General features: G+C 50.8%; 56 protein-coding genes and 3 tRNA genes (2 of these 59 cut by a window edge). 29 read left to right on the top strand and 30 right to left on the bottom strand.

The window, feature by feature from the left end:
* Positions 1–503, top strand: the 3' portion of a protein-coding gene (locus tag NWE93_11790; protein MCW4000910.1) for a DUF4097 family beta strand repeat-containing protein. The gene continues 238 nt to the left of window position 1, outside the view; 503 of the gene's 741 nt are visible here — the last part of the coding sequence; its start codon lies off the left edge, out of view; its stop codon occupies positions 501–503.
* A 17-nt stretch (positions 504–520) separates the two neighbouring features.
* Here the strand turns inward: NWE93_11790 and NWE93_11785 are convergent, their stop codons facing one another.
* The 3 genes from NWE93_11785 to NWE93_11775 form a co-directional block, all read right to left on the bottom strand.
* A complete protein-coding gene (locus NWE93_11785) occupies positions 521–1,414 on the bottom strand; it encodes an AsnC family transcriptional regulator (protein MCW4000909.1) in 894 nt (297 codons plus the stop codon).
* 271 nt (positions 1,415–1,685) lie between these two features.
* Positions 1,686–2,471 carry a hypothetical protein gene (locus NWE93_11780; GenBank protein MCW4000908.1) on the bottom strand — a complete coding sequence of 262 codons (786 nt, stop codon included), beginning with the start codon at positions 2,469–2,471 and terminating at the stop codon, positions 1,686–1,688.
* Positions 2,468–2,728: a hypothetical protein gene (locus NWE93_11775; GenBank protein MCW4000907.1), complete on the bottom strand. Its 261-nt coding sequence runs from the start codon at positions 2,726–2,728 to the stop codon at positions 2,468–2,470. Before NWE93_11775 ends, NWE93_11780 begins: the two co-directional genes overlap by 4 nt.
* 222 nt (positions 2,729–2,950) lie before the next feature.
* On the opposite strand from NWE93_11775, the gene NWE93_11770 reads away from it, so the two are divergent.
* Positions 2,951–3,026, top strand: a tRNA-His gene (locus tag NWE93_11770).
* 6 nt (positions 3,027–3,032) lie between these two features.
* On the opposite strand, the gene NWE93_11765 is transcribed toward NWE93_11770, so the two are convergent.
* The gene (locus tag NWE93_11765) at positions 3,033–3,596 is read right to left on the bottom strand and encodes a YdeI/OmpD-associated family protein (GenBank protein MCW4000906.1); all 564 of its coding nucleotides are present in this window, start codon (positions 3,594–3,596) and stop codon (positions 3,033–3,035) included.
* A 412-nt stretch (positions 3,597–4,008) separates the two neighbouring features.
* Between NWE93_11765 and NWE93_11760 the strand changes: the two genes are divergently transcribed.
* The 5 genes from NWE93_11760 to NWE93_11740 all read left to right on the top strand — a co-directional run bounded on the left by NWE93_11760 (position 4,009) and on the right by NWE93_11740 (position 7,000).
* Entirely contained in the window at positions 4,009–4,239 is a 231-nt protein-coding gene (locus NWE93_11760; protein ID MCW4000905.1) for an AbrB/MazE/SpoVT family DNA-binding domain-containing protein, read from the top strand.
* Complete coding sequence (locus NWE93_11755) at positions 4,232–4,615, top strand: PIN domain-containing protein (protein MCW4000904.1); 384 nt, start codon at positions 4,232–4,234, stop codon at positions 4,613–4,615. Before NWE93_11760 ends, NWE93_11755 begins: the two co-directional genes overlap by 8 nt.
* Before the next feature lie 96 nt (positions 4,616–4,711).
* Positions 4,712–5,800, top strand: a complete 1,089-nt coding sequence (locus tag NWE93_11750; protein ID MCW4000903.1) for a tyrosine--tRNA ligase — start codon at positions 4,712–4,714, stop codon at positions 5,798–5,800.
* Between the two features lie 5 nt (positions 5,801–5,805).
* Positions 5,806–6,219: a toprim domain-containing protein gene (locus tag NWE93_11745; protein MCW4000902.1), complete on the top strand. Its 414-nt coding sequence runs from the start codon at positions 5,806–5,808 to the stop codon at positions 6,217–6,219.
* Between the two features lie 106 nt (positions 6,220–6,325).
* Positions 6,326–7,000 carry a molybdopterin-dependent oxidoreductase gene (locus NWE93_11740; GenBank protein MCW4000901.1) on the top strand — a complete coding sequence of 225 codons (675 nt, stop codon included), beginning with the start codon at positions 6,326–6,328 and terminating at the stop codon, positions 6,998–7,000.
* 315 nt (positions 7,001–7,315) lie between these two features.
* Here the strand turns inward: NWE93_11740 and NWE93_11735 are convergent, their stop codons facing one another.
* The 3 genes from NWE93_11735 to NWE93_11725 form a co-directional block, all read right to left on the bottom strand.
* Complete coding sequence (locus NWE93_11735; GenBank protein MCW4000900.1) at positions 7,316–8,125, bottom strand: dihydroorotate dehydrogenase electron transfer subunit; 810 nt, start codon at positions 8,123–8,125, stop codon at positions 7,316–7,318.
* Positions 8,109–9,026, bottom strand: a complete 918-nt coding sequence (locus tag NWE93_11730) for a dihydroorotate dehydrogenase (GenBank protein ID MCW4000899.1) — start codon at positions 9,024–9,026, stop codon at positions 8,109–8,111. The genes NWE93_11735 and NWE93_11730 overlap by 17 nt, the downstream gene beginning before the upstream one ends.
* 428 nt (positions 9,027–9,454) lie before the next feature.
* Entirely contained in the window at positions 9,455–11,008 is a 1,554-nt protein-coding gene (locus NWE93_11725; protein MCW4000898.1) for a dihydropteroate synthase-like protein, read from the bottom strand.
* Between the two features lie 156 nt (positions 11,009–11,164).
* On the opposite strand from NWE93_11725, the gene NWE93_11720 reads away from it, so the two are divergent.
* The 5 genes from NWE93_11720 (at position 11,165) to NWE93_11700 (ending at position 14,609) form a co-directional block, all read left to right on the top strand.
* A complete protein-coding gene (locus NWE93_11720; protein ID MCW4000897.1) occupies positions 11,165–11,962 on the top strand; it encodes an ECF transporter S component in 798 nt (265 codons plus the stop codon).
* A 97-nt stretch (positions 11,963–12,059) separates the two neighbouring features.
* Positions 12,060–13,430: a B12-binding domain-containing radical SAM protein gene (locus tag NWE93_11715; protein MCW4000896.1), complete on the top strand. Its 1,371-nt coding sequence runs from the start codon at positions 12,060–12,062 to the stop codon at positions 13,428–13,430.
* A gap of 67 nt (positions 13,431–13,497) precedes the next feature.
* Positions 13,498–13,755, top strand: a complete 258-nt coding sequence (locus tag NWE93_11710; protein ID MCW4000895.1) for a winged helix-turn-helix domain-containing protein — start codon at positions 13,498–13,500, stop codon at positions 13,753–13,755.
* 52 nt (positions 13,756–13,807) lie between these two features.
* Complete coding sequence (locus tag NWE93_11705) at positions 13,808–14,167, top strand: hypothetical protein (protein ID MCW4000894.1); 360 nt, start codon at positions 13,808–13,810, stop codon at positions 14,165–14,167.
* A gap of 175 nt (positions 14,168–14,342) precedes the next feature.
* The gene (locus NWE93_11700; protein MCW4000893.1) at positions 14,343–14,609 is read left to right on the top strand and encodes a hypothetical protein; all 267 of its coding nucleotides are present in this window, start codon (positions 14,343–14,345) and stop codon (positions 14,607–14,609) included.
* 573 nt (positions 14,610–15,182) lie between these two features.
* Here NWE93_11700 and NWE93_11695 read toward each other — a convergent pair.
* The gene (locus NWE93_11695) at positions 15,183–15,836 is read right to left on the bottom strand and encodes a hypothetical protein (protein ID MCW4000892.1); all 654 of its coding nucleotides are present in this window, start codon (positions 15,834–15,836) and stop codon (positions 15,183–15,185) included.
* A gap of 280 nt (positions 15,837–16,116) precedes the next feature.
* Between NWE93_11695 and NWE93_11690 the strand changes: the two genes are divergently transcribed.
* Both NWE93_11690 and NWE93_11685 read left to right on the top strand, forming a co-directional pair.
* Entirely contained in the window at positions 16,117–16,686 is a 570-nt protein-coding gene (locus tag NWE93_11690) for an AbiV family abortive infection protein (GenBank protein MCW4000891.1), read from the top strand.
* Between the two features lie 167 nt (positions 16,687–16,853).
* Positions 16,854–17,771 (top strand): hypothetical protein, encoded by a 918-nt coding sequence (locus NWE93_11685; protein ID MCW4000890.1) that lies wholly within the window; start codon positions 16,854–16,856, stop codon positions 17,769–17,771.
* Here NWE93_11685 and NWE93_11680 read toward each other — a convergent pair whose 3' ends face one another.
* Positions 17,772–18,041, bottom strand: coding sequence for a hypothetical protein (locus tag NWE93_11680; protein MCW4000889.1), 270 nt, complete (start codon positions 18,039–18,041; stop codon positions 17,772–17,774). It lies immediately after the preceding gene.
* A gap of 237 nt (positions 18,042–18,278) precedes the next feature.
* Between NWE93_11680 and NWE93_11675 the strand changes: the two genes are divergently transcribed.
* From NWE93_11675 to NWE93_11665, 3 genes are all read left to right on the top strand, one after another.
* On the top strand, positions 18,279–18,491 hold the full coding sequence (locus NWE93_11675) for a DUF5678 domain-containing protein (protein MCW4000888.1): 213 nt from the start codon (positions 18,279–18,281) through the stop codon (positions 18,489–18,491).
* A gap of 263 nt (positions 18,492–18,754) precedes the next feature.
* On the top strand, positions 18,755–19,885 hold the full coding sequence (locus NWE93_11670; protein MCW4000887.1) for a hypothetical protein: 1,131 nt from the start codon (positions 18,755–18,757) through the stop codon (positions 19,883–19,885).
* Positions 19,886–19,891: 6 nt separating this feature from the next.
* Entirely contained in the window at positions 19,892–20,368 is a 477-nt protein-coding gene (locus tag NWE93_11665) for a hypothetical protein (protein ID MCW4000886.1), read from the top strand.
* Here NWE93_11665 and NWE93_11660 read toward each other — a convergent pair whose 3' ends face one another.
* From NWE93_11660 to NWE93_11650, 3 genes are all read right to left on the bottom strand, one after another.
* Positions 20,369–21,781: a PQQ-binding-like beta-propeller repeat protein gene (locus NWE93_11660; GenBank protein ID MCW4000885.1), complete on the bottom strand. Its 1,413-nt coding sequence runs from the start codon at positions 21,779–21,781 to the stop codon at positions 20,369–20,371. It lies immediately after the preceding gene.
* Between the two features lie 235 nt (positions 21,782–22,016).
* A complete protein-coding gene (locus tag NWE93_11655; protein MCW4000884.1) occupies positions 22,017–23,528 on the bottom strand; it encodes a hypothetical protein in 1,512 nt (503 codons plus the stop codon).
* Between the two features lie 70 nt (positions 23,529–23,598).
* On the bottom strand, positions 23,599–24,993 hold the full coding sequence (locus NWE93_11650; GenBank protein MCW4000883.1) for a hypothetical protein: 1,395 nt from the start codon (positions 24,991–24,993) through the stop codon (positions 23,599–23,601).
* 180 nt (positions 24,994–25,173) lie between these two features.
* Between NWE93_11650 and NWE93_11645 the strand changes: the two genes are divergently transcribed.
* A tRNA-Ile gene (locus NWE93_11645) sits at positions 25,174–25,250 on the top strand.
* Positions 25,251–25,596: 346 nt separating this feature from the next.
* Here the strand turns inward: NWE93_11645 and NWE93_11640 are convergent.
* Positions 25,597–26,880 carry a right-handed parallel beta-helix repeat-containing protein gene (locus NWE93_11640; GenBank protein ID MCW4000882.1) on the bottom strand — a complete coding sequence of 428 codons (1,284 nt, stop codon included), beginning with the start codon at positions 26,878–26,880 and terminating at the stop codon, positions 25,597–25,599.
* A gap of 56 nt (positions 26,881–26,936) precedes the next feature.
* On the opposite strand from NWE93_11640, the gene NWE93_11635 reads away from it, so the two are divergent.
* The 4 genes from NWE93_11635 to NWE93_11620 all read left to right on the top strand — a co-directional run bounded on the left by NWE93_11635 (position 26,937) and on the right by NWE93_11620 (position 30,548).
* On the top strand, positions 26,937–27,926 hold the full coding sequence (locus NWE93_11635) for a radical SAM protein (GenBank protein ID MCW4000881.1): 990 nt from the start codon (positions 26,937–26,939) through the stop codon (positions 27,924–27,926).
* Positions 27,911–29,014 carry a DNA polymerase IV gene (dinB, locus tag NWE93_11630; protein ID MCW4000880.1) on the top strand — a complete coding sequence of 368 codons (1,104 nt, stop codon included), beginning with the start codon at positions 27,911–27,913 and terminating at the stop codon, positions 29,012–29,014. The genes NWE93_11635 and dinB overlap by 16 nt, the downstream gene beginning before the upstream one ends.
* A gap of 48 nt (positions 29,015–29,062) precedes the next feature.
* The gene (locus tag NWE93_11625) at positions 29,063–29,656 is read left to right on the top strand and encodes a molybdopterin-dependent oxidoreductase (GenBank protein ID MCW4000879.1); all 594 of its coding nucleotides are present in this window, start codon (positions 29,063–29,065) and stop codon (positions 29,654–29,656) included.
* Between the two features lie 448 nt (positions 29,657–30,104).
* A complete protein-coding gene (locus NWE93_11620; protein MCW4000878.1) occupies positions 30,105–30,548 on the top strand; it encodes a DNA-binding protein in 444 nt (147 codons plus the stop codon).
* Here NWE93_11620 and NWE93_11615 read toward each other — a convergent pair.
* The gene (locus NWE93_11615; GenBank protein MCW4000877.1) at positions 30,545–32,077 is read right to left on the bottom strand and encodes a glycosyltransferase family 39 protein; all 1,533 of its coding nucleotides are present in this window, start codon (positions 32,075–32,077) and stop codon (positions 30,545–30,547) included. The genes NWE93_11620 and NWE93_11615 overlap by 4 nt on opposite strands.
* 258 nt (positions 32,078–32,335) lie before the next feature.
* On the opposite strand from NWE93_11615, the gene NWE93_11610 reads away from it, so the two are divergent.
* Positions 32,336–33,058 (top strand): glycosyltransferase family 2 protein, encoded by a 723-nt coding sequence (locus NWE93_11610; protein ID MCW4000876.1) that lies wholly within the window; start codon positions 32,336–32,338, stop codon positions 33,056–33,058.
* Positions 33,059–33,062: 4 nt separating this feature from the next.
* Here the strand turns inward: NWE93_11610 and NWE93_11605 are convergent, their stop codons facing one another.
* The 4 genes from NWE93_11605 to metG all read right to left on the bottom strand — a co-directional run bounded on the left by NWE93_11605 (position 33,063) and on the right by metG (position 37,109).
* Entirely contained in the window at positions 33,063–33,797 is a 735-nt protein-coding gene (locus tag NWE93_11605; protein ID MCW4000875.1) for a TPM domain-containing protein, read from the bottom strand.
* Positions 33,798–33,814: 17 nt separating this feature from the next.
* Positions 33,815–34,396, bottom strand: a complete 582-nt coding sequence (locus tag NWE93_11600; GenBank protein MCW4000874.1) for a LemA family protein — start codon at positions 34,394–34,396, stop codon at positions 33,815–33,817.
* A gap of 161 nt (positions 34,397–34,557) precedes the next feature.
* The gene (locus tag NWE93_11595; GenBank protein ID MCW4000873.1) at positions 34,558–35,229 is read right to left on the bottom strand and encodes a CehA/McbA family metallohydrolase; all 672 of its coding nucleotides are present in this window, start codon (positions 35,227–35,229) and stop codon (positions 34,558–34,560) included.
* Positions 35,230–35,414: 185 nt separating this feature from the next.
* Positions 35,415–37,109, bottom strand: a complete 1,695-nt coding sequence (gene metG, locus NWE93_11590) for a methionine--tRNA ligase (GenBank protein MCW4000872.1) — start codon at positions 37,107–37,109, stop codon at positions 35,415–35,417.
* Between the two features lie 339 nt (positions 37,110–37,448).
* Between metG and NWE93_11585 the strand changes: the two genes are divergently transcribed.
* The 3 genes from NWE93_11585 to NWE93_11575 all read left to right on the top strand — a co-directional run bounded on the left by NWE93_11585 (position 37,449) and on the right by NWE93_11575 (position 40,162).
* Complete coding sequence (locus tag NWE93_11585) at positions 37,449–37,835, top strand: nitrous oxide-stimulated promoter family protein (GenBank protein MCW4000871.1); 387 nt, start codon at positions 37,449–37,451, stop codon at positions 37,833–37,835.
* A 257-nt stretch (positions 37,836–38,092) separates the two neighbouring features.
* Complete coding sequence (locus NWE93_11580; protein ID MCW4000870.1) at positions 38,093–39,601, top strand: DUF3131 domain-containing protein; 1,509 nt, start codon at positions 38,093–38,095, stop codon at positions 39,599–39,601.
* A 75-nt stretch (positions 39,602–39,676) separates the two neighbouring features.
* Positions 39,677–40,162, top strand: coding sequence for a hydrogenase maturation protease (locus tag NWE93_11575; protein MCW4000869.1), 486 nt, complete (start codon positions 39,677–39,679; stop codon positions 40,160–40,162).
* Here NWE93_11575 and NWE93_11570 read toward each other — a convergent pair.
* Complete coding sequence (locus tag NWE93_11570) at positions 40,154–40,618, bottom strand: hypothetical protein (GenBank protein MCW4000868.1); 465 nt, start codon at positions 40,616–40,618, stop codon at positions 40,154–40,156. The two genes, NWE93_11575 and NWE93_11570, sit on opposite strands and share 9 nt — an antisense overlap.
* 126 nt (positions 40,619–40,744) lie before the next feature.
* Here NWE93_11570 and NWE93_11565 point away from each other — a divergent pair, with 126 nt between their 5' ends.
* Complete coding sequence (locus NWE93_11565; GenBank protein MCW4000867.1) at positions 40,745–41,224, top strand: AIR carboxylase family protein; 480 nt, start codon at positions 40,745–40,747, stop codon at positions 41,222–41,224.
* Between the two features lie 133 nt (positions 41,225–41,357).
* On the opposite strand, the gene NWE93_11560 is transcribed toward NWE93_11565, so the two are convergent.
* The 5 genes from NWE93_11560 to NWE93_11540 all read right to left on the bottom strand — a co-directional run bounded on the left by NWE93_11560 (position 41,358) and on the right by NWE93_11540 (position 46,623).
* Complete coding sequence (locus NWE93_11560) at positions 41,358–41,597, bottom strand: hypothetical protein (protein ID MCW4000866.1); 240 nt, start codon at positions 41,595–41,597, stop codon at positions 41,358–41,360.
* Between the two features lie 140 nt (positions 41,598–41,737).
* On the bottom strand, positions 41,738–43,633 hold the full coding sequence (locus tag NWE93_11555) for a phosphoenolpyruvate carboxykinase (GTP) (protein MCW4000865.1): 1,896 nt from the start codon (positions 43,631–43,633) through the stop codon (positions 41,738–41,740).
* Positions 43,634–44,025: 392 nt separating this feature from the next.
* Entirely contained in the window at positions 44,026–45,672 is a 1,647-nt protein-coding gene (locus tag NWE93_11550; protein MCW4000864.1) for an NAD+ synthase, read from the bottom strand.
* Between the two features lie 81 nt (positions 45,673–45,753).
* The gene (locus NWE93_11545; protein MCW4000863.1) at positions 45,754–46,332 is read right to left on the bottom strand and encodes a hypothetical protein; all 579 of its coding nucleotides are present in this window, start codon (positions 46,330–46,332) and stop codon (positions 45,754–45,756) included.
* 214 nt (positions 46,333–46,546) lie between these two features.
* Positions 46,547–46,623 (bottom strand) — tRNA-Asn (locus NWE93_11540).
* Between the two features lie 111 nt (positions 46,624–46,734).
* Here NWE93_11540 and NWE93_11535 point away from each other — a divergent pair.
* Positions 46,735–47,760 carry an asparaginase gene (locus NWE93_11535; protein MCW4000862.1) on the top strand — a complete coding sequence of 342 codons (1,026 nt, stop codon included), beginning with the start codon at positions 46,735–46,737 and terminating at the stop codon, positions 47,758–47,760.
* On the opposite strand, the gene gatB is transcribed toward NWE93_11535, so the two are convergent.
* The 5 genes from gatB to NWE93_11510 form a co-directional block, all read right to left on the bottom strand.
* Complete coding sequence (gatB, locus tag NWE93_11530) at positions 47,735–49,171, bottom strand: Asp-tRNA(Asn)/Glu-tRNA(Gln) amidotransferase subunit GatB (protein ID MCW4000861.1); 1,437 nt, start codon at positions 49,169–49,171, stop codon at positions 47,735–47,737. The genes NWE93_11535 and gatB overlap by 26 nt on opposite strands.
* Positions 49,172–50,650 carry an Asp-tRNA(Asn)/Glu-tRNA(Gln) amidotransferase subunit GatA gene (gene gatA / locus NWE93_11525; protein ID MCW4000860.1) on the bottom strand — a complete coding sequence of 493 codons (1,479 nt, stop codon included), beginning with the start codon at positions 50,648–50,650 and terminating at the stop codon, positions 49,172–49,174.
* Between the two features lie 2 nt (positions 50,651–50,652).
* A complete protein-coding gene (gene gatC / locus NWE93_11520; protein MCW4000859.1) occupies positions 50,653–50,949 on the bottom strand; it encodes an Asp-tRNA(Asn)/Glu-tRNA(Gln) amidotransferase subunit GatC in 297 nt (98 codons plus the stop codon).
* Between the two features lie 11 nt (positions 50,950–50,960).
* Positions 50,961–52,274 (bottom strand): aspartate--tRNA(Asn) ligase, encoded by a 1,314-nt coding sequence (gene aspS / locus NWE93_11515; GenBank protein MCW4000858.1) that lies wholly within the window; start codon positions 52,272–52,274, stop codon positions 50,961–50,963.
* A 129-nt stretch (positions 52,275–52,403) separates the two neighbouring features.
* Positions 52,404–52,832 carry a helix-turn-helix transcriptional regulator gene (locus tag NWE93_11510; GenBank protein ID MCW4000857.1) on the bottom strand — a complete coding sequence of 143 codons (429 nt, stop codon included), beginning with the start codon at positions 52,830–52,832 and terminating at the stop codon, positions 52,404–52,406.
* Between the two features lie 100 nt (positions 52,833–52,932).
* On the opposite strand from NWE93_11510, the gene NWE93_11505 reads away from it, so the two are divergent.
* Entirely contained in the window at positions 52,933–54,294 is a 1,362-nt protein-coding gene (locus tag NWE93_11505) for an NAD(P)/FAD-dependent oxidoreductase (GenBank protein MCW4000856.1), read from the top strand.
* 38 nt (positions 54,295–54,332) lie between these two features.
* On the opposite strand, the gene NWE93_11500 is transcribed toward NWE93_11505, so the two are convergent.
* Positions 54,333–57,671: the 3' portion of a PAS domain S-box protein gene (locus tag NWE93_11500; protein MCW4000855.1), read on the bottom strand. It continues 15 nt past the right edge of the window; 3,339 of the gene's 3,354 nt are visible here — the last part of the coding sequence; the start codon falls outside the window, past its right edge — the gene reads right to left on this strand; its stop codon occupies positions 54,333–54,335.

Raw genomic sequence — 57,671 nt, 5'->3', positions numbered from 1 at the left:
GACACCTCGACAGCGTAAAAATCAGCAACAACGAAGCCAAAAGCCAAAACCAAACCACCCTCACAACAAGCGCCAAAAACCTAGGCGACACCACCTCAACATACTACGCCGCCGACCTCACACTCAAGCTGCCCACTACTAGCCAGTACAACCTGACCCTTGTAACCGTAAATGGGAACATAACCAAGCCCCAGCTTAACGAATCCAAAGTCGCCGTATCCACCCTAAACGGGGACATCACATTAATCGACGGCGGCGCCGCCTCAGAAATTGGTGCCACCAGCATGACCGGCAACATCAAAATCAGTTTAGCCCAAGGCACCCTGTTCAACGTTACTGCGAGCGTGGGAACCGGAGCAATCGACTACCAAGGCATCACGCTGGATACATCCGTTCAGAGTGCAACGCGGCTGCAGGGCGCCACCGCAGCGGGGGAAGGCACCCTTAACCTTTCGCTTGCAACCGGAACCGGCACCATAAAACTGCAATACTACACTCCATAGCAGGTGCCTTTTTCGGGTTAGGGGATTGTGTCCCGCCAGCTTGGAATTATGTAGCCTGTATAGATGACGTTAGGCGAGACAGATTGGATTTGGGGTTCAGCCTCGAAGCTCTCGCGGATTTCCCGCAGTTCCTTGCTGGTCGGGGTCCAAACCATAAACACGTAGCTGCAGGGGAGGTTGGTGAAGCTCCAGTAGAAGAGCGTGTTGGGATAATATTTCTGCAGAATGAGGTTGGCTGCGTTGGGGTTGGCGTCGTCTTTGAAGCGGACATGGAATATGCTGATGATATCGTTTGATTCGTCGGGGAACCACTCAATGGATAGCTGGATTAGAAAGTTCCTGCGCATGTAGTTGAGTCTGCGGCGAACGGTTTTAGCTGAAACCCCCGTGTCCTTGGCTATATCCGCGATGGGTTTTCTCGAGTTATCCTTCATGGAGCCTATGATCTTGTAGTCTAACTCGCAGAGTTTAGTCTGCAGCTTAAGGCTATCAACCCCCGCTGGTATCGGTGAACCCGTAATGGCGACTGTGGGTTCAGGCACCTCAGCGTTTTCTCGAATAAACCTCACCAGCCCATCCAGCTCCGAGATGTTTCTAAGATAAGCCCCCACATAGAGTATGTTTCCGCCTGCAACAGCCATCCAGTAGATGGAGCCGTGCTTCTCAAGTTTGCCTTTGAGGCCGGGAAATGAGGTGGTTTTGCTGGCGCCATAGATGAAAATGTGGATGGCGTTCTGGGCTAGGATGCTTAGTCCCGCGGTGAATTTGCGGATTACTCTTTGGTCGATGAGGGCTTGGATGCGGTTATGCACGGCGGTCACGGATAAACCGAGTTTCTCTGCCAGTTCACGGTAAGAAATCCGGGAGTTATACAGCAGCAGCTGACACAGGATTAGGTCGGTTTTATCCAAGATTACCCCTTACTGTACCATTGATGGGTGAGGCTTTAACTTTTGCCATATTGCCTTGCGTACTTCGTCGCCGATAAAGACGGAGCTGGCAACTAAAACAGCGATAACCCAGTTTACAGTTGAGAGGCTGGTTGCCCAAATGACATCTGAAAAAAGGGCAGCATCGTCAGATTCTAAGGATGGCCAAACAATTTGCCGCGTGTTAACCCCCAAGCATATAGAAAGCGCTAACCAAAAAAAAGAAAATAGATCAGCCGTACTCTACGCGGCTTTAACCTATTTTGCGGATCGGAATATTCACCGCTGGCTGAATTTTCGGTATCGCCGCGGCGGTTGTTATCGTGGATATGATGATCCCGGAGGCCTTGGCGCTGGCGTTGCCTAGCAGCTGCAGGTGATCGCGGTCATGCAGCATCAATCCGGCTGCGGTGGCGTCAACTGCTGCTAGCTCATTGTATTTTTCGGTGTATTTCTGGATGGCAAGGTCGTAGGCTTGCTGGTATGTTTTGCCTTCAAGCAACGCATAGTTGGCGGCGTTGGAGGCTTCCATGAACTTATCCAGGTACCACAAATGCACCCAATGCAACTCATCATAGCCAAGGTACGCTTTGGTTTCAGCGGAGCTTACAGCGAGGGGGCCAAGCCCGATTGCGCTTTCACAGGATACCGTGCTTACTGCTCGTTGGGCAAGCAAATCCACGTTAGCTGAGTCAATGGCCGCTGTGATGCTGTTGTTGTTTTGGCCGTAAAGCGTGTAGGAGCTGCCGTGGTCGTAGTGGATGATGAAGTCGGGTTTGACGCTGTTTATGGTTGCCTCGATGTTGGCGCGGCTGGCGCTGTTTGCCTGTAGATCCGTTACGGTCCAGCCTTCACTGACTGCTTTTGCCTTCACGAGCCCCGCGGCGTTATAGGAGAACATGGCGGTGTAGTTGTCGCCTGGCACGTTAGGTCGGATGATGACGAGTTTTTTGGAGGTTGTCAGGCGCCACTTCTTAATCAAGTTGGCGTAGGAGAGCTTGTCAAGCAGCAGCTTTGAGTTGTCCGCTACATTGATCATTGGTTTTTGCCTCCTTTGGTCAATTCAAGTTTGGATTTTGCCAGTATCTTAGCGAAGGCTTGGCCGTATTCGGTGTCCTCTTCGACTTCTTTCTCGATTTCTTGGGGGGTGAAGGTTTTGGTTCCCACAACTATGGCGGGCTGGGTGAGTTTGTCTTTAGGAAGCTTGTTTTTCCATTCACGCAGGTCGCTTAGCGCCAGCTGTTTTGTGACTAATTTTTCCTGTTTTCTCTGTTCATCGTATCCTTTGTCGCTCATAAAATCTCCAATCGCATCTGTATCGATACTTAATATTTAACGCTTGTCTGCGGAGCCAGTTAATGCTGAAACGTTGCACGCACATACAATTCAGGCCCCAAAGCCACCCTGCCGATTGACAGGTGCATAATCGGCGGTTCATTCAGAGGCACATTTATTATCGAGTCTGTCAATTCTTAAAAGAAGCTGTCAAACTTGGCAAAGCAGGCTAAAAAAAACGCGGCCGGGGTGATGTAGCTTGGCAGCATAGAGGCCTGTGGAGCCTTTCGCCAGGGTTCAAATCCCTGCCCCGGCCCCATCCCTGTTAATAGTGCTTTTCGATGCCTCCGAAGCCGAGCTGCTTGTTTTTCGCTGTCTGCTTTATGAAATTGTTTAGCCGCTTCTTAAATTCGTCAGGGCGGTTTCTTGCTGCTTGGATGTAGCCGATGCGGATTCGCTTGTATTCGAGGGAGAAATTTTCGAAATTAATCCATGCCGCTTGGTTGCTTTTGATGGCTTCCAAAATATCCTGCGGCACAGCAAACTCTTCCGCGAGGATTTCTCGCATCGAGGCTTCTATGGAGGGAAGCACTTTGCCTTCTTTGACAAGTTTACGTAGCCGCTGCTTGTTTGATTCTGAATAGGGCGTTTTGGGGTTTCTTGGCGAAAAACGCTGGGCATAACTGACCTCGTCGATGCGTTTGGCGGTGCTGTCTATCCAGCCAAAACAGAGCGCTTCCTCAACTGCGTCGTTGTAGAGGATGCGGGGTTGGCCGCTTGCTTTTTTGGGGAAAACCAGCCAGATTTCCTTTTCTTTAGCATAGTTCTCTTTTAGCCAATCACGCCATTTCTGTCTGTCTGGAAAGTAGACGGTTTTGCCGATGTTCATGTTTATCGTGTTGAATTCGCGGTTTTGCCTAATTAAATAATTGCTGACCTTTCTGCTCCCTCCAAGCTAATCAGTCGGTTTTGGATAGGAATACTTAACTTTCCAGTTTAATTTTATTACATTCTCCCACTGGTTAAATCCACCCTTGACGACGGACCCAACAGAGTTGCAAGCTTATACGCTTGCATAGCGGTGACGAAGGGTTCACCCAAACAAGGGACACGGTGGGCCGGGCATAACTTCCCACGCCGAGAGAGCTTCACCAAGCTTAAAGCGACGCTCAGCTGTGAGGTGAAGTGTTAGGTTACGCTGGGAGACAAACGCCCGCGAAAAAATTTTGTTCAAGTTCGCCTTCCTTAATGTAAGATTTTTAAGAAAGTAAGAATTAATGCTAAGTAAGGCGAGTTTCGAGTTGGAAAGCGAAGTGACAGTGACAGAGAAAGGCCAGACAACTATCCCCATTAGCCTGAGAAAAAAGTACAAAATAGAAAAAGGCACCAAGCTGGCAGTACTTGACACTGAAGATGGCATACTTTTGAAGCCTAAAAAGTCAATATGGGACATGATAGGTGCATACGCAGACTACGTAACCGCCGAAGAATTAAACAAACAACTAGACAAACTCAGGCATGAAGATGAATAAAGCAGTATATGACACACGATTCTTTGACACATTATATAACTCACGCAATGAGGCGTTGAAGAAGAAAATTCAAACAGAAAAAAACCGAAACGAAAAATATGTTTCAACTGTGGTTATACATGAACTCTATAAACTCACTTTAGCTAATGAAGGACGAGAAATCGCCAAACTCAAAATCGAATACGTAAAGCGGGACTTTGAATTGATACCCGTTGACGATCAAATCGCCCAAGTTTCAGCTGAATTTAGACACAAATACGACCTACCGATGGGAGACAGCATGATTGCTGCAACAGCGTTTGTTCTAAAGGCGGTCTGCATTTCAGATGACCCCCATTTTCAGCAGATAAAAGAAATCAAAACGCAATGGCTCTGATGCACCGCGCCGTTGAGTCTCGAATTAGTTTTAATATCCGAGCGAATTCTTAAATCACCAATAACACTAAGCTATCAAGAGACAGAGCTGAAGCATGTGGATATTGAACGAAAAATTGAGCTAATTTGCAGACCTCCCACCGAGGAAGTCGTAACCCCCGAAGACCTCCGAGCCCTACTGGAAGCCGAGGAGCACCCCATCGCCTACAACGGCTGGGAACCCTCGGGTCTGGCGCATCTGGGCACAGGTGTTATCTGCGCTTACAAAATGAAGGATTTCGCAGAGGCAGGCGTGCATTTCAAGGCTTTTCTGGCTACTTGGCATGCTTGGCTAAACAACAAGCTTGGCGGCGACCGGGAACTCATCCGCAAAGCCGCAGAACTGTTCCGCCACAGCTGGTTAGCGCTGGGCGTCCCCGGCGACAAAGTCGAATTCATCTATAGTGATGAACTCTACAAGGACATCGATTACTGGGCCAAAACCGTGCGGATCGCCAAGGAACTCACCATCGCCCGCACCACCCGCACCCTGGAGATTGCGGGGCGCAAGGAAGGCGAAGCCCACTACGTCTCTGACTACCTCTACACGCCCATGCAGGTCGCCGACATCTACCAGTTAAACGTGAAAATCTGCCAGCTTGGCTTGGATCAACGTAAAGCCAATATGGTTGCGCGGGAAATCGGCGAGAAAATCGGTTACTGGAAACCCGTTTCTGTTCATCATCACCTTCTGCAGGGCTTAGCTAAACCCGCTGTTTGGCCGATTCCCGAGGGGCAGGAACGAGAAGCCATAGCCTCCGCCAAGATGTCTAAAAGCAAACCAGACACCTGCATCTTCATCTACGATACCCCTGAGGAAATAAAAAAGAAAATGTCCAAAGCCTTCTGTCCCGAACGCACCGTTAAGCATAACCCCATTATGGACATCTGCCGCTACATTATCTACCGTGAAAAAGAGGTTTTCACCATCGAGCGCCCCTCCAAATTCGGCGGAAACATCAGCTTCGAAGGCTTCGGTCAGCTTGAAGCAGCCTACCTTGAGGGCAAACTGCATCCGATGGACCTTAAAAACGGCGTCGCCGCCGAACTCGGCAACATACTAGAGCCTGTGCGCCGCTACTTCGCCAACAACATGGAAGCCAAAGACTGCCTTGAGACGGTGCGGCAAGCCAAAATCACAAGGTAGCTGCCTTGTCCACGCACCTAAAGGACCGCTTAGAAAAAATCCATGAGCTCATAGCTAAACTCGCCTCGGAAGCCGCCAAGGGCAAACCCATAGTGGTGGAGGGCAAAAAGGACGCCCACGCCCTCGCCGAACTCGGCATCAACGGCGCAATCCTCACCCTCAAAACCGGAGGCAAATCTTTTCTTGAGGCAGCCGGGGAGATTGAGGCGCTTGGCGTCGGCGAGGTTGTTTTGCTTATGGATTATGATCGGCGAGGCAGAGAAGCCACAAAGCGGCTGCAGCAGGATTTGGAGCGTGCCCACGTGAAAGTGAATGTTCGTTTTTGGCGGGAGCTGCATGGGCTTGTAGGGCGGGATGTGCAGTGCATCGAGAGTTTACCGGGGTATTTAGCTACGGCACAGCAGAAGGCCGCCCTCTAACTTTAATGGCATTTGGTATTTCCTGCTCAAGCGTTTTCAGGTGTTTCCTTCGTTTATTTATAGGCATATTTAAAACCAGCTTTTCCCCTTCCGTTTTTGAGGAATAATGGAGATAAAAAATCGGAAGCGTGTTGTGCAGATTATCGCGGCTTCTTTAGTCATAATGTTTTTAGTCATCGTGGGCATCGCTGCCTTCAACTCCCAGAACAATCAGCCCCCCAAGCTCTATCCTGAGGAAATCCGGGAGTACCAGGGAGCAGACCTCTCCTCCATCGCTGACTTCAGAGAAAACTCCATTAAAGGTCCCCAGTATGTTAACGAATCCACCTATCGCCTAAAGATAACTGGGCTGGTGAATCAGACCCTCGAGTACAGCTACGAGGAGATTTTATCTAAATTCAAGAGCTACCAGAAAGCCACCACCCTGCATTGTGTGGAGGGCTGGTCAGTTACGATTCTGTGGGAGGGCTTTTTGGTAAATGACCTGCTCAGGGATGCCGGCGTTAAATCGGATGCGGTAGGCGTCATCTTTTATGCATACGACGGCTACTCCACCGAGTTGCCCCTGGATTACTTGACAAGCCACAATATCTTAATCGCCTACAAGATGAATGGGTTGGTGCTGCCGCCGGAGCGGGGCTATCCCTTCCAGCTTGTCGCCGAGAGCCAATACGGGTATAAGTGGATAAAGTGGGTAACCACAATCGAAGTAACCGACAACCCCAACTATCTGGGCTACTGGGAAAGCCGCGGCTACCCCAACAACGCCACCCTCCGCTAAACTCCTCTGCCAACATCTCCCCATTACCCGCACCAAATTTTCGTCTGTTCTGCTTGTGGCAGATTGCACAACCAGTCTGCAATGCGTCAAAACGCCTGCTGCCAAAAGGCGTTGTTTTGCTCAAGCCGCGGGTTGTTGTTGTGTAAAGAGGGGTCCCCCACAACAACAACTATAGAAAAAACAGTTAACGCCAGATTTTCTGATGTACTGACAGGTAGACTGCCGCATATAGTTCAGCTACCCCAGTGCCTTCCATAAGCCGAGATCCACGCAGCGTCATCTGTAGCAGACCAAAAAGTGCCGAATTGGCGGACGCTAAACCGGGATGCGTGAGCCGTCAAAGCCCATCTTTGAAATCCCAAGTTCCCCGCTCACCTCGCGAAGCTGCGCCGCCGTAAACACGGGGCCATCACGGCAAACCCGATACTTCCCGATAACGCAGCTACCGCACAAGCCAATCCCGCAGCGCATCAGCCGCTCCAGACTTGCTTCCAAAGGCAGCTTACGCGCCTCAGTTAACTCAAAGATCTTCTTCACCATCACTTCGGGGCCGCAGGTGTAAATCATGTCAAAGTGTTCCTTGTTGAGGAGTTCTGCGAGGGGCTGAGTGACAAGGCACTGCAGACCAGCGGTGCCATCTTCGGTGGTTGTTATGATGTTCTTTTCTTGGCAGACGCGGCCGAGTTCGCGGACAAAGAGTAATTCGTCTTTGGTTTTGGCTCCCTCCACAAAGGATAACCGCTCGGTTTTGGCTGCAAGCTGCTTAGCAAGGAAAAGCAACGGCGCAGTCCCTGTTCCGCCGCCGACCAGAAGCACTTTGCCTCGGCTCTCCGTAAAGCAGGTGCCGAAGGGTCCGCGAACCCCCACGGTTGCGCCTGCCTCAAGTTGATGCATGTGACGTGTGGCGTCTCCGACGGCTTTTACAGAAACCGAAACTAACCCGTTAGAAGCATCCATTATGCTAAGCGGAATCTCATCTATGCCCGGTATCCAGAGCATCAGAAACTGCCCGGGTTTAGCTTTGCAGCATAGCCTATCCGGCAGCACGAAGGTTTTCACTGAGGGACTTTCCGTGCGTATCTGCACAATCTGGGTTGTGCGCATCGTGTTATTTGCGGTGGGCAAGCCCGACAATATCCTTTACGCTCCTTGCATGTTTCTTTCTCAAATACGTTTCAACTCCCTTGTTTACCTGCTGGAAAACTTCTATGTCGTCAGCCACTGCCGTGCCAATCTGCACCGCCGACGCCCCAGCTAAAAAGAACTCCACTGCATCCCGCCAGTTCATGACGCCGCCGCAGCCGATGATAGGCACCTGAAATTGCTCAGCGATATCATAGACACAGCGCAGCGCAACCGGTTTCATGGCAGCCCCAGATAACCCGCCTTTTACGTTGCTTAGGATAGGCAGGGTGGTTTCTGCGTCTATAGCGATGGCTTTAAGGGTGTTAACCGCCGTTAACGCGTCCGCGCCCGCCTCGATGGCTGATTGCGCAAGCACAGTTATGTCGGCGACGTTAGGTGAGAGCTTAACGATGAGGGGCACATTTATGGCGGCTTTAACCTGCTGCACTACCTCCGAGAGGAATTTGGGGCTCTGCCCGATTTCTGCGCCTGTCTGCTTTACATGCGGGCAAGAAACGTTTAGCTCGATTGCGTCTGCACCAGCCTTCGTGGCTTTTGCTGCCACCGCCGCGTATTCCTCTGCGGAGTAGCCGAAGACGCTGACTATGAGGGGGACATGGAGCACTTTTTTTGAGAACTCGATTTCTTCTTTGAAAACATCGATGCCTGGGTTCGGTAAACCCATAGCGTTGATTAAGCCTGCTTCTGCCTGCACGATGGTGGGGTTGCTGTAGCCGAATCTGGGCTGTGCGCCGACGGATTTTGTGACTACTGCGCCTGCGCCACCTTTTACTATGCGCTTCATGGATTGAGCGGAGTAGCCCATGATGCCTGAGGCCAGCATGGTGGGGTTGGGCAGTTGCAGTCCAGCGAGGCTTGTGCTCAACAGGTTGCTTTCCAAATAATCTTCACCCTTCATTCTAGGTTTATTGCGTCTTGGAAGATAAAGGTTCGTTCCACGTTTTATGCCAAAGCAATGCGGGCTTTGCGTTTTTTATGTCAATTCCTCTTGTGGGGTGATACCTTGCGGTGGCCAAAGAAAAGTGAGGGGAAAGCCGTCCTGTTTAGGCTTTATTTCTTCTTTTTACCCTTTGCCGCGGTTTTTTTGGCTGCTTTAGGCACGCTATTAACCTCAAAATTAATTTATCAACCCAAATATTATTTAAAATTTGCTAATACCTAAGGCGCCTGCCCCGACAGACAAAAAGACTCAAAAAAAGGCGCTATAATCAAAATAGCTTAAAAATCAGGCGGTAAAATTTGGTTTTTCTCCATGCGCATGCATTGGCTGCAAATTATACATTTACATGTAAAAAATTGCGGCATGCGTTATTTGAATAAAGCCGCGTCCTGAACGTACCCCCGGCCAACCCGAAGCGCAACCTCAGCCTTAGCCAACTCCAAACCCAAATACCCCGCATGCTCCAGCCGCGAAACCCACCCCCTCCGCAGCAACTCAGCCAGCACCACCGCCCCATCCGCGCCCCTAACCACATGCAACGGCTCCGGCGCATCAACCGAGGCATAATGCAGTGCGACAACGCTGCCGCCGTCGCGGTCAACCATAATCCGGAAAACGCCGCAGGGGTCAACTGTGACCGTTGCAGGCGTGGGGTTCTGGGTGAGGGGCACCTTTGAGATGTCCACTGGCGGGGCCGTGTCTGGGTTGGTTTTCTCTTTCAGGATAAGCAGGTCTACGCCGAGGTCCCGGGGCACCGAGCTGCGCTGTTTAGCCAGAAACATCATCTTCGACGCCGCTGCCGCCTCAGCCACGCTTCCCCTGGCTTTAGGAGTAGCCTCAGTAACCAACAAAACCCCCACGTTCACTTCGCTGGCCAGCCGCGCAAGCAGGGCGTTGAGGCCCACGGAGTCCGCGTCGAAGAGCTCCACCACGTTTGCGATGCCGATCAGCAGGGGCACATCGGGGTTTCTGCCGCTGAACTGCTGGAAGGCAACGTAGGAGTCCAGGATGTTTGTGGGTGCAAGGATTAGGTCGCCGATGATTCTTTTAAACCCAAGCTGCTTTGCCTGCTTTATGAGCCGCTCGAGCATGTGCACGCGGGCAGCGGGGGTTGTGGGGAAGATGCCTCGGCGCTGGTTAGTGGGAATAACCACGACTGCGGTGTCCTGGGCGTAGGGTGCGATGGCTTTGAGGTTGCCTGCGTCGGCGCTTAAAATCAAATCTACGCCTGCCTCAACTGCGGCTTTGATTTCCACAGGGTTCAGGCTATCGATGCTTACTGGCACATCAACGGCGGCTTTGACGGCGGCGACCGCGCGTTTTGCTTCCGCTGGGAGGCACTGCCCAGCCACCATGCCCACATCGATGATATTGGCGCCCCCGGCAACGAAGCGTTTTGCCAGCCGCGCAATCTCAGCCGTCTCCAGCAGCGGTGCATCCACGATTTCCGCCAGAACCCGCATCGGAAAATCCCTGCCGACCGCCACATCGCCCACGAGGAGGTTTCGGGGGTTTGCCAGCAGGGCAGAGCGGTTTGCCTCGACGCGTTCAAGCTCTTGGAGGGCATTCTGTTGTAGGCGTTCTCTTAGGAGGTCGTCGGCGGGTTGGGTGGTTGAGAGTTCAATTTGGCCTATGCAGTCCATGATGGTTGGGAGGTCGGCGGCGTAGCGGGGGCCTTTGTAGGCGGGGATGTGGGTGGCGTCGGTTATGGTTTGGGTGTCGCCGAGGATTTGCCCGGGGGTGAGGATGGCGGTGATGCCTTGGAGGCTGGTTTTTTGGAGTGATTTGGCGATGAGGGTGGGGGTGAGGAAGGCTGCGACTTGTACGTTTAGGGCGAGGACTTCTGTGGGGGTCTGGCTTTGTTGGGCGTATTGTTTGACGGTTGCTTCGGCGAGGGTTCCGGTGATTAGTAGGATGGTCATGGTTGTTGCCTGTGTGTTGTTTTGGGTGGGGGTATTTGTTTTTTGTGGGGCAGGTTAGTGGTTGTTATGGAGTATTTTACATCGTAAATCTTTTATATGGTGACGCTATGTAAAATTTTACATAACGTTGAAAAGAAATACAGGAGTCCCCGGGAAATGAAGATAAAAACCCAACAAGTCGCCTTGATGGCGGTATTCGCAGCCCTATTTTACGTACTATCCTTAATCGCCCCGATAAGAATCCCCACCGGCATCGGAACAATAGAAATAGGCTTCGCAGCATTAATCGCATCAGTTTTCGGCATAATCCTTGGCCCCTACCTCGGCGCCGCAGCAGCCCTCTTAGGATCCTCCGTAACCTGGGCCTTAACGGGCATGTCCCCCTACGGTGCCCCCTTCATACTTGCGCCAATGTTTAACGCCTTAATTGTGGGTTTGATTTTCTACAAAAAATGGAAATATGCCCTGGTAACCTTTGCGGTTATGGTAACTGCGTTCCTCTTCACTCCACCCGTCAGCCCAATCACGGGGCAAACCGTTCTAGGCGGGTTAGCAGTCAATAACTGGTTCATGGCCGCCGCAACGCTTTTTGACAAAGTCATCGCTATACTGTTAATTTTGCCCTTAGCGTTTTTCGGAAAGAAAATGTCCATTGCCTACGGCAGCGCCTTCTTCTTCATATTGGGATTCATCGGCAACGAAGCAGACAACATGTTCGGCACACTCATGTATGTGACGCCCCCCGTTTACAGCGGCGTCTTCGGCATGTCTCTTGAAGCCGTCCAAGTTGGACTCATCGCCAGCCCCTTCCTCTACCCCGCCGTCAGGATAATTCAGGCGGTGATTGTGATGCTTGTTGCTGTTCCACTGCTAAGTGTGCTTAAGAAAACCAATTGGCTCTGGAGCAAAGACAACATCCTAACCAGCGAAGCCCCCAAAATCCAAGCAGCCTAACACCCCCTCCCCCTTTTAGTTTTCAGCCGCCCCAGAACGCAAGCGTTTTTAAGTAATCAGAAGAGTAGTTTCTCAGCATCTTCTGAGGCATCCTTTTTTGGCAGTTAAGGTTGTTTTGGTTTATCCATATTTTCATCCCGCCCGCGACAAATCCATCTTCCGTTTCCCACCCCTGGGCCTAGGCTACATAGCCGCTGCTCTCCGCCAACGCGGCGTGGAGGTGTCGCTGGTCGACTGCACCTTTCTGAGCCGCGAGGAGGCGCTGGCGCGGGTTACTGGTGAAGCGCCGCAAATCGTGGGTTTCTACTGCATGTTCTCCATGAAGAAAACCACCCTTGAACTCGCCGCTGAAATTCGAAGCCGCCTCGGAGGCAGCTGCCTTCTGGTGGTGGGAGGCCCTTTGCCGTCCTGGTCGCCGCAGGGTTTCTTAGGCGTTTTTGATGTGGTGGCGGTGGGCGAGGGCGAGCAGACGCTGCCTGAGTTGGCGGATGTGGTTGCAGAGGGGAAACCGCTTCTGGGCGTGAAGGGCCTTGTTTACCGGGTCGGTGACTCAGTTGTTGCCACCGAGCCCCGACTCTTCATCTCCGACCTTAACACGTTACCTTTTCCCGCAAGGCGCCTCTTCGACAACGATGCCTACAAACGCTACTACCAACGCCGCTTCGGCTACACCACCACCTCGATGATTACCTCGCGGGGCTGCCCCTTTAACTGCGACTTCTGCAGCCGCCCCATCTTTGGCTCCGACATCCGCAGCCGCTCCGCCGCCAACATCGTCGACGAAGTCGAGGAGATTGCCTCGTTGGGGTATAAGCGGGTCTGGTTTGCCGACGACTGCTTCACCCTCAACCGCGATCACCTCCTGGCGGTGTGCGGGGAGCTGCATCGTCGGGGCGTGGATGTGGGGTGGGAGTGCCTCTCAAGGGTAGACACCCTGAACCGGGAGGTGGCCTCTGCGATGAAGCGCTCAGGCTGCGTGCGCGTTTTCTTTGGCATCGAATCAGGCAACGATGATGTGCTGGAGTTGATGAATAAGCGCATCACTACCTCTCAGGCAAAGCAGGCAGTTTACACAGCCAAAGCCGCGGGACTCGGCACGGGCGCGTTTTTCATCGTGGGGTACCCCGGCGAAACCGACCGAACCGTGCTTGACACGCTACGGTTCGCGTCTTCGCTGCCGCTGGATTATCTTTCCTTCACCTTACCCTACCCGATTCCGGGGACGCCTCTGTATGAGCGTGTGGCGGGGCGGGGCGTGGCGGTGGAGGATTGGGAGGAGCCCAGAAGCTACCGGCTGATTCGGCATAAGCTGCTGGTGGACTGGGGCTTTAGCGAGGGCAAACTCAAATTCGCCATAGCCAAGGCGCAGCTGCAGTTCTATGGCAGGCGCTATCTTGGCCGAGCCTACCCCGCGGTGGGCACGCCCTTTGAGCGTGTATCGGATTTTGCTTTCCGCCACATGCGCTAGCACCCCAAAATTTTTAGGGACACAGCGCCACAAGGTAGCGTTTAGCAGGCAGCCCCTTGGTGAGTGGATGGCGGATAAACGCAGAGGCTCAGTGCAGATACGCTTCGAAATCCTAGAGTACCTCTTCTTTGCCTCCAAAAACCAGCTGCGCACCCATGTTTGGCGAAGAGCCACCGACGCCTCCTACGATGACTTCCTAAAGCACCTGCTGTATCTGAAGGAGAAGGGGTTTTTGGATGAGTCAGCGGAGGGGCAGGTTGCGTTGACGGCGGAGGGCAGAAGAATCTATCTGAGCCTACGCGACGCCTTGCCTTCGCTGCTGTAGCCTGCACCACTGGTGAATCACCTATATAACACCAGAAAAGGATGAGAAAACAATGACCGACAACGAAACCCAACAAGACTACCCCGTGCGAACCATGCATGAGTTCCTCTATCAAGTGGAACGCGAGACCAACCGCTTCAAACGCGGCGCAGTCATAAGCATCCTCATCTCCGCCCTGATGCTGATTGTTTTGGGCGCCGTCGCCTACATAACCATGCAACGCGCCTTCGCAGCCAGCGGCATCATCCTCCTCGCGGTGCTAGCCGGCGTGCTGGTCTACAGCATCTATCTGATGAGCTTCCAGTACCGCTTCTTCCGCACATGGGAAAAACGACTAAACCGACTCAACACGCTTGAGGAAAAACTGATGCCAGAATTAAATGGAGAGAATTCAGCCTCAGACAGACCATAATTGCTTAGGTCCATCTCAAAAAATTTTATGTATATTTTAAATAATACAAATTTGGAATCTACAAAGAGGCACCAACTTTGTTCGTTGACAGAATGAAATCGGAACACAACGCAGCTTTTCGGAGATAGCAATTGTCTAAAACGCTTAAATCTGTGAAGAGTCTAAAGGTCTGGTCATGGTACGCAAGAGCGGTTCGCTTGGCATTTTGCTGGTTCTGTTAGCTGTAATTCTTATTCCCACTGGCGCGGCAAGCATTTGGCTTGGAACAAACGGAATTGTAATCAATGATCCCAACGGTGTTCATTTTGGCCCAACGACAACTGCTGAAATAAACAATGGATGGATAATCGCATCGATTGGGTTAGCGTCCTTGGTTATCTTTTTGCTGTTGTATTTATTTGGAGGCAACATTCTGTCAACTGAGCTTCCTCATTTTCCTTAATGCAAAGCTAGAGTTTTTGAAGCAAAAAAGTTTTAGCATCAAAGAATTCATATCAGAAGTTATGTCAACTGACTATAATCTTCGAAGAATGCTGTCATCATGGGGTATAATGGTAACAGTTTTACTGATTCTTGGAGGAATGAGTTTATTGGTCCTTGGGAGCATTCTTCATGCCTCACCTACCGCAGCGCGGCAACCTTTGATTGGCGTGAGTTTACTGCTGGATGTCGTTTAGTTTTGCGATTGCCTCTTTTCTTTTTAGGGAATTGATGTTTTGTAAAACTTCGTGATAATCAAATGTCTGTATTTGTTGCTATGTCGAGAAGCGCGTTTTTTGCTCGCATTCTTGTTTCTTCGGTGTTTTGCCTTTCTTTAAGATAGTTTACCGTGTTTTCGATTGCTGTTGGTGCTTCTTGGGTTTTATTGACTATTTCACGGGGCGGGTTACTGATTGAACTGGTGTATTGGTTGTAACCCGCCTTTGGGCTTAGTATTATTTACCGCTTTCACTCATCATAAATTCCGAAATCCCTATTTTACTTCCATCTATAAGGTTTTAGAAATCAGCCAATATCAGCAGATTTTTCGATGCCGCCTAATAATCAATAGAGAACCAATAACCATACTGACTATCACTAGAGCGATTCCTATATTGAAAACTTGAGGCAGTTGACTATCAGACGAAATTGTGAGTGAAGGAGTCGGTGTTGGAATAAAACCAAAATCGACGATTGTCCTACTGGGGTCGTTAATCTGGGTTTGTGCAAAGAATCCACGAAAGCTTCGATAAACTCCTGTAGCATTGCTAGAGATGATTAATTGGTGTGTTCCTTCCGTTAGATTGACTAATTCGATTGAGCCCTTAAAGGGTGAACCGAGGTTGTTATCAAGGGGGATTGTGGTGGAACAGCCATCCAGAATGTAAGTTACTGATATTAGTTTTTGTTCTATTGCGGTATTATATAAATTGAAGATTTTCCACTTTTCACTTTGGTTATTAAACCAATTATTAGGTGCTTCGACAGTAAAATTCAGTAAGACTTTTTCGGTATATGTCTCATTAATCGGCGATTCTACGATGAGCTTCGGCGGGTTTTCCCAAACCCAAGGTGTAACAAAATTGAAAGGCGGTTGTTCACCGCTGACAAATGAAATTGAAGCTATGGAGAAAGCTAACAAGGCTAAAGTAGCAGTCACTGCAAAGGTATGCCTTCTCATTTTGCTCAATAAAGTAATTGTTTACCTTTCATTTAGCTCTCCTCAAAGAACAGGGTGTTCCGCTAAAGGAACAGGTTTATTTTATAAAATTTCCTTCCCGTAAAAAGATACCCTTTACAAAAGGAAGTTGACGGCAACACTTGTGGTTGTCGCTTCCCACTTTCTCTAAGCGTCCGTAGTGGCATCATTTTCTACCGGCTTAGGTTTATTTGCCTTTTGGGAGATTCTTCATCTTTTCTTTACGAAAAAATAAAAAGCAAATATGTATTCGTTAACTAGGGGGGTTGACTTGACAAGAAAGCAAGAGTTCACAAGTATACCAACAGCAAAAGTACAGGAAGGAATAGATTTATGCAGAAGAAATATCGCTATTTTTCTAGATGATGCCAAGGCGCTAATGCGTAACGGAAGTCTTCAGAACGCCTATGTTCTTGTTCAATTTGGACTTGAAGAGTTTGGAAAAATAATTGCATTAAAAGAAGCTGTTGAAAACTGTGACTCTGGAAATATATCTGTTAATAATAAGATTTTTAAAAATCACGAGTTTAAGACTGAAAAGGCTTGGACAAAAATTAGTCCGTGGGCAAGAATAATTAATGAAGGTTTTGATGAAGATGTGAGTGACATGCCCTATGGTTTTCCAGCGTATTCTGAACCAACTACAGAAGCAAGCCCTCAAACACGGTTAGATTGTGTGTTTGTTGATTTTAGAGAGGGCAATTGGATTAATGGTCATAAAATTGACAGAGAGCGACTCGTTCACCTAATAACGTATATCGAGCATATGCTTGAAACACTTTATCCATCTGAAAAGGGAATAACTCTTGATGAACTGGTTGCCCAAAAAGGCGAAACTTGAACTCTTAACGTTAAAGAATTGAAGTTGTTCGGTATCCCAAATTTCTTGCTTCATTTTCTAAGAAATGCCGAGTGCGATGTCTATTACTTCCGCGTACAGGTGGGCTATAGCTACCCTAAAGCCTAAAAGCTTCAAAAAATAATTAGATTAAGTTAGTGGTTTCAGGTATGATTCATAAAGTTGTCTATTATGATGAATTATTCGAGTCAGGTTGGGTTAATCTATCTGTTGCCAAAGAAATTGCTAACTACCTATCAGGTAAAGGCTTTACTATTGTCAATGCAGTTCAACTGAAAGACCTAATGGTCTCTACTTTGAAAGGAGAAGTAATCAATCCCGTTGTTGTCTTTGCTATGGATAAGGCGCCATATACTATAATGGATAGCACCGATGCAAATTGTTTGGTTAGACAGTTTTTAGATCGTGGAGCAAGAATTGTCTGGATAGGTGATATACCTTTCTGGAATATTGCTGTGGAGAACGACAAAAAAGAAAGCCTAAATAAAGAAGAGTCCCAAAGAATCGAAGCCTATTATCAAATGGGTGCTCACATGTCTTTGCTAGGTGTTAATCCAGTGATTAGGACTTCCTCATTAGAAATGGTTAACATTACAAAACAGGGTAAAAACTTTCGATTAAGCCATAAATGGAGCGGTGTTAGACCTGTTGAAGTTTCCACAGGTGTCAGATTAAAATCTAATTTAGGAAATTCAAAATTAGCTATTCGTGGGTCGGCATTTCAAAATGCCCCATTCTTAACCTTTCAAAAGGACAGAGGCTTAATGATCTTGGCAAAGAGTGCTTACATGACAGGACGACCCATTATTTTGCTTGAGAGAAAAAGAATTCCAATAAAAGCCGAGCTTTCTCTATCCCCCAAAATTGATTTGGACTATCCAGAAAACACAGAGGAAGTGAAGCCTGAAAAGAATGAGTTCTGGGGTGTTTATGCTAACGCTTGGTTCAAAAACTTCAATAGAAGCAGACCCTTTTCAGGGTTTCTTCGATTGTGGGATTGCAATATCAAAGTAATTACAGATGAAATGCTAAAAGAATTACATAACATTTCTTTAACTGGTTACTAACTAGTTTTGCCCAATAAAAAAGTAAATGGATTTATTCATTGGTGACTGCCCCGTAACTGCACTTTTCTTTTTTGGGCATTCTTCCAGCCAGTTACCTTTCTGTTCATTACGGCAATAAATTGGCTGGTGTGTTGGTTGTAACCCGCCTTTTGTTGTCTGTGGCATTCGGCTAATCGGGCTACCCGCCCCTTTAGGTGCGTCTTCATCGGCGTCTGTTCTGCCCTTTCCAATGCATAGCAGCGGCAGATGCCCATAGAAAACCAGTTCCATTTCAGCATGTGCTCAGCAGGGCAGGCGGTTTCTTGGCGTGTGTGGGGGTTTTTGGTTTTTTTGTGTGTGGGTGTGGTTTCTATTTATAGAGGGGGGTAGGTCTGTGGGTGCAGCAGCAGTTGGCTTGATAGCTGCTTTGGTTTCTGTTGTTGCAGGGACGGGTTGTTGCGTTTTTTGTTTTTGCAATAAAGTTAAGAGCCCCTATCTGCAGTATTTCTTCTGTGAGGTGTACTGTTTATGGGTGAGGTCACCGTGAAAGCTCCAGCTATCAGCGCCGAGGAATATGAGAAATATAGGGGCAAAAATGTTGCCATCTACAAGGGCAAAATTGTTGCTGCGGGTCAAAACTCTGCTGAAGCCCTCCAAAAGGCGCTTAAGAAAAACCCCAAGTTAAAACCCAGCCAAATAGAGATCGAGTACATTCAGTTGGCGGATGAGCTTATCTTTTGAACCGCTACATTTTCAAGTACACTCCTGAACCCACTAAAGGTGGAACAATTTACCGCCCCACGAGCTCTTAGCTTTCCCTTAGGAGCAGCAGAAGCGGGCCCTTAAATAAAGGCAAAAAGTTTATTCCTTTTCTTAATCCACGAGGCAATAGCAGCCTCTCTGTTCTGTAAGCGGCTTTTTGTTTGGTGTTCCACTCTGGAACGGGTTTGTTCTGTCAGCAGAGCTAAATCCCGCTTCCGCCATTGGGGAGGCAGTGAAAAAACATGAAAATCGCATCAAAATTCCTCGCAGCAGCAATCCTCTCTTTATGCATAGGTGTAGCAGTCGCAACTCCCCTATTAGCAACCGAAATCATACCTTTCCCCAGAATCCCACAGGGACCAACCGCAGACTTTGGCGTTGACGTAGCCTACGCAGACTTCCAAGTGACAGGTCAACCTGACGAATACGGCAGGCAACAAATGGATTACAATGTGGTTCTTAACGTGACAAGCCTGGCAGATATAGAAGCAAAACTCGGCATGGTGAACTTTGCGGCAGCCCAAAACATTACCCTCATCAGAGGCGCAATGGAGGGGGGCACCTCGAGTTCATCGGGCGGAGGAAGCGGCAGCAACTCTTTCGGAGGCCGAATCGAAGGACTCTGGCTTGACGGCAAATGGCTAAACGTCACCTGGATACCGGGAACACATCCTGAAGGCTTAGGCAAAGTGATGACTCCACCCTGGGGTTCAGGAGCCACAGTCAGCTACGTAAGCAGCTTACCAACGGCAATTCCTAACCTTCCAGAGAACGCTTCTGAAAACGGTTACTGGATCGAAGGCGTACCAATCAAACAGTACCAATACTTCAACAGCACAGAAAACAAGCTAACATTCTACGATACAATCTACGCAAACGGCACCTGGGTAAACGTAACAGGCAGAATACGCATCGAAGACCCCAAAACAAGCGTGCTATCATTCGGCACTTTACTTCAGACTTCAACCATGTTCTGGCCACGCGGCACCTCAATCGGCACCTTATCCAACAGCACCAACAGCCAAAACTTCGTAATCTGGAGCGGAGACGGCGACTTTAACAACACTTGGATGCCACATCAGTCACGGCTAATACAGGTAAAGGGAACCCTATACGTCGGCAGCAACGAAATCCAAAACCTCGTCTCCTCAGAAAAAATTAACCTCTACGCTGCAGCATACAGCTACGTCTACGACTATGACCAACCCATAAATGGCGTATTCTATGACACCTCTAAAATGTCAACCAGCCTCACAGCAGTTCACCTGACAGAAACATCGGACGGCAACTACAGATACTGCAACCTCTTAAGCGGCAGCCAAACATTCCAGACAGACCAATACGGCGAAGTATTACTCAACCAGGAGAGCTAAAAGGTCATGGCGAACTTGGAATCTGGAGAACTCGAAGGCAACACCCTTAGCGTCTACGCTTTCGTAGTTAAAGAGGGCAAACCTGTGGGTCCACGAGAAGTTATGCGTGGCGCCAACCTCTCCAGCCCAAGCACCGCCTATCGGCAACTGCAGAAGCTTGAAAACCTCGGCTTAATCGAGAAGAACAGCTACGGCGCATACGTCTTAAAGGAGAAAGCCAGCGTTAGCGGGCATGTGTGGGTCGGCAAAAACCTCGTGCCCCGCCTACTCTGTTACTCCCTCTTTTTCTTTGGCATCCTAAGCGTAGAAGTCGCCATCCTGCTAATCCAGTTCCTCTTCCAAGGACAAACACCTAGTTTAGCGGTTATGTATTTGGTGCCGATTACGGCGGGCTCAGCGGGGCTGTTTTTGGGTGAAGGCTACCTGCTCTGGCGACGCAACAAACCCGAAAGCAACCAAAACCCGAACCCCAAACTAAACTAACTAATTTTTTCTCTTATCTTTGACGACCACTAAGCCGCCAAACACTACCAAGCCCACAACAACCAGCACCACAATCAACGCTTGATTATCCCTTAGCAGCTGGATTACGTCTTTGGGTGTATCTTTTGCAATAGGGATAGGTGTAGCTGTTGAGTTTGGCGTGGGTGACGGCTCAGGCGTAGCAGTAGGCGCTGCTGTTGGCTCCGGTGTTGGGGTGGCTGTAATTGTCTGAGTAGGGCTCGGGGTACTGGTGGGGTCAGGTGGCGGCGGCGAGTTGCCAAAAGCATAGAGGCACCCGTAAAATGAGCCAATGAAAACTTTTCCATTGTCCACCGCCGGCGTGGATTGGATGATCCAGCCATTGTCGCGGTACCGAGGGGCGGTAAAGTTCCAGAGTTTAGAGCCGTCGGTGGCGTTTAGGGCGTAAAGGTTACCATCTTCTGAGCCGATATAGATAACATCTCTAGCTATTGCGGGAGATGCAATAATGTCATCTTGTGTTGAGTAGTTCCATATTTTAGCGCCAGTGGAGGCATTCAAGGCATACACGTTATTGTTAGCTGAGCAAATATAGACTACTCCCGACTTGATGGAGGGGGAACTTCCGCTGATTTTCCATCCCGTATCGGTGCCAGTTGTGTTATAACTCCAAATAATCTGGCCGCTGGTGGAATTAAAAGCATAAAAGTTACAATCAACGCTGCCAGCGTACACTATCCCCTCTGCAACTGCGGGTGACCCCGCGCCCTCTATTTTGTAGGTCCAAAACTCTTCACCTGTACTTGCATTCATAGCGTATAATCCGCTGAAGCCCGCGTTCAGGTAAACTATCCCGTTGTAAACAGCCGGAGACCCCTCGACTTCACTTTGAATAGTCAAATTCCAAATCTGGTTGCCGTTGGATGCGTTTAAAGCCAAAAAGTGTGTATTCACGGCGTCATCAAAGCCTGTGCAGCCACTGTATACAACCCCGTCTACAACAGTGGGGGCAGCGTAAATGCGGGAATTTTGCTGGACCTTCCAAAGCAACTGCCCATTTGCAGCGTTAAAAGCGTTAGTTGAGAAATTTGAGTTAAGATAAACTACTCCGTCAACCACGGCGGGTGTAGAAAAAATCTGGTAGTCCCTGTTTTTCCACAGAATTGCGCCGCTGGCCGCGTTGAACGCGTAGAGGCCATCCTCCAATCCGATGTAGAGAACGCCGTTAGCGACAACAGGTGAATTACTCACGGGGTCGCCGGGGGTGGAGTAGTTCCAGAGTTGAAAAGGCGTTAACACTGGGTCAAAATCAGTTGCTCCGCTGTTAGTTGGGTCTCCATGCGGCATTATCCAGTCGGCCTCGACGTAGGCAACATAGAAACCGCTGCAAAGCAGGACGATGCAGAACGCAGTTGCATATTTCAGTTGCTTCATCGCTACTTTAGGTGGGCGTCGTTTTATAATAAAAGATTTTTTGTATAATTTTCTTGACAAAGCTTAGTCTAATTTTCTGAACCAACCTCCCTGCAAAAACTAACCAGCCACAAGGTGATTTAGACACTACTGTGTTAAGGCCAAAACTCCAATTTGCCAGCATATTTACCTATGCAACTTGAACTGTAACTCAGCTATGCAGTGCACTATTCTTTGCTGTAAAATCAACTTAAAACTAAAGCTTGACTAAGCTGCCTCTTTTTCTTACTCGTTTAGCAACCATTAAAACCACCAAAACACCCGCCGTAGTAGCAATTATCAATGTAATCACAAGCCAACCTGAAAGCAGCGCCTGTGACGGATAAATTAACTCTGAGTATTTCCCAACTGCTGGATAAGCGGTGTCGTTGTAGACTATGTCTAGTTTTTCTCCATACTCTGCTATGGCGTTTTGGAGTTGCAGCCAGACCTGTTGCTCACCCTCGGTGGGTTCCCAAAGCCCCCAGACAACATCGTCCTGTCTGCGTAACCCCGAACCGAAATCCTGCGGCAAAACGAACGCGGCTTCAGCCTTGACTTGCCCGCGGATTACGCTGGCATTGTTTACGGTATCAGTCCAGAATTGCTCCAGCACATCGAAATGCTCCTCTTGTAGCGTGCCATAGGCGCCCTTCATGTCGGGGGCATAGTTAAAGAGGACAACGTATTTGGCGCCGTTTCTGTAGGCTGCGCTCATTTGCTGGTAGATTTCCTCGCCGCTTGCCAGATACGGCGCTTCTGTGTATTTCCAAGTTATTATTGCGCCCCAGTCTTTGCCGTAGCAGTTTGCAGCGCCCCTAACGGAGGCTATGGCCTGTGTGGTGCTTTCGTTCCAGCAGAACTGGGCTAAAACGGCGTCGTAGCCGCTTTGATAATCGTACCAGTGGAGCCCATAGTCTGATGTTATCACGTTTAGGGTCGTGTTCTGGAAGTGGCGGGTCTGGTTTACTTCGGTGCCAATAAAACCGGTATAGTATTGCCTTGCGTCTTTTTGTGTTTGGAGGGGATAAGCGGCCCATAATTCGTCGTAGGTGTATTGGAGCTTTGATGTGTCGTTGAGAACTGAGATGTTGAAATTGAAATTTTTGTCATAGGCGCTGCCAGCCACGGTTCCGTTTGGATAGTAAATTATGTAGTTAAATGGTAACGTGCTGTCATAGTTGTCTATGCTTACGGTGCCATTCCGCATGTAGGTTACAGAAAAACCAAATTCTTTCACGTTGCCATTAATGCTTCCATCCGCCCTCTTATTCAGCCAGGGGTCAGTCTCACCTCTGTAGAGAGTCATTTCTCCATCCAGCATTTTCCCTCCCGGCTCATCGATAGCGTATATCCCCAAGAAGTGGTTTCCCCAGCGGTCGTCGTAACCTGATAGCCAATTGTCAGCCAGCGCAATGTTGTTTATGCCCAAATAGACAATGTAGCTCATGTTGCAGCTAACAGCGTAGTCTCCTATTGCATAGATTGAGCTGTTGCTGTTCTGAAGAGAGCCCGATTGCAAAACAAAGAGGTTTGTGTAGTCTTTGACTTTGTCTATTAGCTGCTTGGCGTCCGAGACGCTGTCGCCACAGTATGTTACGCCGACGTAGAAGGCGTCGTCATCGCCGCTGCCAGCTTGAGCGTCGGCTCTCTGGAAGATGCATAGCGTGGATGAGGCAATCAACGCCAAAAGCGCAACTGAGAAGGCAACTATCAGGTTTCTCTTCAAAGGTTATCTCTCCCATCAACCGCAGATACAGACATGTACCGACTGGATATTTGCATTTTCCCAAATCCGCCTACCCTGTCTGATTCCAAAAGTAAACCTGCGAGTACTTATCGGTAAATGGATATGCGGGGTCGTCGTAGATTATGTCGAGCCTTCCCCCATGCTTTGCAAGTGCATCTTGCAGACGAGGCCAAAACTGCCGGTACTCCTCTGAGGGCGTCCATAGACCCCAAACGGTATCGTCGATGTTCCGTAGCCCCCACCCGCAGTTTTTGGGCAAAACAAACGCGGCCTCAGCCTTAACGCTGCCATACCCAACAAGCGGGTTCTGCACCACATCGCGCCAGAAACGCTCCAACGCCCCAAAGTGCTCTTCCTGCAGGGTTCCATAGGGGCCAGTCATGTTTTCGGCGTAGTTAAAAACAACCACGTATTTAGCGCCGCATTCATAGGAGGTACGCATCTGGTCATAAACTTCTTGGCCTCCAGCTAAGTAGGGGGCTTGGGTGTATTTCCAAGTTATGATGGTTCCCCAGCTTCTGTTTTGCATGTTTGCTGCGCCGCGGACAAGCCCAATGTCCTTTTCTACCGTTTGGTTCCAACCTAACTGTGCCAACACGGCGTCGTAGCCTCCAAGGTAGTCAAACCAGTGCAGAGCATAATCCGATGTTAGATAGGTGTAGTTGGCTTTGGGATAGCTGTTCAGGATATGATTGGTTGAAGATACAATTTTTTGGGCGGCTTCATCGGAGCTCTGGAGGGGGCGGGCGCTCCATAGTTGCTCGTAAGTGTAGGGAACGTTTGGTCCATAGGGCACCGTTCTCGATTTTTCACCATATGTTACGGTCGTAGAGGTGACTGTTCCGTTGGGATAATACGTGGCAAAGGTTTCCCCGTCGAATGATTGGGGCGCACTCAGATTCCGTGCGTTTATGGCCCCATCAGGGAAGTAAGTAAGAGATGCCGTGCCAGAAGTCGTGATTAGCTGATAACCGGAGATTTTGCCGTCTGCATATTTCATGAAGGACTCCCCTTTGTCGGGTTCACCATAGAACTGCCGTTCCCCATCCAGCATTTTCCCACACAACTCATCCCCATAATAAAATCCCAAAAAGCTTTGGTTCCAACGCCCATCGTAAGCTTCAAGCCACGTCTTCAGCAGGTATGCTTTGTCTGTGCCGAAATACACTATAAAATGCAGGCCTGAATTAACCGCGTAGTCGCCGACCTCATCGATTGCGGTTATGTTGTCCTGCATTTCTCCTGATAGCAACACAAAGAGGTTGGTGTAGCCTTTAACTTTGTCGATTAACTGTTTTGCATCAGAAACCTGGTCGCCGCCAAACGTTACTCCCACATAGAACCCGTCGTCTTCCGCGTTAAACAATCCGGTTGTAACAAATAATGCCGCTGCCACAATGATTAGGAGCGCTATCGCCGCCGCCAACATGATTTTCCGTTTCACAGATACCCTTCCCATTGATTTCCTTTACCGCGGGCAGGGGACTTAATTTAATTTACGCATTTGCTCCGTTTGTTTTCTGGCGCTTTGTGGTTAAAATTGCGGTTAATTGCTTGCCGTCGTGATGTTTTCCTGAAAATGTTTAAATCCAATCTGGGATAGCAATATTAGAGTGCATGCTTTGGGCCCGTAGCTCAGCTAGGTAGAGCGCCAGACTCATAATCTGTTGATCGCTGGTTCAAATCCGGCCGGGCCCACCAGTCATCTTCGGTTCATTCAAGTTATTTCAGTTCAAAGCACAATAGAAGAGGATAGAATTTGGTTTTCCAAAGAAAAAAGGTGAGGGGTCTAGATGAATGACCGCTCGTAGCATTCTTCATGTCTAACCGCGGTGGCTTTGCGGCAGGCAACCCGCTGCCCTTCAAGGATGGGTTTGTGACAGATCAAGCAGAGAATGCGCCCTTTCTTTTGTATTCTCAAGATAAGTCTATGGTTGATCACATAGTGGTTTGTAGGCATACTTTTTCACTGAAAGTTGCTTGCCGTTTATGTAGTAAAAGCGTTTTTGTCAAGGTTTGTTGACTAAGCTTAGTCAAGGTTTCTTGACTAACTTACACAAGGTTTCTGGACTAACCCAAAATCAACTTCAGAAGCAGAAGATGCGGGTTTGCGGCGTTTTCTCAAGTAAACAGCCAAACCTGCCCCCGCCAAAATCAACGCAGCCAAGACCACTGCGGCAAGCACCAGGGGAAACGGCTCCGCTGTTGTGCCGACTGGACCCGCTGATTGATCAGGGATGCCTGAGAGGTTAAAGGGCGCCATGGCGGGGTAGTTGTCTTGTCCCTCCAGCACAGTCACGTTTGTCTGCTGCTCATAGTCGGGGTAGGTGGTTTGCAGCAGATAGGGGGTGTCGCCTACGCCGTCGAGGTTGCCGTCGCCGCCAGTATAGTCGCTCCAGTAGTTGCCTACTGAACCGTTATCCCAGCGGTTGCTTTCGGCGCCGTAGTTTCGGATGTAGGGGATATTCACGTTGACGAGGTTGCGGTCGAAGTTGTTGCCGCAGAATGTGTTGCCAAAAAAGCCCGCGGGATCTATGTTCACCAGTACGGCTTCGTTGTTTTCGCTAAAGTTGTTGTCGGCGACGAGGTTGTTTGAGGCCATGTTGTAGAGTGCGATGCCGTCGATGCGTGTTAGGCTGTTTGAGGTTATCTGCGAGTCACTGTAGGTGCCCCAGATGCCATGCTGGTCAGGTTGGGGAACAGGCGGTACAGGTGCCGCGGTGAGGGAGCCGACGATTTGGTTGCCTATGATTCTTATGCGATTGGGGTTGGATGAGTCGGGGTTTAGGGGCAGCAGGTTGATTCCCACGGCAAAAGACTCGTTGGGTATGCGGATTCTGTTGCCCACTATATCAACCTGCGACGAGGACAACACCACCACGCCGCTATTGCAGTTCCTCATGGTGTTTTGGCTAACTGTGACGTCGGTGGCGTTCTCGATGCTTACCCCGGTCACGCAGCCATCAAAAACTACATTTGTAATCTTAACGTTGCTTGTTCCCTCCACGTGGACGCCGGGGAGCCACCCCACAGGCATCATAAGCCCCACCGTGTTAACGTCGGGTCGAGTTACTTTAAAGCCGCCGCCGTCAAGCACTATGTTTGGGCACTGAATCTCTATGGTATTGTTGACGTCGCCAGTTAACGTGTAGGTGTCTTCGTCTCGCTGGATGGGCGCTGACGCTGGCTCCACGGTGCCGTCCGCTCGGATGAAGATGGGCGCGGGCAACTCGGGCAGAGGAGTAAAATTCGCCACCGCACAGAGGAGGCTTTGGGCTAAAATCAAAGCAGACACCGCAAGTGATAAGGCAACTACCGCTTTTGACTTCATGGCATATCCCCACGCCCTAGCTAATGGTTGTTTTAAAGGGTTTTCGTCAAGAAACCTTGACTAATCCTGTGGTGGCTGATGCAAACTTGGCTTGGCAAACCCGCCCCGTTGAAGCGAATGCTTTTTGTTTCCAACCCATCCATATTACTTCAGGGACAACTGTGCCGCTGATTTCAAGCTTTGACCCCTGGCATTCCGGCCTCTGCACCTGCCCAGCCAAACTCACCTTTAACCCCTACACGGGCTGCAACCACGGCTGCCTCTACTGCTACGCCACAAGCTACATCCCCAACTTCGGTGACTGCCACCCCAAAAAAGACCTCCTGCCCCAGCTGCGGCGAGAAGCATCCAAGCTAAATGGCGAAATCATCTCGCTATGCAACAGCTCTGACCCTTACCCGCGTCTTGAGGCAACTGAGGGTTTGACGCGGCGATGTCTTGAGGTGCTGGTGGACTGCGACTGCAGAATCCAAATCATAACCAAAAGCAACCTTGTCACCCGCGACGACGATCTCCTCGCCAAGGCAGCCGCTACCGTGGCGCTGACCATAACCACAGAGGACGCGGAGGTTGCCAGAAAAATCGAGGCTAACGCGCCCACGCCGTCGGAGCGCATCCGAGCCGCACAGGACTTAGTAAAAGCTGGCGTCCCCGTCTCAGTCCGCATCGACCCCCTCATCCCCCACCTTAACAGTCAACCCCAAAAACTCATCAAAACCCTCGCCGCCATCGGCGTCAAACACGTAACCGCCTCAACGTATAAAGCCAAACCCGACAGCTGGAAACGGCTCTCGGCGGCGTACCCCGCCTTGATGGAAACGCTAAAACCCCAGTACTTCCAGTTGGGTGAGCGTGTCGGCGGCAGCGTGCTGTTGCCAAAAGATTACCGCTTCAAACTGCTTAATGAGGTGCGGGATATGGTGGTTGCGGAGGGCATGGCGTTTGGGGTCTGCCGCGAAGGACTAGCGCAACTGAATACGGCGGCGTGTGATGGCTCATGGATGCTGCCTAAAACTCGGGAGGACCACCAATGCAAGCTCGGGTAGTTTTCCTTGCGGACTTCGATTACTTCTTTGCGCAATGCGAGGAACTGCGGCACCCCGAAATCAAGGATAAACCCATCGTGGTCGGCGTCTACTCGGGACGCACCGAAGAAAGCGGCGCAGTGAGCACAAGCAACTACATCGCCCGCGGCTACGGAGTCAAATCGGGGCTACCCCTGTTTATGGCAAAACGCAAACTCGAAGGCACCGACGCCGTCTTCTACCACGTAGACCACGAGTACTACGAGCAAATCAGCAGCCGCATCATGGAGATATTCCGCGGCTACGCCAGCAGCCTCGAGCAGGTCAGCGTAGACGAGGCATACCTCGACGTCACCGAGCAGGTCGGAGGCAGCTACGAGAGGGCAGCGGAATACGCATATAAAATCAAAGCTGACGTGAAGACGCAGGTGGGCATATCCTTCACAATCGGCGTGGGACCCAACAAGCTGGTGGCTAAAATAGCCTGTGACAGCCAAAAACCCGACGGCCTCACCATCGTGCGCCCCCAGGAGGCAGAAGCGTTTTTGGCGCCGCTTCCCGTGGACCGCCTTTTGGGCGTGGGCAAGAAAACCACGGTGCGCATGGAGCAGATGGGCATCAGAACCATCGGTGAGCTTGCCCGTTTTGATTGCCAGCGCCTCGTCGAGGTCTTCGGCAAAGCCTTAGGCATCTACTTCCACAACGCTGCCAACGCAGTCGACAACGAACCCGTCCGCGAGCAGGGCGAGGCTGAATCCATCAGCAAAATCGGCACCCTAAAGCAGGACACCCATGACTTAGAGTTCATCATGCAGAAGTGCACTGAGCTAACAGACATCGTCTACGGCGAAGTCAACGAGAAGGGCTACAGTTACCGCACCGTCTCCATCTATGTGGTGAATGTGGATTTGTCAAGCAAAACCCGCAGCGTCACCCTTGAGCAGCCCGCCAAAGACAAAGAAACCATCAGCCGCAACGTACGGGCGCTGTTTGAGAAGTTTCTGGCTGAGTCGCCGCTGGAAATCCGCCGCGTCGGTGTCAAAGTCTCAGGCTTTAGCAGAGAGGAAAATAAGCAGAAATCGCTGATGAGTTTCTTTGGCTCATCTTAATGGGTAAACTTTTTCTGGTTCAAGCGACATCTATTTTCGGGAAGACTTTTGGCAAAACAAGCTGGGCGGCTGCCGCCTGATCAATATGTCACTGACCATATTCTGCGCTGGGGCATCGAGCACCCCGGCATCACAGCGGCTAACCCGCAGCTTAACCTGGACACCTACACTCTTACCGTGGACGGAGAAGTAGAAAAACCTGTCAAGCTGGGCTGGAAGGATTTTTTGGCGTTGCCCCAAACCATCTCTGTCAGCGATTTTCATTGCGTGGAGGGCTGGAGCGTGCTGGATTGCCGCTGGGAGGGCGTGCGCGTCCGCGACATAGAAGACCTCGTCAAACCACACGACGCCGCGCAGGCGGTGACGTTTGAGTGCGCCGACGGCTACACCACCTCGCTGTACCGAACCGAGCTGGAAGGCAAAGATGTGCTTTTGGCTCATCGACTCAACGGCGAATCCCTCGAGGAGGGCTACGGTTTCCCTGTGCGGCTGGTGGTGCCCAGCAAGTATGCCTATAAGAGTGCGCTTTGGGTGGTGGCGCTGCATTTTACGAGGGTCAAGATGCTGGGCTTCTGGGAGAAGCGGGGGTATAGTGACAGTGCGGATGTGTGGCGAAACGACCGCTTCCGGCATGAGGTGTAGTGGTTTGCAATCCAAACCCAGATATGGATTCTGAATCTGGTTTGCAACGCAATAAGCGGCTGCAAGACTGTTTTAAAAACGGGACAACGTTTATTAGGCAACTCTGATACTCTGTTGGCTCTTTACGAGGTCGAAAAATATGTCCCCGAAAAAAACTTCAAAGCGCCGCCCAACTCCCCAAAAAACCGATGTAGAAGCATCCGGGCTGGAATTCGTCTGCGCTGAACAGGAAGATTTACTCTACATAGCACGAATCTAAACGGAAATCCTTCTTTACTCGTCCTTCCCATACTTTACTTGCCGCATATTAGCCCACAATAGCGGTTCTATCCACAAGCCTATAGAGGCACAGCTCAGATCCGCCATCAGCCGTTGCCCGGAAACCATCGGTTGGGGCTTGAATTCTTTTATAGTCCACCACCCATCAATTTAGCCAGAGCTGAACACCATGGACTACACAGAGGCAACCCTTGGAAGAATCTTCATACTCCGCCTCCACCAAGGCGAACGCATCCACGAAGTCATCGAAAAATTCGCCAGCGACAAACAAATCCAAAGCGCCCTATGCTTCTTTCTAGGCGGAGCCGAAGACCAAAGCAAAGTGGTGGTTGGCCCCAAAGACGGCAAAGCGATGCCGCCGCAGGCTATGGTTACGCTTCTGCGGGGCGTACATGAAGGCGTCGGCGTAGGCACCCTTTTCCGCGACGAATCAGGCGCCGCTAAGCTGCATATGCATGCGAGTTTTGGCAGAAACGACAACGCGATTACGGGCTGTGTGCGGATGGGCGTGGATGTGTGGCAAATCGGCGAAGTCGTCATCTTGGAACTTGCAGGCGGCTCCGCACGGCGCGAGAAGAACACGCAAACGGGCTTTGAATTTTTAGAGTGCTAGCCTAGGAAACGCACTAGGAAGATGCGGTAGCCCATGTTGCCGTAGAAGTCGCCCCAAAACGGCTGGTCGTTGGGGTCGCCGAAGCGTCCGGTGCTGTAAATCATCATTTCCACCTGAGTGTAGTCGAGGGTGGTGTTGAAGAATTTGGTGTTGATGCCATAGTCGAAGAGGATAATGTATTTTACGCGTCGGTCCACGCAGAGCTGCACGAACTCGTCTATGTCAAAATCGGGTTTAAAGGCGTCCACGGCAAGCGCGGGGTACTGCCAAATCTGGTAGCTGCTCATGTTGTCGGGCAAATAGAAGCGGAACATATCCTGGCTAAGCAGGTTAAAGGAGCAAACCAAAGCAGCTGACTCATTAGGGCCCAGATGGGATGCAAGGTAGCGGGTGGCTTCCTGCACGGGGATGTGGATTTGGTCGCGCTCCGTCATCCGGTAGGCTTCATAGCCGCTGTAAGCAACCGCCGAGGCGATTAATGCGATGAAGGCGATGGCAGCAGCTTTCTTTGCCCGCTCCGCTTTGAGGCTGGGCAACTGGGGCTGCCAACCCTTGACTTTGCCGTAGAGAAACATCACAAAACATGCCGCCGCAATGGCTAAAATCGGGAAAAGAGGCGTCACGTAGCGCCATTGCCGATTAGGAATCAGCGTAAAGAACACGTACACCACCACAAACCAGGTCAAAAAGAAGATGTCCTGTCGGCTTCGCCGATAAGCAAACATACCAAGGCCGCAGAGCCCCAAGATAAAGATGGGCAGCGTGATGGGGTGCACGGGGATGTCGTTGAAGGGCCAAGCCATCTCGACGAGGTAGTAGACGGGCAGGGGCTGGAAGCGGTTGCTGTAGGCAGGTCGGTCCTGTCCGCCCTCGCTCATCACGTACTGGAGGGTTTCGAATTTGGTCATGCCGTTGTAGTGGTAAATCAGCGCAAACCAGGGCGCCGCAACCAACACCACAATGACTACGATGAGAAGAAACTTGGCTATGTTCAGCTTAAGCTGCTTGCGCGCCAGAAACAGGATGCTAAGCAGCATAGCGAGGGCGGCAACGATGATCTGGTACTTCGCCAACACGCCGATGCCCAGCGCGAGTCCGCTGAATACCAGCGCGCGGTAGCTGCCCTGTTTGCTTAGCCAAACATAGAAGCTGAACATGACCAGTGTGAAGAAGAATATGAGCATGGTTTCCAGCATGGTGACTCGGCTAAGCCAGAAGAACCCCGGCATGGTCCCCAAGAGCACGCTTGCGATGAGGGCTTGTTTTTGGCCGTAACTGCGCTTGGCGAATTCGAAAAGCAGCCAAATCGAGAGCGCCGCAAACGTCACTGCCACCAGCCGCCCCGCTACCTCGTTGACGCCCAACATATGGAAGTAGCCCATGGTGACTATGTCAAAGATGGGCGGGTAGTAGCCGTAGGTAGTCATGTACTCCCAGGTTTGCCCGCGGCTCAGCAGGGTGCCTCCGAAGAGATGCGGCATCTCATCCCACTGAACCGACATGTAACCCAAACCATACGACGCAGCCACAACAAAAACCAGCAGAAACACCAGCAACGCGAGGCGGTACTTGTGAGCGGCAACAAAGCGGCTGCTGGGGCTTTTAGGCTGCAGGCTAATGCTGGCTGATTCAGTGATGATTTGCGACCCCTCTTTCAGGTTGAGAATAATTGTATGGCTCTAAAAAGAGTTTGCGATATGTACGCCTCCGCGGTTTAATCGTAGATATACGCAAGTGATTTATGGCTAAGACACATTTCTTTTTTAAGCTCGCAGGTGTACACACGCTTGAAGAAACAACCGCCCCACAAGGAACTCTCGATCCTGCTGCCCGCCTACAACGAGGCAGTCCAGATTGAGCGGTGCATAGGAGAAGTGGAGGCGGCGCTAAAAAAATTCTGCAGCTCCTACGAAATCATCGTTTCCGAAGACGGCAGCACGGATGGCACCGACGAAATCGTCGCCAAAATGTCCCAGCATAACCCCTCACTTAGGCTGCTGCATTCACCCACCCGACTAGGCAAGGGCAAAGCCATCAAAAACGCCGTAAAAGCCTCAAACGGCAAAATCGTAGCCTTCATGGATGTGGATTTAGCCACCGACTTAGCCTGCTTACCCAAACTCTACGAGGTAGTGAAGCGCAAAGGCGGCATGGCAATCGGGTCACGACACGTCACCGGCTCCCAGGTGGAACGCCGAGCCTCACGCACCCTCTTTAGCTTAACATATAACATGTTTGTGCGGCTGCTCTTCCTAGACGGCATTCATGATCATCAATGCGGCTTTAAAACCATGAACCGCAGCCTCGCCCAAGCCGTGCTGAGTCAATCAAAAACCGACGGCTACTTCTTTGACACCGAAATGATTGTGCGATGCAAACAACTCGGCTACCCCGTCACTGAGGTTCCGGTTTGTTGGCGCGAGAGAAACAGGGGCGGCTCAAAAGTGAATCCGATGCGGGACGGCAAAAAAATCGGTATGGATATGCTGTCTTTCCGCCTAAACCCCTAGCCTTTTACCATTTTCCGCCTGCTCCCCCGCCGCCTGAGCGTCCGCCGCCTCTGGCGCGTCCACCAAACACGGGGAGGGCCACACCGAGCACCAAGAGCACGATTACCAGCCACAGGGGCAATCCGTAGATGTCAAGGAGCCAAAAGGGCGTAGGCGTCGACGCTGGGGTGTCGGTGCTTTCGTAGAAGTAGTAGCCGCGGAGGGGGTCAGTGAGGGTTTGATTTGTGACTGGAATCTGCGCCCCCAATGCCACAACGGTGTCGTATAAGCCTTCACCGTAGTCGGCGCTTTTAAACGCGGGGACCAGATACTGCTGAGCAATCAGGTTGCTTTCGATGTCGGTTATGTCTGCTTCTAGGCCGTAGCCCACTTCGATGCGCCACTGCCGCTCCTCAAGGGCCACCAGCACCAATACGCCGTTGTCTTTGCCCTTCTTGCCAATCCCCGTTTGGGTTCCGTCAGCAACATCAAGCGGCAAATCGTTAAAGACGTAAACGCCCAGCTTCACTATATCGGTGATTTCTTTGCCGGAACCATCGGTTATGCCATGTCCAGTAAGCGAAGGAAAAACACACACCACAATCTCCGCTGACGTGTCATAATCAACTTCATAGCAGTAGGCATCTATCGCATCAGCCCATTCTGAATCAACAATTTGGGCGCTGCACAGCGGGAGCATAAACGATGAGGACAGTAAAAGCAAAACAGCAGTTAATGCCACAAAGCGTTTGCTAACCAAGCAGTCTATACCTCAACCTACAGGTCAACTTGGGGAACCTCGGTTGCGCCTATCTGCGCCTGGAAGTAAGTTTTGGCTTCAAAGCCCCAGCCTGCTACCCACAGATTCGCAGGGAAAACCGCTATGGCTGTGTTGTAGTCTCGGACGGCTTCGTTAAAGCGCATGCGCTCGGTGGAGATGCGGTTTTCGGTGCCTTCCAACGTAATCATTAAGGATTGAACAACATCGGAGGCTTGGAGGGTAGGGTAAGCTTCGAAAGTCACCACCAAACTGGAGATGCCTGATTCCAACTGGGCGGTGGCGTTGTCTATAGCATCCAAGTTGCCACTTCGCTTTGCAGCCAGCCATTGATTACGCAGCCCCGTGACATTCTCCAAGATGGAGCCTTCATAGGTGATGTAGGCTTCGGCGGCTTTAACCACGTTGGGTATGAGGTCGTATCTGCGCTGGAGCTCCTGCTCAACCTGCGCCCACTTCTCATCGGCAGAAGCATTTAACGTCACCAAGTTATTGTAGGTGGAAAAGTAGACGCCTGCAAAAACTGCACCTATTAAGGCAGCAACGATAACGATTGCGGAAACAACAATTTTTATCTTCATGCAAAGCACCGGTTGCAAAGTTAGTCGAATCCATAAATATATTGATTATGCGGAAGATACCCCAAAGAAGGCTGCCATGCAGTGCCCCAGACATAGGGAAAAGAATGAAAAACAAGTCACCTGCCGCGCAGCCTAAAAAATCCACAAATTTTCAACCGCTGTTAGGCGCGGGCTGCAAGTTTCTTTAGCATCCGTCTAATCCTAAGCACTTGCTGTTGGGCATTCAAAAAATAGGGCACAGCGCATCCGTGGGGACTACATTTCCCTGCAACGATAGCCTCCATGATAGCATCCACTGTGGGAGCCTCAGCTATGATTTCGGTGTAGCCGTAGCCGATTTGGGGTCCATAATGCGCATCGGTTCCCGCCACCCTCGACAGCCCAAAACGCTGCGCCGCGGCCTCAGCTTTCGCTATGCTATCCTTAAAAGGGAAGGCCCGGGCGTTAATGACTTCAATGGCGTCGAAAGCATCACAGACGTTTTCGCGCAGGCAACCTTTGAAGTAAACGTAGGGGTGACAGGCAATGGCGACGCCGCCTGCTTTATGGATCAGCTTAACGGTTTCAAGAGCGCTAAAGCCGCGTGGAATAAGCTCTTTAACGTTTAAGGCAACGATGTGTCCGTCGGCGCTGGAAACCTCCATGCCGGGGATGATGAGGAAGTCAGTTTCTTTGGCGATTTTGTAGGCGCCATCTAGGCTGTTGTGGTCGGTGACGGCGACCGCGTTGAGCCCCCGCTTTTTAGCGTAGAAAACGAGGTTTTTAGGCGTGATTAGACTGTCGTTGGAGTAGGTGGTGTGGACATGAAGGTCGGCGAGGGTTTTGATAGTCATAAAAACAGCTCCGCAACAATCATTCGCCAACTAAAAATTATTGACTCTTTTATCAAATTCCTCTGACCACTCTTTTCGCATGCTTGTCAATTCTTTCGAGGGATCTCTGTTTTCAAATAATTGTTGGTCTATCCCCGCTAACTGAGAAATTTTCGTTGAAGCTTTGTGCTTCGCAAAACGTTCCCTCATTTTGCTGCTTTTTTCCCCCTGATCTGCGCCAGCTGCTCGTCGAGTTTGTCATCGTCAAGATCGATTTTCTTAAACAGCGGCTGCGGCTTCTGTATTCTGTGCCCCGCCTCAAGCGGCACCAACGCATCGCTCCAGCACCGCTGCTCCACTTTGCCCTCTAAATTCAGTATCTGCCAGAGCTGCTGAGCGGTCTGGGGCATAAACGAAGCGGAAACCACCGAAATCGCCTTCACCACCTGTGCCGCCACATAGAAAATCGTGCCTGCCTTCTCTTTGTCGGTCTTCATGAGGTTCCAGGGCTCGTTGGTGTTTAGGTACTGGTTGCCGGTGCGGCTTATCGTGATAAGGGTGTTGGCGGCGGATTGGAGCCAGCCGTCCTCGATTTGCTTAGCTGCCTCCTCAACCCGCACTTTGATGCAGTCAAGAACCGCCTGGTCCTCGGGCTCCATCTTGGCAGGCGCGGGGATGGTTGCCTCGAATTTGCTGTTTATGAATGAGAGGGTGCGGTGGATGAAGTTGCCAAATGTGTCGTTGAGGTCGGCGTTGATTTTTTCTCGGAAGGCTTCCCAGGTGAAGTTGGTGTCTTTGCTTTCGGGGCGCGTGGCGATGAGGAAGAAGCGCCAGTAATCCACCGGGTACATCTCTAAGGCTTCGTCTATCCAGATGCCTACCCGCTGGCTTTTGGAGGCTTTTTGTCCGCGGAACTGGAGAAACTCGGTGGCGGAAACGTTGTATGGGAGGTTGTAGCCTTGACCCGAAGCTAAAAGCAGCGCGGGTAGGATGATGGTGTGGAATGGGATGTTGTCTTTGCCGACAAAGTAGAGGGTTTTCGCTTCCTTGTTGAGCCAGTATTCGCGCCACTTCTCAGGCTGCCCCAGACGCTGGCTGTGCTCGATGGTGGCGGATATGTAGCCCATCACGGCTTCCACCCAGACATAGATGGTTTTGCCCTCGGCGCCTTCAAACGGTGCAGGTATGCCCCATTCGACGTCGCGGGTGACGGCGCGGGGTTTAAGGCCCTCTTTAATCCAGTTTAGGCTGAAGCATTTTACGTTAGAGGGAAGCTGAGGATTATTTTCTATGTATTCTATCAGCTGCTTTTCGAGTTTGGAGAGGTCAATATACCAGTGCCGCGTGTTCTTCACAACTGGCTTGGTTTTGCATATGGTACAGTACGGCTCAATCAACGCTGTGGGCTCAAGCAGTTTGCCGCAGCTATCGCATTGGTCGCCCCGCGCCTTCTCGCAGCCGCAGAAAGGACATTTACCCTCAACGAAGCGGTCAGGCAAGAAACGCTGGTCACGCTCACAGTAAAGCATCTGCGTGTCCTGCGCGAAGATATAGCCGTTCCTCTGAATTTCCAAAAGCGTCTTCTGCACAAATTCCTTATGCACGGGGCTTTCGGTGCTGGTGTAATTGTCAAAGCTGGCGTCCCACCGCTGGAACAGCTCAGCCACTTTTGCGTGGTTGCGCTGGGTTAGCGCCCTTGGCGTTATGCCTTCTTTTAGGGCGGCGACTTCCATGGGGGTGCCGTGTGTGTCGGAGCCGCTGACCATCAATGTGTCTGCGCCTTTGAGCCGGTAGTAGCGGGCGGTTACGTCGGCGGATAGGACGGAGCCGACTAAGTTGCCTAGGTGGGGGATGGCGTTTATGTATGGCCAAGCGGATGTTACGAGAACTTTCTGGGGCAAAGTGGATTCTCCAACCAAACGTTGAGGTTCGCCCTATTTAAAATTGCTATGTGGCTCATCATAGAGATGCTTTGGAGCCTGGTTTTATGCAGAAGCGTACGGCAAGCAGAGGATGCCCCTCTTAGCAGATCAATTTGTTGTTCTGCTTGTGGCTGATTGCACAACCAGCCTGCAATGCGCCCCGGCGCCTGTTGCTAAGAAGCATTGCTTTGCACAATCCGCGGGTTGTTGTTGAATAAAGGCGGATCCGCCACAACAACAACTAAACAAAAACAGCCTGCACAGAATTGAACTGCCAGAAAACCCCTTAGCTATTAGGGTTAAAACTTATGTGGGTTCATGCCCACCTATAATCTGATGCATATGCAGCCTCAACGCCCAAACCCCACCCATAAACGCATGCGACGCGAAAAGAAAACCATAGGCTACATGGTGGAAATCTACTGCAAAAACCACCACGGCACCCAAAACGGCGCCCTCTGCATGGAGTGCCAGCAATTCAAAGAATACGCCTTTATGCGCCTCGACAAGTGCCCCTTCCAAGAGAAAAAAACCACCTGCGGCAAATGCACCATCCACTGCTATCGACCCGACATGAAGCAGAAAGCCCGGACCGTCATGCGGTACGCTGGACCCCGTATGCTGCTCAGTCACCCGGGTTTGGCGCTGCATCATGCCTGGGATGCCCGTCGCAAGCCTCCGACGCTGGCAAAAAAGAACCCTTAGCCGTGGGCGGATGCAGGCATTGTTGTCCGTGGCCTATCTGTTAAGGCAATGCTTACCCGCTGTGGTTCCGTGTAGTCACATACTTTTTTATTTTAAGAGCGGTTTTTTATAACTCGAATTCTGGCTCAGTAACACCTTGCTAAAGCCTCAATCATCAGCCAACATTTTCTGGTAAACCAACCTGTGGCTACCCCAAGCGTTCCGCTTTTGGAAACTCAACAGGAGAGGTTCCGCTGAGCCTTTTTTGTGGTGCTTGCTTGAAAAATAAAACCCTCAAAATCCTCACCTATACTCTTCTTTTAGGATTAATCACTTCTCTTGGCGCGAATGTTTTAGTTACCAGAGCAGACACCGCCGATCCATCTGCTTTCTGGTTAACTATGGCATCGAACGCTTGGCGCTTCTTTCAGCCAGGCGTCGGCGTGGACGCATCCACGGGGTTGCCCGAGAACAGTGTGGGATCCTCCTACTTTACTGATTGGGACGCGGGAATCTACCTTCAAGCGGTAATCGACGCTGAAAAACTGGGGCTTATCGAGCGCAATGGCACATGGGGATTTAATGACCGCGTAGAGCGGTTCTTGCGGTTTCTTGAGAAGCGTCCACTGATGGCAGATGGGCTACCATATCTTGCCTACAACTCGGCTAATGGCCAGAACGCCAATGGGGTCGAGCAGGTTGCAACCGACGCTGGCTGCCTGTTTGTTGCATTAAAGAACCTGCAAACCGCGGATCCCAGCTTAAAGTCCCGTATCGACCGCATCGTCTACGATGTAACTAACTATACGCGGCGTCAGATTTCAGTGGATATATTGCTTGGAGAAATGCTTAGCGGCACGCGGGCCCCCAACGTCTACGATTACTATGTTACCTGCGGCTTTGCCGCTTTTTGGCCGCAGCGCTTCTCTGCTGAAGCCGACTCGATTCTTAACCTGATTGTCTCCGCGCCCAAAGTTAACTACGGGGGCGTATCGTTGCCTTCGGCGAAGATATCTTGTGATCCGCTGCTGCTATCTATCTTTAACCTCAACCCCACCGATAAACGCATACTCGCATTATCCGAGCAGGTGTATTTGGCTCAAGAAACACGTTACAACATAACAGGTAAATTCACTGCTTTTAGCGAGGGCTTCTGCAGTATCGGGTTTGTTTGGGAATGGGTTGTTTTGCCCGGTGGACGCATGTGGATAATTCAGACCGGCGACTGCAACGACGTAGACACCGACGTTTCGGTGACGCCGATTGTGTACCTGAAAGCGGCAACGGGGCTTTTGGCGGTGTACAACACAAACTACACCCAAACCATGGTTAACTATCTGCTTCAGCGTATCCCCGCTTCCCAAAACGGCTACGCCGCCGGCGTGGATGAAGCAGGCAAACCCGTTTCGTCCTGTGACTTCAGTAACGGCTTAATCGTCAGTGCCGCCCGCTACGCCGTCGACAAAGACGTCAACGTGAACTTCAGTTACCCCTACGCTCCATTGGCGCCGTCCTCTATATCGACTGAAACATCAGCTCCTATTCCTCAAAGCGATTCAAACCAGACAGCTGCGCTTGACGCCCCCACCATCACGCCTGGAACATCAGAGCAACCCACACCGAATGCTCCCCATAAAGCAAACCACGGCGGATTCACTTGGACTCTAAACGAGTTTTTAATCGAGGTTTTGGTTGTTTCGTTTATGGTGTTTATCTGCATTTTAGCAGCGGTGACAAATCGGCTGGGAAAGAAACATCTTGCCTCCCGCAGCCCCCAACCCGCTTAGTATACTCCTAGGTGGGATTAATGCTTCCTTTGGGGCAAGCCTTTTCTAGCCTGTGCTTGCTTCTTTCAGTTGAAAATGTCATCGTTGATTGAGCGGGACCTGCAAAGCTGGTTTGCAGATGCTAAAAAGGTGGTTGTTGCAGGAATCGGCAACCCCATACGCAGAGACGACTTTGTAGGCTTAAAAATAGTGCAGGCCCTGCAGGGTAAAGTGCGCCCTCAAGTTTGCCTTTTAGAATGCGAAACAGTGCCGGAGGGGTACCTGCTGGACATCGAAAAGTTCCAGCCCTCCCATGTGCTGCTCATCGACACCGCAGTTTTAAGACGCAACGCAGGAGAGGCAAGCCTTGTGGATGCCGAGGCAGTGGCGGGGTTTTCGGCTGTTTCTTCACATGTGCTGCCTCTGCGGGTTTTCTGCGAGTACGTTAAGAAATCAACGGGCGCCAAAGTTGGGCTTCTGCTGGTGGAGCCTAAAGATTTAGGGTTCGGCGAGGAAGTAAGCAGCGAGGTTGCTGAGGCAGCGGAAAAGTTAACTCAGATTTTGCTTGCGATTCTAAGCTAGATTTTTTCTTTTAAACACGTAATCCGTCGTCATTAACGGTTTATCTTGGCGATAATTAGTTACTTTTAGCTCAATTTGGTCTTTGTTTGCCCACCTTGCAATCACGTTTTCTTCTCGGTCTTGATCCTCGTATGTTCCCCGCCAATTCAGTTCAAGAGTGAGGTCGTCTCTCCATTTGCCAACGTGGTCGTGGGCTTCACCATCCGAGGTGACGCTGTAGAGGTGCACCTGCCCGGTTACGTCGTCTACTGTCCAGAGGTCGTTTTCGTAGTAGTCCTCGTAGCCTTCGATGTGGGTGTTGATTTCGCTGTTTATGCCCGATTCGACCTCCACCGCCGACATTTCGCCGCAGCCCGCCACAGCTATGCCCTCGGCTGTGCGCAGCGCGATGCCTACCTGCCACTCGCCGATCAGTTGCCTTAGGCGCTCTAGCGCTGTGGTTTGTTGTTGTACCATACAAATCAAGCACAGACAGATTGGTGCAGATAATAAACGGTTGTTGTCGGCGACATGCAGTCACGGAGTTGGGCTGCGGGTTACGTTAATTAGCTAGATAGGAGTAAGCATTAACTGTGAATTGCGATGGCAGGCAAAGCAGTCCTTGTTATGGGTTCGGAACGCGATTTAGAGTTTAGCCGCGACATAGGCAAGTACCTTAAGCTCCTGGGCGTAGAATACGAGTTCCGCGTTGCATCCGCACATAAGACGCCGCAAACAGTGCTGGCGATCCTTAAAGAATTCGAAGCTGAAAAAGTGGTTTACGTCACGGTGGCGGGGCGTTCTAATGCTCTAAGCGCATTCATAGACGGAAACACATCCAAGCCGGTGATTGCCTGTCCACCCTACAGCGACAAATACGGTGGCGCAGACATTTATTCGTCGCTTCGCGTACCCAGCGGCATAGGCTCCGTGGTGACGATTGAACCTGAGGGAGCCGCGATTGCGGTTGCAAAGATGCTGGCGCTGGAGGATAAGGCGGTTTATGCTAACGTGTTGGCTTACCAAGAGGGCAAAAAGAAGGAGCTTGACCGAGCCAACGAATCAGTGAAGAACCTCAAATAACCTAACCTCCTCTCTGCTTCTAGGTTTTGCCGCATGTTTGAATATAACCGATAGTTGCCGGCGTGAGCGTCTAACCGATAAAAGCCGTTAGCTGCCGCTGGGCATGCGAAACGTGTTAAAAGGTCAGGGGGTTTTATGCGTCAAAGATTTGCTGGAAACCAATCAGCTTAATGGTGCATCCGCATTTGCCGCAGGCGATAACAAGCTCTGAGAGTTCGTCGTTAACTACTTTGGTGTCTATGATTTCGTAGTTGTCTTCACTTTCGTCGTCGGGCGAGATGGAGACGCCGCACTTGGGACATGCAAAGGAGCCGTCGCCTTCCAGGTTGGCTAGGTTTACGGTTTGTATACAGCGCTTTTCAAGCTTCTTCATCATCATTTTTCTTCCTTCTTGCTTAGACAGTTTTCTTTTTTATTTTATTAACGATTATGAATTATTAGTCTGTATGCAAGGTCCATTTATATTTTGACCCAAATTAGGGAAAAAGAAAATGAAGAAGAAGGGCTCTGCGGTTAAGCTGAGGCTTCTTTTTGGAAGCATTCAGGCGAGATGTAGTCGCCGTATTTTGCCTGTGCATCCATCAGGCGCTGGCGTTGCAGGTAGAGTATGCCGAAGAGTTCCAATGGGGTGTCGGTGACGTTTGCTTGGTAGAACTGCTGGACACGCTCGATCTTGGCGAGGTTTTCTGGTACGCGGGTGGTGAATTGCTTAACGTAGTCTTCTTTGGTGTATTCTCTGTTGAGGACTTCTTTGAAGAGCTTTTTTAAGTCCTCATATTTGGGTATGTAGCCTGTGGGTGCCTTAATCGCGTCGACTTCGCCGTGGACACGCAGCTCCATCCATTTAACCCAGACGTGCTTGTCCTGTGGGCTGTTGAGGTATTTGCCGTTGCCTACCTCCTTTAAGAAGTAGTTTACGCCGAAAACTATGGGTTGCTTTTGGAGTTTAGCGCCGAAGTTGAGGTTGTTGCGCACGTTCCTGCCCAAGGGGATGCTGATGAAGTCTTGAATGCTCATCATGTTAATTTCGGGCACGCCCTCTTTGCCGATGGTGGCAAAGGTTGTTTCCGTCTCCAGCGAGGCGCCATAAGCGATTATGCCATGTTCCCAGCTGAAACCCTGCTGCACAGGCACGTAGGCTCTTGCGTCTCTGCCGCCATACATGATGCCGCCCAGTTCTACACCGTTGGGGTTGTTAAGTTCAGGGTCACAGTTCTCAAGCGCCGTAAGCGAAACTGCGTAGCGGGCGTTTTTGTGGGCTGCTGGCACGTCGTTGCCGGCTTCGTCTTTTTTGCCTTCAAACCATGCGCCTGTGTAGTTTAAGCCGTCTTTAGGCAGCTCTTGGCCCATTCCAAGCCAGTAGGGTCTTCCGTCTTTGACTAGGATGTTGCTGAAGATGATTTCTCCGGGGTGAGTGAGGACTTTCCAGATGAGCGCGTCATCTTTGGCTTTAACGTCCTGGATGATGCCGAAGATGCCTGATTCCACGTTGACTGCGCGGGCGGCTGAGTCCATCTCGCGGATGTAGGCGATGTCGTCGCCCAGGATGGTTTCGCCGGGCAGCATGGCAGTGGAGGTTTTGCCGCATGCGCTTGGGAAGGCACCTGCAAAGTAGGTTTTGCGTCCTTTAGGCCCAAACACGCCCATAAGCAGCATATGCTCTGCTAGCCAGCCTTCGGTGCTTGCTTTGCGGATTGCCAAGCGGAAGGCAAGTTTCTTGAAGCCCACGCTGTTGCCTGCGTACTGGGTGTTGACGCTGTAGATGGTTTCGTCCATGTGGTCGATGTAGATGCGTTTTTGCTTATCATCCACGCTAACCATGTCACTGTTAAGTTTGCCTGCGGAGTGGAGCACTTTTAGAAACTCGGTTCTGTTTCCTGCCTTCGCGAACTGGTTAAATCCCGGGCGATAAAGCAGGCTCTCAGAGTGGGCAACGTACCATGAGTCAGTGCATTGCAGCCCCAGAATGGTGAAAACCGAGTCAGCGGGCCCTAAAGAGATGAAGCGCACAATCATGGTTTTGCCAACCATGCTATTCCGGAGCAGACCCATAACTTCAAGAAGACCCTCTTGGCGGTCTATTTGGTTGAGGGCTTTGCTTAGGCTGGATCCCTTGGCGACGAGGTACTTGGTGGCTTGGCGGTCTCTGCCCTGGTCCTGTTCGCCGTCGAAGTGGACGGTGTGTCCCTCCAGGTCAAGGATGGCTTTTTCTTCGCCTGTGCTGATGGCTTGTTTACGGATGTGCTCGAGGTCTTCAGTTGAGTCGGTGCAGATGAAGATCTTTTCCGGGTGGCAGAGGTCGCTTGCTTTTGCGATGAACTCGTGCACGTTAGGGTTGTCGATTTCACATATCTTTTTGAAGTCTGCGGCGCTAAGTTTAGGCTGCAGGGTTTCAAGGTAAGGGTTCATTATCGGCATTTCTATCGCTTTCCGCTTTGGGAAATGCATCAGTCAACTAAAAAACTTTGTGCAAGCAGAAGCGTTATGTTTCAATTACTTCTACGGTTTTTTTACAAAAGCTTACTGTTCCTTTACCTGATGTGTGCAGCGCTTCGGAATTCATTTACATAACTTGAGCTTAGGGATTGTTTTATTAACAATATCCTCTGCAATTCAGCGGCAATGTAAATGCCACATTTTTCGGCAATCAAATAGCAAACCAAGCCTCCGCCCAGCTTTTAGAGGTTAAAGAAGTACTGAAAAGCCAATTTTCATACCAACCTGCATTTCAACACCCGGCATCAGGATGTCAAGTTCAAGCAGTGCACGTTAGATGCAAATCTCTTTTTATCAAACCGCCCTCAGAATTTATTCACTATAGGCATCTTGCGTCCAAGCCCAAACGCTTTACTGGTTATCTTTATACACGGCACAGCCTGGCGCCTCTTATACTCCGAGTTACGTATCCGCCGATAAGTATCCTCCACCACCGCCCCCCCGTAACCCATCGCCACCAACTCCGCGCGGCTACGACGGTTCTCAATGAACTCATCCACCAAGGGGCTAACCACCTCGAAGTCAAAGGGGTCAAACTGGCACTCCTTAAGCTCCGGAGAAGGCGCCTTAACAAAAACCGCCTCCGGAATCACCTCGCCGCCCCATTTAGCGTTAACGTAGCGAGCCAAGCGGTAAACGTCGAGTTTACTCACATCCCCCAAAGCGCCGATGCCTCCTGCCATGTCGCCGTAGAGGGTGCAGTAGCCCAGCGCCAACTCGGTTTTGTTGCCTGTGTTCACCACCAAGATGCCGAGGGCTTTGAGGCGGTTAGCGATGTCCATGAGGCAGTTTCCGCGGGTTCTAGGCTGCAGGTTCTCGTCGGCGACGGGATCATCGTTTTCTGGGCTGATTCCATAGTGCTTTCGAATCTGCCGCAGAGGCATGCTTAGTGCCTTGCGGTAGGAGTCAACGATGTCCTGTATGCCCAGCTGCAGGTACAATATGTCGAGGTTTTGGGCGAGTTTTTCCGCGTCGGTTTTGCTGTGGCTACTGGAGTACTTGGAGGGCATGGAGACGCCGATGACGTTTTCTTTTCCCAGAGCCTCCACGGCGATGCAGCTGGAAAGCGACGAGTCGATGCCGCCGCTCATGCCGACCACCGCGTGGGTAAAGCCGCTTTTTTTGAAGTAGTCACGGATGCCAAGTGCGAGGGCGTTAAACATTTCGGCTTCGCGGCTGTAAGGTTCAAACTCGACCGGTGCGGCGGCTTGGGCTGAATCTAACTCGACCACCACCAGGTCCTCTTGGAACTGGCGCCCAACCGCCAGAAGCTGCCCGGAGGCACCAAACGCCATAGATTGCCCATCGAAAACCAACTCGTCCTGCCCACCCACCAAGTTCACGTAGAGGAGGGGCACTTTGTGTTTTCGGATTTTGTTGCAGATGAGTTTTTGGCGCTCAAAGCGTTTGCCCACATAGAAGGGCGAAGAGGAAATGTTAAGGATTGCTTGGGCGCCCCGCTGCACGAGCAAGTCGGTTACTTTGATGGTGTACTGGTCGTCCCAGAGGTCCTCGCATATCTCTACGCCGAGGCAGAGGCGTTTGCCGTTGATGCTGATTTCCACAGGCTGGATTTGGTTTTCGGAGGCTGCTTTGAAGTAGCGGTCCTCGTCAAACACGTCGTAGGTAGGCAGCAACGTTTTATGGATGATCCTAACTATTTTTCCGTCCGCGAAGACTGCGGCTGCATTGTAGAGTTTTTTGCCCTCACAATCCACAAAGCCGATGACTCCCCCGATGCCCTGCAGCTCCGAGATGGCTTCGAGGAGGCGCTGCTTGTTTTGCTCAACAAAGTCAGATTCATGCAGCAAGTCTTGGGGGGGATAACCGGTTACGGCTAACTCGGGAAAACAAACGCAGTCAACGCCCAGGCTCTTGGCGGTCTGGGTGGTTTGCACGATTTTTTTTATGTTGCCTTCTAAGTCTCCGACGGTGCAGTTGATTTGAGCCATCGCTAACCGCGTAAATGTCACCAACGCGAATACGATGCGGAGGCTAATAAATTTCTTGACTTAAAGAGCAAAGTGGAAGGGTTACACGCGGATGAAATTTATGTTTGCGTCCCCTTCGTATTTTAACTCATAGTTGCCAAATCCGCTTACAGTAAACCTGAGCTGCCCTGAGTACACAGCGCCTGTATCCAGCTTTACTGTTCCCTCATTCACCCATCCGGCAGTGTCCAACTGCGTGCCATTCACGACCAATCTAAACATGTCAAAATGGAATGTGTATCCGTGTCCACCCGTGAAGTTAGCGGCTATGACAACGACTGATTGATTGTCGCTGAAGCCTTGAGATGCGACTTGGTAATTGATTGTGGCGTCGTAGGTGGGTGCGGGCGTTGGTGTTGGCGCAGCCGTGGGCTGTGGCGTTTGATAGGTTGTAGGCGCCGCTGTCGGTTTTGCTGTGGGATGCGCGGTGCTGGTCGGCTTTGCAGTTGGCGCTGAATCGTTTGAGCCGATTCCTCCATCAGGGGGGTTCTGCGGCGATGCAGTCGGGATTGGCTCGTCGGTTGCTGAGTTCTCAGCTGGCGGCTGCTGCAGCGCCACCGAAGCAAACACTGCGGCAATAACAAGCATACCCACTAATCCCAAGATTGTTCCCTTCTCCACTTTTCTTATCCTCCACGATTTCTTTTAGCTTCACGGCAGAAGAGAAGAGGGTATGATGGGAAATTATCAATCATCAATCTCCTCAACTCTCCCCACGACCTAGGTATAATTCGTTCCTCCATACCTTTTATTCTTTGCTTAAGGCCGCCGGGGTATTGGTAAGACTAACGTATGCCTTCTGAAAACTGAAAAACAGAAAGATTCGTAAATGTCATGGCGCCGCCGAAAGGACTCGAACCTTTGACCTACTGATTAACAGTCAGTTGCACTACCGGGCTGTGCAACGGCGGCAAACCATCCACGGCTCAGCCAATGTACTTTTTGTGGTATATAAGCTTCTCTTAACGCGGCCCCAGTGTGCTTGGGTTAAAGCTTTAATATAGAAACCGCCGAAGGTGCTTTATGAAGCCTAAGCTGTGTTGGCTGCTATGCGGCGGCACCATATTCATGACGCCCAACCAAGATGAGATGCTTGAATCTCACGCTGCAGATTTAACCGCTGAAAAACTCCGACGATACTTTCCGGGGCTGGACAACACCGTGGATTTAACTGAAGACGACGTCATAAAAGTGAAGAAAACCGTCGATAAAGACAGCTCAAACCTCACCCCCAAGGACTGGGCCAAAATCGCCTCCGAAACCGCAGCGGCACTCAACCGGGGCTACGACGGCGTCTTAATCACGCATGGAACCGACAGCATGCACTACACCTCCGCGGCGCTCTCCTTCATGCTCAAGGGCCTGGACCGAACGGTGGCGTTAACTGGCGCGCAGCGGCCCGCTGGCACAGTGGACTCGGATGCGCCCCGAAACGTGTTGGATGCGGCAAGGATGGCGGCGGATGGCGAGGTAGGCGTGTACATTGCGTTTGGCGGCTGCTTTATTCGGGGCGTGAGGGCAAGAAAAGTCGATACTGAGAAAGATGCGGCTTTCGAGGAATTCAACGGTCACGACGGTTTTAAGCCTCCTAAAAAGGATAAGCCTTACCGAAAAGTGGAATGCGACTCCGCCATGGACTTCAAGGTGGGCTACATCAAGGCGTATCCGGGGCTAAACCCAGAAATCCTCGACTGGTACATCGACCAAAGCTACAGAGGCATAGTCATCGAGGGACTGGGAGCGGGGCACGTGAACTCGCAGGATAAAGCGTGTTCTTTTTTGCCTGCTCTTCGCCGAGCTAAAGAGGCAGATATACCGGTGTTCATGTGTACCCAATGCAGCAGCGGCGCAGTCAAATTAGTTTATGATGTGGGGCTCAAGCTGGCTCAGGCTGGCGTGGTGGGGCTAGGGGACATGCTGGGGGAAGTGGCTGTTGTGAAGCTTATGCATGCCGCCGCACACTACCGAACCGCCGGGGAAATCGTGGATGCCATGAAAAACAACATGGCGGGGGAAATCGGGGTTAAGCAGACTGCAGTTTCTTTCTGATAACTTGGTTTGCCAGCTGCGGATCCGCCTGTCCCTTTGTTGCCTTCATAACTAAGCCCACAAGGTAGTTTGCTGCTTTGGGATCCTTGAGCGCCGACTCCACCGCAACGGGGTTCTCCGCAAAGATTTTCGATACAATATCTTCGATAACGGATTCGTCGCCGATTTTGCTGAGTTTCTTAGCTTTAACGATTGCCTCAGGCGCTTTCCCCGTGTCTAGGGCCTCTTCAAGCACAGTTTTTGCTGCAACCCGGTTGATGGCGCCGTCTTTTAAGAGCTTCAGCAGGCTACAGAAGGTTTCAGGCGGCATCTTTGCCTCATGCAAGCCGCGTTCCCGTTTAGCTAAGTCAGGGATTAAGTCGCTTACTATCCAGTTGCTGATTTCCACTGCGTCAGGGTAGAGTCTGGTGCACTGTTCAAAGTAGCGGGCAAAGTCGCCGTGGTCCGCTAAAATCTTGGCGTTTTCAGTGGACATGCCGTATTGCTTTTCGAGGCGCTTTCCAAGTTCCTGCGGCAACTCAGGCATGTGTGCTTTGACGGCGGTGAGAAACGGCTTGGATAATGCAACGGGGACCAAGTCGGGTTCGGGGAAGTAGCGGTAATCCTGCTCTTCCTCCTTAGTGCGTAATGATACGGTGATGCGTCGGGCTTCGTCCCAGTGGCGGGTTTCACGTTTAACCTTGATGCCTTTGGCTACGAGGCTTTTCTGCCGTGAAATCTCAAAGTTCAATGCCCGCTCGACCTCTTTGAATGAGGATATGTTTTTGACTTCCACTCGGATGCCGCCTTTCAGGGAGATGTTTGCGTCACAGCGCATGGCACCCTCCAGTGAGCCATCTGATATGCCCAGTGACTCAACGATGGAGCGCAGTTTATCTAGGAAGTTGCGGGCTTCTTTGGGCGCTCGGAAGTCAGGTTCAGTGACGATTTCAATCAGCGACATACCCGCACGGTTATAATCCACTAGGGTGGCGGTGGATTGGTCGATGGTGCCCTCGTAGGCAAGCCGCGCTGGGTCTTCTTCAAGCTGGAGGCGGGTGATTCGGATTTCATGTTGCCCCTCCATAGTAACTGTGCCGCCTACAGAGAAGGGGACTCCTCCTGCCTTGTCATACTGGGTGATTTGGAAGTTCTTGGGCATGTCGGGGTAGTAGTAATTTTTCCTGAAAAACAGCATGTGAGGCTGCACGGTGGAGTTTAATGCAAACGCCAATGCGGTTGCGTCTTTGACGGCGTTTTCGTTGAGGACGGGGAGGCTGCCGGGTAATCCCATGCAGACAGGGCAGAGGTTAGTGTTAGGTTCTTTGCCGCGGTAATCGGTTGAGCAGCCACAGAACAGCTTGGTTTTTAGGTGCGTGAGTTGAACGTGGATTTCTAAGCCTATCTTGACTTCTAAGTCGAATTCGCCCATTTAGGCTTCCTCCAAATCGGCGGTTCTGTTAACGTTGAGGGTTCGCTCAAACGCCGACGCCACCTTGATGAGTTGGTCTTCTCGGAAATGTGGCGCAATCAGCTGCAGCCCAACGGGTAAGCCGCTTTTGAAGCCGCATGGAACCGAAGCCGCGGGGACGCCGGCTAAGTTGATGGGGACTGTGTCTACGTCGGCAAGATACATCTGGATGGGGTCGCTCATTTTTTCGCCGATTTTAAATGGCAACACAGGCATCGTGGGAGCCACCAGCACATCGACCTCTTTGAAGGCTCGCATGAAATCCCGCATAATTAGCGTTCGGATTTTCTGTGCCCTCAGATAGAATGCGTCGTAGTAGCCCGCGGATAACGCGAAGGTGCCCAAGATTATTCTGCGTTTGACTTCTTGGCCAAACCCGTATTCGCGGTCTTTAGAGAATACGGTGCTCCAATCGTAGGTTCTATCGTCGATGCGGTAGCCGTAGCGTATGCCGTCGAAGCGGGCAAGGTTAGAACTGGCCTCGGACATGGCGATGATGTAGTATGCGGGCAGCGCATCGGATATTGTGGGCAGCGAAACCTCCTTGGAGGTGACTTTGTGGGCAGAGGTGAGTTTTGTAACTGCGTCAAGTACGCTTTCTCTGATTTGGGGGTCAGTGCCTTCGGCGAAGAACTCTTTGGGGACGCCGACTTTTAAGCCGTCGATGCTTGCGCCGACTGCCTGCAGATACGGGGAGGTTTGGTCTTTAACGGATGTGCTATCCCGGGGGTCATGTCCCGCAATTACCTCCAGCATCAAAGCGCAGTCACGCACGTTTTTGCCGATGGGGCCGATTTGTTCGAGGCTGTTAGCGTAGGCAACCATGCCGTAGCGGCTGACTAGTCCATAGGTGGGTTTGATTCCGGTGACGCCGCAGAAGCTGCTGGGGCAACGAATCGAGCCGCCTGTGTCGCCGCCCAGCGCCACTGACGCCTCCTGCGCTGCGATGGATGCGGCGCTGCCGCCCGAGGAGCCGCCGGGGACACGGGTGAGGTCCCAGGGGTTATGTGTTGGGCCAAAGCAGCTGTGCTCGGTTGAGCTGCCCATGGCGAATTCGTCAAGGTTGGTTTTTCCGATGATTATGCCATCTTGATGTTTGATGCGTTCGATAACTGTTGCATCGTAGGGGGAAACATATTTCTCAAGGGTTCTGCTGCAGCAGGTAGTGCGCAGGTTAAGGGTGCAGATGTTATCTTTAATAGATACACCTAGCCCCGCGAGTTTGCCTAGTTTTTCGCCTGCCCGGACACGTTTGTCGACTGCTCGAGCCTGGGCAAGTGCGCCCTCTTGATCGGTGGAGACGAAAGCCTTGATTTTTCCATCCACCAGTTTGATGTGGCTAAAAAGCGCCGCCACGTATTCCTCTGCCGACACTTCGCCTGCACGGATTTTCTGGGCAGCTTCAAAGGCAGAAAATGAAAGGAGCATGTTTTTGGGCATATTTACCCCATCCTTGGCGCTTTGACGTAGCGGTTTTTAAGTTGCGGGGCACGCTTGAGGATTTCATCGCTCATGGAAGGCTCCACCACGTCTGCTCGCCAAACGTTTGTTAGCTCCAAAGCGTGGTAGGTGGGCGGCACCTCGTCTAGGGGGATCTTCTCGATTTTCTTGAAGAGGTCCAGTATGTCACTTAGTTGGCTGGCGAAAAGCTGCTCTTCCTGCTCAGTTAATTCTATTCGGGCAAGCCAGCTGAGGTGCTTGATTTGGGGTTTTGCATCGCTGACTTTCTCTTTACTCATTTTTTCTTCTCCTAGGGGATTAAGCGGCGCTGGTCACGGGGGTAGAGGACGACTTCGCGGATGTTCTTCTGCTTGCATAGCACCATCATGAAGCGGTCTAGCCCAAAGCCGAAGCCTGCGTGGGGGGGCATGCCGTAGTCGAAAACTTTAAGGTGGTACTCGAAGGCTTTGGGGTCGAAGCTGCGTTCTTTAAGTTTATCCATCAGCGCCTGTTTCTGGTCGATTCTTGAGCCGCCTGAAGATATCTCCAGGGAGCCATGCATTAAGTCGAAGGATTCACATATTTCTGGGTTGTCCTCTTTGGCTTTAAGGTAGAAGGCTTTGGAGGCTGTTGGCCAGTCTTTGATGAAGTAGAAGTCAGGCAGCTTCTTCTCCAGGAGCTTCATCTCTGAAACGTAGAGGTCATTGCCCCATTCCACATCGACGCCTTCGGCCTTGAGCAAACCGATGATTTCGTCGTAAGTGTAAATCTTAAAGGGTGACTGAGGCACCTTCAACTTGACCTTTAGCAGGGCAAGCTCATCTTTACAGTTTGAGGCTATGTCACTTACGGTGTGGGTGATTACCTCATCGAGGGTTTTCATCACGTCCTCGTAGGTGACGTATGCTTCCTCAAGGTCTACGCTGGTGGCTTCGCTTAGGTGCTTCATGGTTCGGGAACGTTCAGCCCTAAAGATTGGGCCGATCTCGAAGACCTTCTCAAATGCGCTGATAAGCTGCTCCTTGTAGAGCTGGGGGCTCTGGGCGAGGAAGGCTTCTTTGTTGTAGTAAAGCAGGGGGAAAAGGGCTGCGCCGCCTTCGGTTGCGGTGGAGATGATTTTGGGGGTTTCCACCTCAAGATAGCCGCGTTCGCTGAAGAAGCCGCGGATGGATTGGAGCGCCATATGTTTTATTTTGAATATGGCTTTGGCTTGGGGGCGGCGTAGGTCGACGGCTCTTAGGTCGAGGCGTTTTTCTATGTTGGGCAGCTTCTGCTTGTATAACTTGAAGGGGGGGATGCTTTGGGGAATCGAGAGTAATCGCAGGTCGCTGGGCGCGATTTCTGCGCCATGGGGCGCTTTCTCGGTGCTTTTTACTTTGCCTTTGACGCCTATGAAGGATTGTTCCTGGAGCGTTTTTACTTTGGCGTAGACGGCTTCGGAGACGTTGTTTTTGTGGACGGTTACTTGTACGATGCCGTTTTTGTCCTCTAAAATCAGGAAGGTTAGTTTGCCGTGTTCCCGGATGCTGGCAACTATCCCAAAGACTACTGCTTCGGCGCCTTCTGCGCTTGGAGTGATGTCGGTTGAATAGTGTGTTCTACGTAATCCTTCTAAGCTGTCCATTTTGAATCCTTCAATGAACAGTGCAAGATAGTCCTTATTTGTGTTTTGTCTGATTGAGCGCAAACCCAGTTTTTGTTTTCGGTAATTTTACAATAAAAACGCCAAACAAGTTAAGTCGTCAAACTGCGTTTAGGCTTCGCTTTGGTAGTAGAGCAGCGGCAACGCCAAAAGCACCGTGTTTTTCCCCTTCGCCGTCAACGAGTAAGCAACATGCAGAGGCGGCCCATCAGTGACTACGCGGTTTATGTAGCCATGCGCCTGCAGCATCTTAAGCTTATCCGAGAGGGTGCGGCTGTTGACGCCCAATGTCTTTTTAACTTCGCCAAATCCAATGCCGCTTTTAAGCATCAGGGTGTAGAGGATTTCTAGGCTCCACTTCTGGAAGAGCACGTTGAAGCTGTCTTGGAGGCTTTCGACTTCGTCTCTGAGTTCTTTAGGGGTGACTTTTTGGGTTTCGATGATTTGGGTGAAGGTTTCTTCTATGCCTCGGAGAACCTGGTCCATGCGGGCTTCGACGATGCGGCGGAAATCCGCGCTTAAAGTGACGGGGGTGGTCATGCGGTTTACACTCGGTGTGGTTTTGCTCACTTCCTAATTTATAAGCGTTTACTTACACAACATGGTGTAAATAGTAAAGCTCACAGCGGAGGAAATCACAATGCAAAAATACGACGCCATAATCGTTGGCGCAGGAACAGCAGGCTGCCTTGCAGCAAAAACCATCGCCCAAAGCGGCCTCAAAGTAGCCCTAATCGAAAAGAAACCCAAAGAAGAAGTCGGAGAAAAAATCTGCGGCGACGCCCTAGGCGATCACCACCTAAACTTCCTCGGACTTGAAAAACCCACCGGCGGCGAACTGGAAGCCAAAATCGACGGCATCCAAATCTTCAGCCCCGACGAAAACACCGTCTTCACCATAGCTGACAAAGACTTCGTCGGCCACATCCTAAACCGCCGCCTATTCGGGCAATGGCTGCTCAAAAAAGCCACCGACGCAGGCGCGGAACTTATGGATAACACCAATTTCCGCAGTCCCCTCTTTGAGAAGGGCGCGGTCGCCGGCGTCTCGGCTAAGAACATGAAAACCGGCAAAGTCAACGAGTTGCACAGCAAAGTGGTGGTGGATGCCACCGGCTACTTTGGCATGGTGCGCAAGCAGCTTCCCGCGGAATTCGGCATAGAACGCGACCTTGCCCCCGTGGATGTGGAGGCATGCTACCGCGAAATCCGCCAGCTAAAACAGGAAACCACTAACACACGCTTCTGCGAAATCTACCTTAACCAGAAATCCAGCCCCGGCGGCTACATCTGGATTTTCCCCAAGGGCGGCGCACGCGTCAACGTCGGCATCGGCGCCATCATGCGTCCAGGTTACCCTAACCCCAAAGAGCAACTCTACAGCACCGCTTTTAAGAAGCCCATGTTTGAGGGCTCACATGTTTTAACGGGGGGCGCATGGTTTGATCCCGTCCGCAGGCCCATAGACAACATGGTCGGAAACGGCGTGGCGCTTATCGGCGATGCGGCGTCTTTGGTGAATCCGATTCACGGCGGCGGCATCGGCCCCAGCATGCTATCAGGCTACTTTGCAGGCCAACAAATCATTGAGGCACTTGGCAAAGGCGAAGCCACCAAAGAGGCGCTTTGGGGCTACAACAAACGCTACATCGACACCTACGGCAAAAAGCAGGGCACACTGGATATCTTCAAGATGTTTTTGCTGAGCTGCAGCGATGACGACCTCAACTACGGCATGAACCAGAAACTCATGACTGAAGACGACGTGCTTAAAGCCGGCATGGGCGACGACTTCCACCTTAACATCACCGAAACCGCCAAACGCGTCTTCCGCGGCATCCGCAAAGTCGGCTTCCTCAACAAGCTCCACACAACCGTCACCATGATGAAGGCGCTGGGTGCACACTACAACACTTACCCCTCAACGCCGGTGGGCTTTGAGGCATGGCGCGACGAAACCGTGCGGTCAATCGAGGAAGGCAGAGCAAAACTCACCGTTTAATTTCCTCTTTTATATTTTTCTTTTTTTTATTAATCCCCTCATAATTCCTTGCTTTTTGGATGGGGAGTTATAGGCAGCTCGATTGTGAATTTTGTTCCCTTGCCCTCTTGGCTTTCAAAGCTGACTTTGCCGCCCAACGCCTCCACGAGTCTTTTCACAACCGCTAACCCCAGCCCTTGCCCTTTCGATTTAGTTGTCGTCATGGGCGTAAACAGCTTAGGCTTAACCTCCGCGGGGATGCCAGTGCCGGTGTCTGAAACCACGATGTAGACCTCATCATTTTTTGCGTAGCAATCCACCCCTAAATCTCCGCCGCTGGGCATAGCCTGAACCGCATTGTTGATTAGGTTGGTAATGGAGCGTTGCAGATAGGTTTGGTCGCATTTTATTGCACGCGTTGTCTGAGCGTTAACTGTCAGGCGGATGTTATCTGGGATAACTATGGTTGTGAGGGTTTTGTTGATTAAGTTCGAAAGGTCAAACGTGGAGTATTCGGGGGTAAGCTGGCGGGCATAATCCTGCAGGTCCGCCACTATCTTGTTGATGTAGGAGACGTTGGAGGTTATGCTGTCCACGCTTTCCCTGATTTCCCTTTTCTCTGGGCTTTCAGGCAAATCCGCCAGATTATCATTCACAAGGAAAATATCGCCTAAAATAGCCTGCAGGGGATTGCGGATGTCATGCCCAACCATCCCCGCGGTGGCGCCGATGGCTGATAAACGTTCAGAATCCCTCAGTTGCCGGGCACGTTCTTCTGCGAGGGCTTCCATTTTGCTGGCGTAGTTTTCTGCCTCTAAGGTTTTTAATTCAAGTTTATCATGGAGCGCCTTTAGCTCTCTGGCGTATTTTACCGCGGCTTGCTCGTTGTCTCTTAATGCCTTTTCTACATTCTTGCGTTCAGTTATATCCCGTACAATGGCAGCCATCCCTGTTGTTTTACCATTTTGATCTATCAAAGCATAGGTTAACAGTTCCACAGGCACGTTTTCTCCGTCTTTTCGACGATACTCCTTTTCGTAGAGAGCCGAGTATCCGCATGGCAAAATCTGTTCCCTTATAATGCGGTCTTCCATGGCACGCCATTTCTGCGGTGTCAAATCAATGTAGGTTAGGTTTTCCAACTCCTCTTTTGTGTATCCGAGGAGCTCTTGGTAGGCCTGGTTGCTCTCGATTATTTTGCCCTCCAAGTCGACGGCGACAAATGGGTCCCGTAAATTGCCGTAGAGGCTACGGTACCTGGCCTCAGATACCTCGAGGGCGTCTATTACTTTCTTCCGCTCCGTTACATCCATAAAAACGGCAAGGCAACCACGCACCTTTCCCTCGTCGGTTAGAAGCGGTTTTGCACTGCCAAGTATAGTCATTTTTTTGAGGCTTGGCGTTAGGACTTCCAATTCAGCATCTTTGATTTCTCTGTTTTCTGTGGCGGCTTGCTGCATGGGTAGTTCGCTGGGCAACAATTCCTTTCCCTTCCAAAAGAAGCGTCGGGTTGTATCCTGCTCTTCACCGCCGGCGGGCCCCGCAGAGACGTTTTCGTCGCCTTTTGCTTCATAGAACTCGTTTGCAGCTTGGTTGCCGACTATTACTTTGCATTGCGGATCGTTAGACACCCAGACCGCCGCGGGGATAATATCCATGAGCTTCTGCAGTTCCTCTGAGCGCTGGCGGGCTTGCTCTTCACTTAAAATTAGAGCCTCTTCTGCCTTCTTGCGTTCAGTAATATTTTCAACGGTGGCTACTCCGATCAATGGTTTCTTATCAGGACCTAGAATTTGGCGGCCAGTAAGATGAACCCAGATAACCTCACCGGTCTTTCTTATGTACCGTTTTTCTATGGCATAGAAATCGCGTTTACCCGCTTTCATCTCGTTAATTAATTGCCATTCCAAGTTAACGTCGTCAGGATAGGTGAAATCAGAGAATAGTTTACCCTTCAGTTCATCTTTACTGTAGCCAAGTAAGCTTTCCAACGCAAAATTACTTTCAACCACATGACCCGCCATATCCCCGATGGTCATTCCAATCGCCGCACATTCAAACACATCACGGAAACGTTCTTCGGTTTGACGTAGAGCTTCTTCTGTTTTCTTGCTCTCGGTAATGTCTTCGAAAATCACCACAGCTGAAACTATTTCGCCATTGCTATCAACGATGGGCGATGCGCTGCCACTGATAGTGTAGGTTGTGCCATCTGGGCGCTCAAGTATTAACTCCCTATTATACACTGTTTGCCCTTTAAGCGCAAGATACGCGGGCAACTCATCAAATGGGTATGGCGAGCCATCAAGCCGTTTAGGCTTAACTTGGGAAAGATTATCCTCTAAACTTCGATTTGCCCAATCAAATGAATAGAGTTCTTTTGCACGTTTGTTAGTATAAGATATTTTGCCGGACGGAGAGTCAACTATGACTACCGCAACAGGGATTGTTTCAAGCACTGTTTCAAGTTGTCTATGACCTGTCTCTGCTTGCCATTTAGTGATTAAAAGTGCTTCTTCAGTTCTTTTATGCTTAGTTATGTCAGAAAACAATATCGCAACCGTATTTTGCCTCTCTGGGACCTTAAAAATTTTTACAGCCCAAAACTTGTCCAATGCTGAACTGTAATTTTCAACGCGGGCAGGTTGACCCGTCTTGTTAACTTGACTTAGTGCCTCAAGCCAATAATCCTCAACTATGCTGAACAGTTCTTTTGCTCGTTTGCCAAGCATTTGGCTTCTGTTCATGCCCACTATTTTTTCGGTGGCTGGGTTGACCTCTCGGTAATAAAAGTCTACAGCTTGACCGTTTTCGTTGTAAACCAGCTCAAGAACCTGGAACATCTCTGTCATAGAGTTGAAAAGCTCACGATACCGCTTCTCACTTGCCAGAAGAGCTTCTTGTGCTTTCTTGCGTTCCGTTATATCTTTCGCGGTACCTAGCCACTCAACTATCAACCCGTGCTTATCGAGGAGTGGCATAGCATGTGAATGAGTCCAGCCGACACTTTCATCGGCTCTTATGACTCTGTGCTCGAGTTCAAAGTCAGCTTTAGTGTCAATTGCATGCTGGATGGCGGCTTGCACTTTGGGCTGGTCCTCTTTTAGGATGTACTTCTCCAGCCAGCTGCGGCTTGGTTTTTCTGTGTCGGGGAGGAAGTCTTTTCCATGCAACTCCTGTGTTTCGCTCCAATCGGGGTTCATGCGGTAAACCACATCTGCGGAGGCCTGGGTTAGGGTTCGGAATTCCTGGTCTCTCTGCCGCAGAAGCTCCTCGGTTCTTATTTTCTCAGTTATGTCCCTGAAGAGGGAACCGACGATGCCTTGTGAATATGAAAAGCTATAGACGTCGTACCAGCGTTTGGTGCCCTTATTGTACTGTAGCAGATGCGATGCTTT

This window comes from Candidatus Bathyarchaeota archaeon, assembly GCA_026014735.1.
Lineage (GTDB): Archaea > Thermoproteota > Bathyarchaeia > Bathyarchaeales > Bathycorpusculaceae > Bathycorpusculum.
This window is presented reverse-complemented; position numbering and strand designations above follow the sequence as displayed.

Coding starts and splice junctions, on each gene's coding strand:
- NWE93_11780 (MCW4000908.1), bottom strand. CDS start 2,471: ATGATCAATGTAGCGGACAACTCAAAGCTGCTGCTTGACAAGCTCTCC.
- NWE93_11775 (MCW4000907.1), bottom strand. CDS start 2,728: ATGAGCGACAAAGGATACGATGAACAGAGAAAACAGGAAAAATTAGTC.
- NWE93_11765 (MCW4000906.1), bottom strand. CDS start 3,596: ATGAACATCGGCAAAACCGTCTACTTTCCAGACAGACAGAAATGGCGT.
- NWE93_11755 (MCW4000904.1), top strand. CDS start 4,232: ATGAATAAAGCAGTATATGACACACGATTCTTTGACACATTATATAAC.
- NWE93_11740 (MCW4000901.1), top strand. CDS start 6,326: ATGGAGATAAAAAATCGGAAGCGTGTTGTGCAGATTATCGCGGCTTCT.
- NWE93_11725 (MCW4000898.1), bottom strand. CDS start 11,008: ATGACCATCCTACTAATCACCGGAACCCTCGCCGAAGCAACCGTCAAA.
- NWE93_11720 (MCW4000897.1), top strand. CDS start 11,165: ATGAAGATAAAAACCCAACAAGTCGCCTTGATGGCGGTATTCGCAGCC.
- NWE93_11710 (MCW4000895.1), top strand. CDS start 13,498: ATGGCGGATAAACGCAGAGGCTCAGTGCAGATACGCTTCGAAATCCTA.
- NWE93_11705 (MCW4000894.1), top strand. CDS start 13,808: ATGACCGACAACGAAACCCAACAAGACTACCCCGTGCGAACCATGCAT.
- NWE93_11700 (MCW4000893.1), top strand. CDS start 14,343: ATGGTACGCAAGAGCGGTTCGCTTGGCATTTTGCTGGTTCTGTTAGCT.
- NWE93_11685 (MCW4000890.1), top strand. CDS start 16,854: ATGATTCATAAAGTTGTCTATTATGATGAATTATTCGAGTCAGGTTGG.
- NWE93_11680 (MCW4000889.1), bottom strand. CDS start 18,041: ATGGAACTGGTTTTCTATGGGCATCTGCCGCTGCTATGCATTGGAAAG.
- NWE93_11675 (MCW4000888.1), top strand. CDS start 18,279: ATGGGTGAGGTCACCGTGAAAGCTCCAGCTATCAGCGCCGAGGAATAT.
- NWE93_11670 (MCW4000887.1), top strand. CDS start 18,755: ATGAAAATCGCATCAAAATTCCTCGCAGCAGCAATCCTCTCTTTATGC.
- NWE93_11665 (MCW4000886.1), top strand. CDS start 19,892: ATGGCGAACTTGGAATCTGGAGAACTCGAAGGCAACACCCTTAGCGTC.
- NWE93_11660 (MCW4000885.1), bottom strand. CDS start 21,781: ATGAAGCAACTGAAATATGCAACTGCGTTCTGCATCGTCCTGCTTTGC.
- NWE93_11640 (MCW4000882.1), bottom strand. CDS start 26,880: ATGAAGTCAAAAGCGGTAGTTGCCTTATCACTTGCGGTGTCTGCTTTG.
- dinB (MCW4000880.1), top strand. CDS start 27,911: ATGCAAGCTCGGGTAGTTTTCCTTGCGGACTTCGATTACTTCTTTGCG.
- NWE93_11620 (MCW4000878.1), top strand. CDS start 30,105: ATGGACTACACAGAGGCAACCCTTGGAAGAATCTTCATACTCCGCCTC.
- NWE93_11600 (MCW4000874.1), bottom strand. CDS start 34,396: ATGAAGATAAAAATTGTTGTTTCCGCAATCGTTATCGTTGCTGCCTTA.
- NWE93_11595 (MCW4000873.1), bottom strand. CDS start 35,229: ATGACTATCAAAACCCTCGCCGACCTTCATGTCCACACCACCTACTCC.
- NWE93_11585 (MCW4000871.1), top strand. CDS start 37,449: ATGCCCACCTATAATCTGATGCATATGCAGCCTCAACGCCCAAACCCC.
- NWE93_11575 (MCW4000869.1), top strand. CDS start 39,677: ATGTCATCGTTGATTGAGCGGGACCTGCAAAGCTGGTTTGCAGATGCT.
- NWE93_11570 (MCW4000868.1), bottom strand. CDS start 40,618: ATGGTACAACAACAAACCACAGCGCTAGAGCGCCTAAGGCAACTGATC.
- NWE93_11565 (MCW4000867.1), top strand. CDS start 40,745: ATGGCAGGCAAAGCAGTCCTTGTTATGGGTTCGGAACGCGATTTAGAG.
- NWE93_11560 (MCW4000866.1), bottom strand. CDS start 41,597: ATGAAGAAGCTTGAAAAGCGCTGTATACAAACCGTAAACCTAGCCAAC.
- NWE93_11555 (MCW4000865.1), bottom strand. CDS start 43,633: ATGAACCCTTACCTTGAAACCCTGCAGCCTAAACTTAGCGCCGCAGAC.
- NWE93_11550 (MCW4000864.1), bottom strand. CDS start 45,672: ATGGCTCAAATCAACTGCACCGTCGGAGACTTAGAAGGCAACATAAAA.
- NWE93_11535 (MCW4000862.1), top strand. CDS start 46,735: ATGAAGCCTAAGCTGTGTTGGCTGCTATGCGGCGGCACCATATTCATG.
- gatB (MCW4000861.1), bottom strand. CDS start 49,171: ATGGGCGAATTCGACTTAGAAGTCAAGATAGGCTTAGAAATCCACGTT.
- gatA (MCW4000860.1), bottom strand. CDS start 50,650: ATGCCCAAAAACATGCTCCTTTCATTTTCTGCCTTTGAAGCTGCCCAG.
- gatC (MCW4000859.1), bottom strand. CDS start 50,949: ATGAGTAAAGAGAAAGTCAGCGATGCAAAACCCCAAATCAAGCACCTC.
- aspS (MCW4000858.1), bottom strand. CDS start 52,274: ATGGACAGCTTAGAAGGATTACGTAGAACACACTATTCAACCGACATC.
- NWE93_11510 (MCW4000857.1), bottom strand. CDS start 52,832: ATGACCACCCCCGTCACTTTAAGCGCGGATTTCCGCCGCATCGTCGAA.
- NWE93_11505 (MCW4000856.1), top strand. CDS start 52,933: ATGCAAAAATACGACGCCATAATCGTTGGCGCAGGAACAGCAGGCTGC.